Origin of the sequence: Staphylococcus americanisciuri (genome assembly GCF_024814435.1) — a bacterium.
Lineage (GTDB): Bacteria > Bacillota > Bacilli > Staphylococcales > Staphylococcaceae > Staphylococcus > Staphylococcus americanisciuri.
On the sequence record NZ_JANUXY010000012.1, the window covers coordinates 1 to 44,128 of the forward strand.

General features: G+C 36.1%; 63 protein-coding genes. 7 read left to right on the top strand and 56 right to left on the bottom strand.

Annotated elements, in window-relative coordinates; translation table 11 throughout:
- Window positions 1-240: 240 nt before the first annotated feature.
- From NXS11_RS09855 to NXS11_RS09875, 5 genes are all read right to left on the bottom strand, one after another.
- A complete protein-coding gene (locus NXS11_RS09855; protein ID WP_506005049.1) occupies window positions 241-417 on the bottom strand; it encodes an XRE family transcriptional regulator in 177 nt (58 codons plus the stop codon).
- Window positions 418-869: 452 nt separating this feature from the next.
- On the bottom strand, window positions 870-1,265 hold the full coding sequence (locus NXS11_RS09860) for a hypothetical protein (RefSeq protein WP_259200836.1): 396 nt from the start codon (window positions 1,263-1,265) through the stop codon (window positions 870-872).
- A 95-nt stretch (window positions 1,266-1,360) separates the two neighbouring features.
- Entirely contained in the window at window positions 1,361-1,684 is a 324-nt protein-coding gene (locus NXS11_RS09865) for a hypothetical protein (protein WP_259200837.1), read from the bottom strand.
- A gap of 89 nt (window positions 1,685-1,773) precedes the next feature.
- On the bottom strand, window positions 1,774-2,037 hold the full coding sequence (locus tag NXS11_RS09870; RefSeq protein WP_259200838.1) for a hypothetical protein: 264 nt from the start codon (window positions 2,035-2,037) through the stop codon (window positions 1,774-1,776).
- 19 nt (window positions 2,038-2,056) lie between these two features.
- The gene (locus NXS11_RS09875) at window positions 2,057-2,539 is read right to left on the bottom strand and encodes a hypothetical protein (RefSeq protein ID WP_259200839.1); all 483 of its coding nucleotides are present in this window, start codon (window positions 2,537-2,539) and stop codon (window positions 2,057-2,059) included.
- Between the two features lie 130 nt (window positions 2,540-2,669).
- Between NXS11_RS09875 and NXS11_RS09880 the strand changes: the two genes are divergently transcribed.
- Together NXS11_RS09880 and NXS11_RS09885 are read left to right on the top strand one after the other, a co-directional pair.
- Complete coding sequence (locus tag NXS11_RS09880; RefSeq protein ID WP_259200840.1) at window positions 2,670-2,819, top strand: ribbon-helix-helix domain-containing protein; 150 nt, start codon at window positions 2,670-2,672, stop codon at window positions 2,817-2,819.
- A 14-nt stretch (window positions 2,820-2,833) separates the two neighbouring features.
- On the top strand, window positions 2,834-3,058 hold the full coding sequence (locus NXS11_RS09885; protein WP_259200841.1) for a hypothetical protein: 225 nt from the start codon (window positions 2,834-2,836) through the stop codon (window positions 3,056-3,058).
- A gap of 33 nt (window positions 3,059-3,091) precedes the next feature.
- Here the strand turns inward: NXS11_RS09885 and NXS11_RS09890 are convergent, their stop codons facing one another.
- From NXS11_RS09890 to NXS11_RS10120, 47 genes are all read right to left on the bottom strand, one after another.
- Window positions 3,092-4,039, bottom strand: a complete 948-nt coding sequence (locus NXS11_RS09890) for a peptidoglycan recognition protein family protein (RefSeq protein ID WP_259200842.1) — start codon at window positions 4,037-4,039, stop codon at window positions 3,092-3,094.
- A 200-nt stretch (window positions 4,040-4,239) separates the two neighbouring features.
- On the bottom strand, window positions 4,240-4,344 hold the full coding sequence (locus tag NXS11_RS09895; protein ID WP_259200843.1) for a hypothetical protein: 105 nt from the start codon (window positions 4,342-4,344) through the stop codon (window positions 4,240-4,242).
- Window positions 4,345-4,431: 87 nt separating this feature from the next.
- Window positions 4,432-4,680, bottom strand: coding sequence for a phage holin (locus tag NXS11_RS09900; RefSeq protein WP_259200844.1), 249 nt, complete (start codon window positions 4,678-4,680; stop codon window positions 4,432-4,434).
- 57 nt (window positions 4,681-4,737) lie between these two features.
- Window positions 4,738-4,899 (bottom strand): XkdX family protein, encoded by a 162-nt coding sequence (locus NXS11_RS09905; protein ID WP_373319405.1) that lies wholly within the window; start codon window positions 4,897-4,899, stop codon window positions 4,738-4,740.
- On the bottom strand, window positions 4,892-5,251 hold the full coding sequence (locus NXS11_RS09910; RefSeq protein WP_259200845.1) for a hypothetical protein: 360 nt from the start codon (window positions 5,249-5,251) through the stop codon (window positions 4,892-4,894). Before NXS11_RS09910 ends, NXS11_RS09905 begins: the two co-directional genes overlap by 8 nt.
- 12 nt (window positions 5,252-5,263) lie before the next feature.
- Complete coding sequence (locus NXS11_RS09915; RefSeq protein WP_259200846.1) at window positions 5,264-6,622, bottom strand: BppU family phage baseplate upper protein; 1,359 nt, start codon at window positions 6,620-6,622, stop codon at window positions 5,264-5,266.
- A gap of 11 nt (window positions 6,623-6,633) precedes the next feature.
- Entirely contained in the window at window positions 6,634-8,544 is a 1,911-nt protein-coding gene (locus tag NXS11_RS09920) for a glucosaminidase domain-containing protein (RefSeq protein WP_259200847.1), read from the bottom strand.
- Between the two features lie 142 nt (window positions 8,545-8,686).
- Window positions 8,687-8,986: a DUF2951 family protein gene (locus tag NXS11_RS09925; RefSeq protein WP_259200849.1), complete on the bottom strand. Its 300-nt coding sequence runs from the start codon at window positions 8,984-8,986 to the stop codon at window positions 8,687-8,689.
- A gap of 81 nt (window positions 8,987-9,067) precedes the next feature.
- Complete coding sequence (locus NXS11_RS09930; protein ID WP_259200850.1) at window positions 9,068-10,513, bottom strand: BppU family phage baseplate upper protein; 1,446 nt, start codon at window positions 10,511-10,513, stop codon at window positions 9,068-9,070.
- Window positions 10,514-12,451, bottom strand: coding sequence for a right-handed parallel beta-helix repeat-containing protein (locus tag NXS11_RS09935; RefSeq protein WP_259200851.1), 1,938 nt, complete (start codon window positions 12,449-12,451; stop codon window positions 10,514-10,516).
- Between the two features lie 2 nt (window positions 12,452-12,453).
- On the bottom strand, window positions 12,454-13,956 hold the full coding sequence (locus tag NXS11_RS09940; protein ID WP_259200852.1) for a tail tube TT1 domain-containing protein: 1,503 nt from the start codon (window positions 13,954-13,956) through the stop codon (window positions 12,454-12,456).
- An 8-nt stretch (window positions 13,957-13,964) separates the two neighbouring features.
- Entirely contained in the window at window positions 13,965-14,783 is an 819-nt protein-coding gene (locus NXS11_RS09945; protein WP_373319406.1) for a phage tail family protein, read from the bottom strand.
- Window positions 14,784-14,896: 113 nt separating this feature from the next.
- Complete coding sequence (locus NXS11_RS09950) at window positions 14,897-17,890, bottom strand: phage tail protein (RefSeq protein WP_259200855.1); 2,994 nt, start codon at window positions 17,888-17,890, stop codon at window positions 14,897-14,899.
- 13 nt (window positions 17,891-17,903) lie between these two features.
- A complete protein-coding gene (locus tag NXS11_RS09955; protein WP_259200857.1) occupies window positions 17,904-18,179 on the bottom strand; it encodes a hypothetical protein in 276 nt (91 codons plus the stop codon).
- Window positions 18,180-18,247: 68 nt separating this feature from the next.
- Entirely contained in the window at window positions 18,248-18,742 is a 495-nt protein-coding gene (locus tag NXS11_RS09960; protein WP_259200858.1) for a tail assembly chaperone, read from the bottom strand.
- Window positions 18,743-18,797: 55 nt separating this feature from the next.
- Complete coding sequence (locus NXS11_RS09965; protein ID WP_259200860.1) at window positions 18,798-19,364, bottom strand: phage tail protein; 567 nt, start codon at window positions 19,362-19,364, stop codon at window positions 18,798-18,800.
- A gap of 6 nt (window positions 19,365-19,370) precedes the next feature.
- Window positions 19,371-19,796, bottom strand: a complete 426-nt coding sequence (locus NXS11_RS09970) for a DUF3168 domain-containing protein (protein WP_259200862.1) — start codon at window positions 19,794-19,796, stop codon at window positions 19,371-19,373.
- Between the two features lie 11 nt (window positions 19,797-19,807).
- On the bottom strand, window positions 19,808-20,215 hold the full coding sequence (locus NXS11_RS09975) for an HK97-gp10 family putative phage morphogenesis protein (protein WP_259200864.1): 408 nt from the start codon (window positions 20,213-20,215) through the stop codon (window positions 19,808-19,810).
- Window positions 20,202-20,537 (bottom strand): phage head closure protein, encoded by a 336-nt coding sequence (locus NXS11_RS09980; protein ID WP_259200865.1) that lies wholly within the window; start codon window positions 20,535-20,537, stop codon window positions 20,202-20,204. The genes NXS11_RS09975 and NXS11_RS09980 overlap by 14 nt, the downstream gene beginning before the upstream one ends.
- A 1-nt stretch (window position 20,538) precedes the next feature.
- Entirely contained in the window at window positions 20,539-20,835 is a 297-nt protein-coding gene (locus NXS11_RS09985) for a phage head-tail connector protein (protein WP_259200866.1), read from the bottom strand.
- Complete coding sequence (locus NXS11_RS09990; RefSeq protein WP_259200867.1) at window positions 20,835-21,116, bottom strand: Rho termination factor N-terminal domain-containing protein; 282 nt, start codon at window positions 21,114-21,116, stop codon at window positions 20,835-20,837. The genes NXS11_RS09985 and NXS11_RS09990 overlap by 1 nt, the downstream gene beginning before the upstream one ends.
- A 13-nt stretch (window positions 21,117-21,129) precedes the next feature.
- Entirely contained in the window at window positions 21,130-21,945 is an 816-nt protein-coding gene (locus NXS11_RS09995) for a N4-gp56 family major capsid protein (protein WP_259200868.1), read from the bottom strand.
- A gap of 13 nt (window positions 21,946-21,958) precedes the next feature.
- Window positions 21,959-22,558 carry a phage scaffolding protein gene (locus NXS11_RS10000; protein WP_259200869.1) on the bottom strand — a complete coding sequence of 200 codons (600 nt, stop codon included), beginning with the start codon at window positions 22,556-22,558 and terminating at the stop codon, window positions 21,959-21,961.
- 89 nt (window positions 22,559-22,647) lie between these two features.
- Entirely contained in the window at window positions 22,648-23,595 is a 948-nt protein-coding gene (locus NXS11_RS10005; RefSeq protein ID WP_259200870.1) for a phage minor head protein, read from the bottom strand.
- Complete coding sequence (locus tag NXS11_RS10010) at window positions 23,564-24,982, bottom strand: phage portal protein (RefSeq protein WP_259200871.1); 1,419 nt, start codon at window positions 24,980-24,982, stop codon at window positions 23,564-23,566. The genes NXS11_RS10005 and NXS11_RS10010 overlap by 32 nt, the downstream gene beginning before the upstream one ends.
- 4 nt (window positions 24,983-24,986) lie before the next feature.
- Window positions 24,987-26,252: a PBSX family phage terminase large subunit gene (locus tag NXS11_RS10015; protein ID WP_259200872.1), complete on the bottom strand. Its 1,266-nt coding sequence runs from the start codon at window positions 26,250-26,252 to the stop codon at window positions 24,987-24,989.
- Window positions 26,236-26,655 carry a terminase small subunit gene (locus tag NXS11_RS10020; RefSeq protein WP_259200873.1) on the bottom strand — a complete coding sequence of 140 codons (420 nt, stop codon included), beginning with the start codon at window positions 26,653-26,655 and terminating at the stop codon, window positions 26,236-26,238. Before NXS11_RS10020 ends, NXS11_RS10015 begins: the two co-directional genes overlap by 17 nt.
- Before the next feature lie 227 nt (window positions 26,656-26,882).
- On the bottom strand, window positions 26,883-27,305 hold the full coding sequence (locus tag NXS11_RS10025; protein ID WP_259200875.1) for a transcriptional regulator: 423 nt from the start codon (window positions 27,303-27,305) through the stop codon (window positions 26,883-26,885).
- Between the two features lie 67 nt (window positions 27,306-27,372).
- A complete protein-coding gene (locus NXS11_RS10030) occupies window positions 27,373-27,924 on the bottom strand; it encodes a MazG-like family protein (RefSeq protein WP_259200877.1) in 552 nt (183 codons plus the stop codon).
- On the bottom strand, window positions 27,908-28,306 hold the full coding sequence (locus NXS11_RS10035) for a hypothetical protein (protein WP_259200879.1): 399 nt from the start codon (window positions 28,304-28,306) through the stop codon (window positions 27,908-27,910). The genes NXS11_RS10030 and NXS11_RS10035 overlap by 17 nt, the downstream gene beginning before the upstream one ends.
- A complete protein-coding gene (locus tag NXS11_RS10040; protein WP_259200880.1) occupies window positions 28,299-28,706 on the bottom strand; it encodes a hypothetical protein in 408 nt (135 codons plus the stop codon). Before NXS11_RS10040 ends, NXS11_RS10035 begins: the two co-directional genes overlap by 8 nt.
- Before the next feature lies 1 nt (window position 28,707).
- A complete protein-coding gene (locus tag NXS11_RS10045; protein WP_259200881.1) occupies window positions 28,708-29,016 on the bottom strand; it encodes a hypothetical protein in 309 nt (102 codons plus the stop codon).
- Window positions 29,009-29,449: a YopX family protein gene (locus tag NXS11_RS10050; protein ID WP_259200882.1), complete on the bottom strand. Its 441-nt coding sequence runs from the start codon at window positions 29,447-29,449 to the stop codon at window positions 29,009-29,011. The genes NXS11_RS10045 and NXS11_RS10050 overlap by 8 nt, the downstream gene beginning before the upstream one ends.
- On the bottom strand, window positions 29,433-29,810 hold the full coding sequence (locus NXS11_RS10055; RefSeq protein WP_259200883.1) for a hypothetical protein: 378 nt from the start codon (window positions 29,808-29,810) through the stop codon (window positions 29,433-29,435). Before NXS11_RS10055 ends, NXS11_RS10050 begins: the two co-directional genes overlap by 17 nt.
- A 14-nt stretch (window positions 29,811-29,824) precedes the next feature.
- The gene (locus NXS11_RS10060; protein ID WP_259200884.1) at window positions 29,825-30,211 is read right to left on the bottom strand and encodes a beta-sandwich lipoprotein; all 387 of its coding nucleotides are present in this window, start codon (window positions 30,209-30,211) and stop codon (window positions 29,825-29,827) included.
- Window positions 30,208-30,423, bottom strand: a complete 216-nt coding sequence (locus NXS11_RS10065; RefSeq protein WP_259200885.1) for a hypothetical protein — start codon at window positions 30,421-30,423, stop codon at window positions 30,208-30,210. Before NXS11_RS10065 ends, NXS11_RS10060 begins: the two co-directional genes overlap by 4 nt.
- 44 nt (window positions 30,424-30,467) lie before the next feature.
- Window positions 30,468-30,872 carry a DUF3310 domain-containing protein gene (locus tag NXS11_RS10070; RefSeq protein ID WP_259200886.1) on the bottom strand — a complete coding sequence of 135 codons (405 nt, stop codon included), beginning with the start codon at window positions 30,870-30,872 and terminating at the stop codon, window positions 30,468-30,470.
- 13 nt (window positions 30,873-30,885) lie between these two features.
- Window positions 30,886-31,602: an SA1788 family PVL leukocidin-associated protein gene (locus tag NXS11_RS10075; protein ID WP_259200887.1), complete on the bottom strand. Its 717-nt coding sequence runs from the start codon at window positions 31,600-31,602 to the stop codon at window positions 30,886-30,888.
- A 1-nt stretch (window position 31,603) separates the two neighbouring features.
- Window positions 31,604-31,912: a VRR-NUC domain-containing protein gene (locus NXS11_RS10080; RefSeq protein ID WP_259200888.1), complete on the bottom strand. Its 309-nt coding sequence runs from the start codon at window positions 31,910-31,912 to the stop codon at window positions 31,604-31,606.
- A 296-nt stretch (window positions 31,913-32,208) separates the two neighbouring features.
- The gene (locus NXS11_RS10085) at window positions 32,209-34,521 is read right to left on the bottom strand and encodes a phage/plasmid primase, P4 family (protein ID WP_259200889.1); all 2,313 of its coding nucleotides are present in this window, start codon (window positions 34,519-34,521) and stop codon (window positions 32,209-32,211) included.
- 17 nt (window positions 34,522-34,538) lie between these two features.
- Complete coding sequence (locus tag NXS11_RS10090) at window positions 34,539-35,036, bottom strand: DUF669 domain-containing protein (protein WP_259200890.1); 498 nt, start codon at window positions 35,034-35,036, stop codon at window positions 34,539-34,541.
- Window positions 35,037-35,054: 18 nt separating this feature from the next.
- Window positions 35,055-36,386 (bottom strand): DEAD/DEAH box helicase, encoded by a 1,332-nt coding sequence (locus NXS11_RS10095; protein ID WP_259200891.1) that lies wholly within the window; start codon window positions 36,384-36,386, stop codon window positions 35,055-35,057.
- A complete protein-coding gene (locus NXS11_RS10100) occupies window positions 36,370-37,074 on the bottom strand; it encodes an AAA family ATPase (protein WP_259200892.1) in 705 nt (234 codons plus the stop codon). The genes NXS11_RS10095 and NXS11_RS10100 overlap by 17 nt, the downstream gene beginning before the upstream one ends.
- On the bottom strand, window positions 37,071-37,553 hold the full coding sequence (locus tag NXS11_RS10105; protein ID WP_259200893.1) for a siphovirus Gp157 family protein: 483 nt from the start codon (window positions 37,551-37,553) through the stop codon (window positions 37,071-37,073). Before NXS11_RS10105 ends, NXS11_RS10100 begins: the two co-directional genes overlap by 4 nt.
- Window positions 37,554-37,823 carry a DUF1108 family protein gene (locus tag NXS11_RS10110; RefSeq protein WP_259200894.1) on the bottom strand — a complete coding sequence of 90 codons (270 nt, stop codon included), beginning with the start codon at window positions 37,821-37,823 and terminating at the stop codon, window positions 37,554-37,556.
- An 88-nt stretch (window positions 37,824-37,911) separates the two neighbouring features.
- On the bottom strand, window positions 37,912-38,082 hold the full coding sequence (locus NXS11_RS10115) for a hypothetical protein (protein WP_259200895.1): 171 nt from the start codon (window positions 38,080-38,082) through the stop codon (window positions 37,912-37,914).
- Between the two features lie 14 nt (window positions 38,083-38,096).
- Window positions 38,097-38,321, bottom strand: coding sequence for a DUF771 domain-containing protein (locus NXS11_RS10120; RefSeq protein ID WP_259200896.1), 225 nt, complete (start codon window positions 38,319-38,321; stop codon window positions 38,097-38,099).
- Window positions 38,322-38,386: 65 nt separating this feature from the next.
- Between NXS11_RS10120 and NXS11_RS10125 the strand changes: the two genes are divergently transcribed.
- Together NXS11_RS10125 and NXS11_RS10130 are read left to right on the top strand one after the other, a co-directional pair.
- Window positions 38,387-39,004, top strand: coding sequence for a hypothetical protein (locus tag NXS11_RS10125; RefSeq protein ID WP_259200897.1), 618 nt, complete (start codon window positions 38,387-38,389; stop codon window positions 39,002-39,004).
- A gap of 123 nt (window positions 39,005-39,127) precedes the next feature.
- Window positions 39,128-39,460, top strand: a complete 333-nt coding sequence (locus tag NXS11_RS10130) for a hypothetical protein (protein WP_103358331.1) — start codon at window positions 39,128-39,130, stop codon at window positions 39,458-39,460.
- Here the strand turns inward: NXS11_RS10130 and NXS11_RS10135 are convergent.
- From NXS11_RS10135 to NXS11_RS10150, 4 genes are read right to left on the bottom strand one after another with little or no spacing between them, the layout of a single operon-like run.
- Window positions 39,449-39,667 (bottom strand): Thoeris anti-defense Tad2 family protein, encoded by a 219-nt coding sequence (locus tag NXS11_RS10135; protein ID WP_259200898.1) that lies wholly within the window; start codon window positions 39,665-39,667, stop codon window positions 39,449-39,451. The genes NXS11_RS10130 and NXS11_RS10135 overlap by 12 nt on opposite strands.
- Before the next feature lie 13 nt (window positions 39,668-39,680).
- Window positions 39,681-39,902: a hypothetical protein gene (locus tag NXS11_RS10140; protein WP_259199640.1), complete on the bottom strand. Its 222-nt coding sequence runs from the start codon at window positions 39,900-39,902 to the stop codon at window positions 39,681-39,683.
- Between the two features lie 10 nt (window positions 39,903-39,912).
- Window positions 39,913-40,722 (bottom strand): BRO-N domain-containing protein, encoded by an 810-nt coding sequence (locus NXS11_RS10145; protein ID WP_259200899.1) that lies wholly within the window; start codon window positions 40,720-40,722, stop codon window positions 39,913-39,915.
- Between the two features lie 34 nt (window positions 40,723-40,756).
- Window positions 40,757-40,984 (bottom strand): helix-turn-helix transcriptional regulator, encoded by a 228-nt coding sequence (locus NXS11_RS10150; RefSeq protein ID WP_259200900.1) that lies wholly within the window; start codon window positions 40,982-40,984, stop codon window positions 40,757-40,759.
- Window positions 40,985-41,134: 150 nt separating this feature from the next.
- Here NXS11_RS10150 and NXS11_RS10155 point away from each other — a divergent pair, with 150 nt between their 5' ends.
- From NXS11_RS10155 to NXS11_RS10165, 3 genes are all read left to right on the top strand, one after another.
- Window positions 41,135-41,764: a helix-turn-helix domain-containing protein gene (locus tag NXS11_RS10155; RefSeq protein WP_259200901.1), complete on the top strand. Its 630-nt coding sequence runs from the start codon at window positions 41,135-41,137 to the stop codon at window positions 41,762-41,764.
- Window positions 41,765-41,779: 15 nt separating this feature from the next.
- Window positions 41,780-42,733, top strand: a complete 954-nt coding sequence (locus NXS11_RS10160) for an exonuclease domain-containing protein (protein WP_263009960.1) — start codon at window positions 41,780-41,782, stop codon at window positions 42,731-42,733.
- Between the two features lie 151 nt (window positions 42,734-42,884).
- Entirely contained in the window at window positions 42,885-43,934 is a 1,050-nt protein-coding gene (locus NXS11_RS10165; RefSeq protein WP_259200903.1) for a site-specific integrase, read from the top strand.
- Window positions 43,935-44,128: the final 194 nt, after the last annotated feature.

A 44,128-nucleotide genomic window follows, 5' to 3' on the forward strand; every position in this document is an offset into this window, starting at 1 on the left:
GTTCCGCTCAAAATACGAGTTCCAGCGAAAAACAACAAAAGACAACAAAATGCCGTCATATCAACGTTTACGTTCACGAGATACAACGGCAGAACAACGAAAAACACCTAAATACCGGAAGATGAGGCTGATTTTAACCCCTTATATGAAGGGCTTCAAGCCACTTTGAGGACGTTTCGGGGACGTTCCGCTCAAAATACCATTTAATGTCTTTTGCTTGCTGGAATTATGTTTTTTAGCTCAATTTTTCTCATTTTCTTCAATTTGCTTTTGGTAATCGTACAATTTTTCGGCATTTAATAAACCTAATCTGTCTAGTTTAGACTTACCTAACCTTAATTGTTTAATTGTCGACTCATTAACTCCAGTGCTTTTGCTTATTTGATAAGCACTAATATCAGAATTGAGTAAGTTCATTATTTCAGTCCTCATTTAAAACACGACCTTTATCATACATATAATTATTAAAATAAATAATACACCTATAACAAATTCTGCTTTTTCTTTTTTACTGGTCTTTCTAACGTTGTAATGAATTTTCATGATTTGCAAATAAACGAAGAAACTTATATACTAAATGTGAGAGGGAGGTTTCCCTCCCGTTATTTAGTTTAGTTCAAAAGCTATCTCGATTACGATAACGGCTAGGTTAATTTTTATCGAGAACTTAAGGCTTTTGAGCTTTTTTTGTTTCTTCATTTATTTTCCCTCCCTCCTAATTGGTATACTTATATTATACGTTAGAATTATAACGTAGTCAACCCTTTTTACTATATTTTTCTATATTTCACTATCTTTTTCTGCCTTTTACTATATTTTTCTATAATTTTTTCAAATAAATAACCGCACCACTTACGGTACGGTTTAAATTACTCAATAAGTCCGGACGCTCGCACAGCTTCTTCAAATGATTCGTGCGCTCTTAAGACCATTTTTAAATAGTCTATGGCGTCTTTCTCTTCTTTGAAAAATATGGAATCATAATACGTGCCACCTTTTTGGTCTTCGGCTAGCCACGTATCTTCAAAAAAGTCAATATTGTATTCTGTGACTTTTTCGGTAAAATCAACACCATACGTGTCGTGACAAGCAATCTCAAAATATACGTTGCCCGCTTCGTTTTCTACCTTATACAGGGAAGCATGTGCGACATCATAACGATAACTACCATCATTTTTGATGTCTATGAAATACTCACCCAATTGTTCAATGATTTCAACTTCTTCGCTATTAACTTTTACAATTTTATTTTCTATTCTTTCCATTCTTTCCAGCTCCTTTTCATACTTCTCTAATTTTTCCCCAAGCTCAATTGACAACCCGGAGATGTTGCGTTCTAACAAGCTTTCAATGTGCTTTCTCATGACACAACGCCACTCTCTTGTAGCGCTATGTAATGTGTGTCACACATTGTCTCCTGAGCTACATAAGTGTCTGACTCACGGTCGTAGTGCATGAGCGTCAAGTTGACATTGTTGAAGATACAATAGTTCATGACTTCGACCAAACACACGCTTAGCCCTGTAACATAAAGCGTCACCGCTTCTGCGTCACACAATTTATCGTGTATCTGACGTTGCATATCGGCAAAATCAAATACATCTTTAACACCATCAAATATGTATTCATCTACATCGTCAATCTCATGACGACCTGCCACTAACCCTAAACTCAATTCTTTCATTTTTATCTACTCCTTTATATTTTTTTATTAATAATTCTATTGCGTGCATAACTTAATGTTATACACGCTAACAATCATTAATTCCGTGCTTAAAGGTCTTCATCGAAATTGATTTCCACCCCGTTGTGGAAAAGTTCTTCCAATTCCTCCCCTTGAATTCGATTATAAAAATGTTTCTTATAATCGCCATTCCCGTCACCACGCAGAGCATATGGCTCTATTGCATATATGTCTTCTCCATATACCCAGATGTGACACCATGATACCCAATTGTCTTCTGTTCGATATGAGCCATCATATCCAACAAGTTCCTCTCGTTCCTTGCTCGTCAGCTTTTTAGTTGTATAATTCATTGTCATCTACTCCTTTATATTAAGCGACTTGTGTCGCTTCTTTTATTTTTCTTCTCAGTGTGCTCGACTTCATGCGAGCATGCACACCTTTGATTCCTAATTCTTTAGCCTTTTTAACTAAGTCGAAGTGAGTGTTCATGTAAGTTTCCAACTCACATTCAACTGTAACGTCACAGTTAAAGTAATCAGTAACGTTCTTTTCTTTAAGAACGCTCTTAGGAGTCCAAAAGCTGAAACTTCCAAACTTTCCTGTCGCATGGATACACAAGGCTTTTTCTGTTTCTTTTTCAACAGAAAGAACCGATTTGGCAACTACGTGCACATTGCCAACGTTTTTGCGTACAATCCACGCAGGAACTTCAATCTCAGGCCTGTTGTAATCTTTCAAGATTGCCCAAGCCATTTTTAATGCTTCAGCGAAGTACTCTTTTGAAGTACCACCGAATTTTTCAGCTCCCTCTTTTGCTAATTTCCATGCGTGTTTGAAAAGTTGTTTTTTCATGACTTTCTTCCTCCTTTGTTTAACTTTATACTTATATTATACACTAAGTGCATGCACTGTGCAACTCTTTTGTTCTTTTTTTACTTCGAAAAGTGACTGCACTGTGTTACAATAATTTTGAGGTGATAGCATGATAAAAAAAGAAAATACTAGAATCAGTGTGACGATTTCAAAAGAAAATAGAGATAAGCTAAAATATATTGCTCAAAATGAAAATAGAAGTATGAGTAACATGGTTGAATATTTGATTACTTCTTATATTGATAAGAAGCATAATTAATTTGAGGTGACGCTATGAAATTACAATTTACTAGTAGCATTATAAATGAATTAGAAGAGAAGAATATTACAGAAGAACAATTATTAAACAGGCTGTATATAGGAGTGTATGAAGTAGGTGGATTAGAGTTTGCAGTAAATAAGAATAAAGAGAGTATTATTATAGACAGCATTGATAATTTTGACTTATTTGGAGAAGATATTGCGAAGTCAATAGAGGTTGAGGACTTCAATATATAAAAAAAAGAGGGTAGCCGTTACGCTACCCTTGTTTTATGCCCACTCGATCGAACCCCATAGTTCTTTCTCATTTTTAATTTTTTCTTGCTTATCTGTGATTTTACCTATAGGCATGTAGAAGTAATCTTTCTTGTTAGCGCCATCGGCAGCATACTTAAATCTAATCCACCAGTAACCATTTTTAACGTCTTTAATAATTTGGTCAAATGTTACATATTCTCCAGCATTGATAAATGAATCTTCATCAACTTGCTGTTTATCTAAACCAAACTCTCTGTAAACTGTGATAGGTAGCGTATTAGTTTTATGCGCAGTAAATGTACCTTCCCAAGCCCAAATGGTTTGTAATGGCTTGCCTTGAACTGGTGTTTTAACAGTCGGCGCAATCTTTTTAACTGGTGCGTCACCATTCATATATTTAACAACCAAGTTATCAATAACAGACATGTCACGTCTGCCGTAACCAGCTGCTGCTAGGATGTTACCAGGATCCTGCTTATCGTATTGGATATCTTGGTGCCCAGGCATTTGATTGCGTGGATTAATGCCCCAAGAATTACACAATGCCGCCATAATTCGACATGAATTATCTAAAGACTTCAAAGTACGTTGTCTATCAGAGAAGTAACAAGCTTCTAAACCGAAAGCAATGTCGTTGGCGTCATCGCCATACCAAGCATTATCGATTGGTGTATTGTATAACACATGCCATGCCTTTTCAGTGACTGGAATACAGATAATAGCTTCTTTATCATCCACAAAAATATGCGCTGACGCAGTTGCATCCCATCCAATATTATACGTGTTGCGATAATAATCAACATTATTTTGTGCTGTTGAATTAGGATTTCCTGTGTCGTGAAACACCGCAAATTTAGGATTACCACTATCCAATCGTTGCCCTGTACGTCGTGTGCCGAAAGGTAAAAAGTCCGTATATACTGGCACGCCATTCCACGTACCGATTCTAGTTTTTGTCATAATAAATTCCTCCAATATAAAACCGCCACCTAATTAAATAGACGACGGTTAAGGTTGATTATATAAATTTGATATGTTAAATTAAATATGAAAAGGGACATGCGCTAACATGCCCTATGAGCCCGTTAAAAAGACGGTGGCTTAGATAATTAAATGTTTATATTACCACTTAACCATCTGCTCGCCAAAGCTATAGATGGTTATTTTTTATGGTTGTTTTGACTTATCATTACTAACCCAATGATTGTTAATACAACCATCAGCATTTCATAATCAGTCATGCTATTCCTTTCCAGGAGTAACAACTATAACCATAGGCATCACCCCTTTTTCAAGAGATTAGCCACCATCTATCCAACTTGCTCATCCATTATTCTATCATATTTACTTTTCTATTTTAATCCTTTGTTTTTTAAATACTGTTCTTGCTCTCGCGCAGACTTTTTAACGATAAACGTATTCTTCCACACGCCATATGCCACTAAAACTAATGGCACACCAGTATTCAATACATTGACCCATGCGTCTACAGCTTGCGGATTCAACCAATCAGCCGTAACACCGCTCGCTTGTAAAGCCAAATATAATGCCCCTAAGAAACCACCAATCAAAGCAATAAACTGTTTTACTTTATCTTCCATATCTCTACCTCCTACAAATAAAAGCCGACTAAGCTAATAGCCGACTTTACTGTTATTTTAGTCGGCTTGAACTACTTTTTTGTAATCCAAGCCTGTCAATTCTTTAAATTCTTCCTGTGACACAAACCCTTTTGCGACGAACAACGCCAATTGTTTTTCGCTATATAAGCCCATGTTATAGTACTTAATAGCTAAATTATGCATTATCGTATTACGCATTAGTATCACCCCCTAAAAATGTTAATGTAAGATTTGCTACATCATTTTTTAAGCTGTTAATCTCATCTTGTGATTCTAAAACTTTGAGTGTAAGTTCAGCGATTACAGCATCTTTTTCATCTACTTCGATACTACTTACTTCATCATCTTTATCGAAAACAGCAGTCAACCATTGCTCTCGAGAAACTCCTATCCACTCATTTATAAGTGGATCAAAGTGAAAAGGACTGTAAATGCCTTCCGGAGGCGCAATATCAGTCCAATCATCATCAGGATATTGAAAATCACCACTTTGATTTTGGGAAACCAAATACGGCGTGCCGTCGTAAAAATACACTTGCTTAAATCCCATTTTCATCATCTCCTATAAAGTAAAATGTGCATCGATTGGATACCAGTCACCAGCGATTCCGTTCGATTCATCAAACGAAACACGCTCCATTTTGATATTCCCCGACGTTTCAAGACTCCAGCGAATCGTCGTTGCTCTACCACCTTTAAACGAACCGTTTTGTAGAAAAGGCAATGTTTGCGTAATGTACTTACTGATATTGTTAGGTATTACAGCAATGATTGTATTAGCTCTAGTAATGTTTTTAACAGCTCCTCTTAACGCCAATGTCAAAACACCATTATTTTTGATAAATCTGTATTGAGGCGTTGTTGTACTACCATAAGACTGTACACCATTAATAAGTTTCAATGGTAACCATCCAGTATCCATAAAATCCGCGTCTACCTGTTCCCAGCCATTCCAATCGATGTGAAATCTTTTAACAAAAATTTGTTTGGAGTTGAATGGTCTAAATTCAATAAGCTGGACGGCGCCTCTGCTCAACTTAGTCACCCAGCCGTGCTTTGAAGTAGCATTTACAGGTGTATTCGTGCAGTTAGCGATGTACCGTGACCCAATCGGTAAATTCTTCAACTGTTCATCATCGTTAAAGTCTAATGTATGACCAACTTCATAAAATGTCTTACCATCGTCTGTACTTAGCTTAAATTTTTGCCAGTTTTGGGTGTCAGGTATAATGCCAGGTGTACCTTGTAATCCTCTATCGCCTTTGTCACCTTTATCCCCTTTTTCTCCTTTTGTACCTTGTAATCCCCTGTCCCCCTTTACACCTTGCACACCACGTTCACCTTGAATGCCTTGCAAACCTCTGTCGCCTTTATCTCCCTTGTCACCCTTAAAACGAGATGCATTCGCATTGATATAGGCTTTAGCATCATCACTAATTTTTTGTTCGAATTTTTTGCCTAATAAACTAACTTTATTATCTTTTAAAATACGTATAACAGTATCTTCGACTAAGTTAACGCTAATTTCTTTCGATACTAAATCGTCGCCACCACTGTCATTAATATTAAAATCGAATGATACGACATGTATAGATTCATCCTCATTCACTAAATAAAGTTTCGCTTTCACATTTCCAACATGACGACTAACACTTTTCGTCACGTTATATTGTATAAGCCCTTTTTCAGACAAAATAATTTTCAAAGGTTCATCGATAAAAATCGAGCCATCTTCGCAAAATAAATCTAACTTTGGTGTAAATACATTGTTACTTAAATCAAACGCATCATTTTGCCATTTCACATAAATACGTATCGATGCCGTCTCAATATCTTTATTATAAAAATTAGCATTGATATTACCGATATTGACGCCAACTTCATTAATATTAGCTGTAATATCCTTATTTTTATAAATCACTTAACCACCTCTTACTTGTACTGATCTTGCGTATAATAAACACCTTGCAAACCAATCTGTTTATAAAGATTCGCAATTGTTGTTGCTTGGTGCTGACACCACTCAATCGCCGTCGCATATTGATGTGTCGCCGGATTTTTAGGGTTCCAGCGCATACGATACAACGTGTTTTGTCCTTTGTTAATATAGCCTTCACGCACAAACTTTGCACCACCGATAATACCTTTAGAAGCTGTAGTCCAGCCTTGCGATCGTGCAAAAGTAATCGCATTGTTAGGGTTACTATCAAAAGCGCCTATACCAAAAAAGTTATAAATACCATAGCGCCCACTTGCAAAATTCGACTTACCATAACCACTTTCTAAAAATGCATGCGCAATTAAATAAATCTCATTCAAATCATACTTTTTACAAGCATCTGCGAATGCCTGACCTTGATTATGAAGTGTGCCTTTACCACTCAAAATTTGATTCAATTTAGCAACTGGAACACCTTGATACTTTCCTAAATTAAGCATTTGGTAGCGCTGTGTAGCATCTCCCCAAATCTTGCTTGTATTCATCGCATCACTTGTCTGTTGTCTTGTCGCATGTATCCAACCACCGCTTACAGACTTCATCGGCATGCCTCTCAACATTTGTAAATTCAACGCTTGAGCAAATGTATAATTACTTTTTTCAATGATAATTTTAGGATTATTATTGGTAGGTGTTGCTGGTTTAGGAGGTGTCGGTGTTGACGTTGGTGCGTTTGGCTTCACAACCGTCTCAGCATTTTTTACAACTGTTTTGATTTTTGATTTAGTGATTTTTTCAGAGCCTACATTCGCAAGCAAAGCTTTTTTATTCGCGTAAAGTCCTGCCAGAACTTTGGCTAATTCTTCCAATTTTTCTTGACTTGGAAATCCGTTTTTCACAAAATCCCAGTTAACATGTTCTTTCAAACTGCGCCAAATCGCATCATCAACTTTTAAGCTTTTGTAATCAAACTTTAGATTGTACTTCTCAAAGATTTCCCAACCCAGCATGATCGCCCAAAATTCACTTAAGAAAAAAGCATCTCTATCATCAACATAATCGCCACAGATTTCGATGACTATGTTATCGGAGTCGTCTGGTACTTCATAAGCTTCATCTCTTGGCGACCATGTGCCTGTATAATCCACATAATAATGAGGATAATCAGATGTATTAATATACTGATTTCTGTCATTATACAAATCATGTACAGAACGCATCGTATGTGCATTTTTAACTGTTATCCCTTTCACTTTACCTTGTCGTTTTCTTCCCCAAGCAACACGATGCTCAAATTTATCACGTTGCCCAAAATCATCACGTTTTAAAGTGTAAATAACTTTTGTTACATCTTTAAAAATAGGCTGCTCTGGTGCTTTCTCAACAGGTTTAGGTGTGCTTGGTTGTGTTGCTGGTTTGGGACTTGTTGGTGTTGGCGTTGGTGCAGGTTTTGGTTCGGCTTTGTAAGGTGGTCTTACAAAGTGTGTCACGCCATCATAAGTATGATTTATTAACTGTGCAGGATATCCTCTGAAACTATTTGGACTATTCCAGTTTTGGTCAACCGCCCAAAAACGCGTTGTGGAGCTCGGACCGACAACAATATTGACGTGTCCTGGATTGCTCCCTGCCCAGACTGCCCAATCTCCTGGTTGCGGTATAAATGAGGGTGTATTGCGATAAATTTTGAAGTCATGACCCCTATAGTTGCTTTGGTTTGCCATTGCATTAGCGTTACCCCAAGTCACAAATCCCCAGTATTTCTTTAAAATATAATTTGGTAAATCCCAACACTGGTACCCATAATATCCATCCACATCGACACCAGCACGTCTATTAGCTAAGTCTCTAGCCCAAGTGACGACTTGAGCTGCGGTTGGCTTTCCTGTTGCTGGTAATGCCATAACATCAACTCACTTCCACAATAAAAAGCCAGCACTGTTTAAGCACTGACTTTTAAAGGATAATTATTTACATTTTCCAAACCAAAAACACGTCCATAACGATGCACCGAATAGTAATTTCAGCATGATTAACACCACCTTTTTAGATACCTAATAATATCCGTAAAAATGCGATGACTAATGAGCCAATGACTGTGCCAACTAAGCCTAGCACCCACATTTTCATTTCACGGATATTTCGGTTGTTTTCTTTTTTTCTTTCATGGTCATTTTCTCTTTCTCGATTAATTGCATCTAAAGTGAAATCCATCTTTTGATTGATTAGATTTTGACCATGCTGCGCATCCTTGATTTGTTCTAAAGAATCAAAAATTTTCTCATCATTTTCTTCCAATCGCCTAATACGTCGTTCGTGTTCGGCGCTTCGAAGCTCATTCGTCATTTATTGTCACCTCTGCAAAAAGCTTTAATTTCGTTCATTCTAGATACTTCACAACAGACATCTCTGCTACTGCTATTTCCATTAATACACACCTACAATTTCACGAATTTCAATAGCATTAGAATTCAGCATTCCCTTATTCGATTCTGCTGAATACGTATTGTTGTTACGTATTTTGAATTGCGTTGTACCAACCGCTTCCAAAGTCGCCTCAAAAAACCTTGCTGTCCCAGCGTCTGTATCAGAAAGGTTAAAGTCATGTATCACTATACTTTTTAGATTTTTGACTAGCTTAAAAGTATTTTTAACGCCACCTACAGTGTTGTAAACAAAAATAAGCATTTTATAAGCTTCATATGATTCCGACAAGTCAATAACAGTATCTTTTTCTTTTGCAGCGCCTTCCCAAAGCGTTTTGAAATTTGTAGCTGTCTTCTCATTGAAGTAGTTAATAGCATTCTCATATGCCGCGTCTGCTTTCGATTGAGAGCCTGTCTCTGTTTCCATATCGCGTGTTAAATCACGTAAGCTTCCCCAAACACCGTTCACTTTCTGGACGCTGTAAATCTTTTTTGAATCTGTTGGCGTATATAGTAAGTGACCATTATCAACGCTTCTAAAGTTCGCCAAAACATAACCATTTGAGCTTTCATTGGATGGTGCATTTTCAACGTTTTGTACATAATATAAACCAGACTTCATTATCGAGTTCCCTAAATTCATAAAGTCAAGAAGTTCTATTGACATGCTGTAGCCGTTTTTATCTGTAAGTGATGAACCTGAATTCATTATTGATCCGTTCTCATCAATTCCATTGTGAAAACCATCAATCTTATTATTAATAGAGTCACGAATTTTAGTTAATTCACCGATATAACGCGTCGCATTTACAGTTAGCTCTTTTGTCTTCGCAGCAGATAAATTCTTTATAGCATCTAAAGTTTCAGCTTTTAAAACTTGTATATCCGATAAACCATCTTCTTTCGCTTTATTGATAAGCGCGACATAATCTTCTCCATTACGCATCGCCAATTCAATTGCATGTGCACGTTGTTTTAACTGTGATTCTAATTCATCAAACTCAATGATGTAATTCAGTTTTGTTTCAGCGTCAAACTCCCAAGCTAAAGATTTTTCAATTGTAAAACTAAATATGCGTTCAGCAACGACTGCTTGTGTCTCTGTTTTAGATCTTCTTGCAATATAAACTTGTGCCGTAACATTGCCTGGTGTTTTCAGAAGATCGTTTGGTAAAAGTACAGAGAGTTTACCATTCATAGCGTCCATAATTTCCAATGGCATTTTGACTTTCAAACCATTCGAATGCACAAAAATAATACTCGCTATTGCGTTGTCATTACCGATAAATAATGGCTTATTACCTTGCGTTACTATAAATTCAAAAATGCCAGTGTCTCTATCAGCTGTAGAAAAAGTAATATTTAAGTCACTTCTACTTTGTTTAAATACCGTCGTATCTAAATTGATTGTGGCTTTTTTGTTAGGTCTAGCGTCATAGTTCACCATCTAACCATCTCCTTTCGTATCTCGTTTCACAATATTGTTTTTGGAGTTGACGTTATAATAGCCTATCGATGTAGCATCACCAAACAATTGAACAACACCACTTCCCCCATTGTTAAAAGCGATAAAGTTTGTCAGCGATGCGCCTAAAATAGCAAAAGCGCCTGTTTCCCAAAAATCGTTCGACTCAATGCGTCCATTTCTACAATCATTTAAGTACAAGCCACCTCGTGTCACTTTATCGCCAGTAAACAGGCTAGTATTCAATATTCTATTTTGTGCAATGTACACATAACGTGAATTTTGAACATAACAACCATTTTTACCTGTACTGTTAATGGTGTTATTTGTTATGTTTAAGTGCTTCGTCTCTTGTGCATAACCTTCGTATCCAGAACGATTAATATATATGGCTTCCGTTTTCATATGTTCAATATAGTTATTGTCAATAAAGATATTGTGAGAGCCATCAATGTTCATGCCACGATAGCCATAACTCATATGATTTCCTTTAATTTGGATATGTCTGCACAAGCTCAAAAGAATGTTCTCACTATTTCCGTTATTCTCACACATAAAAGTATTATCATTGATTCGAATGTGACCAACGTAACCGAAGCTATCGTTACACACTTCACCTACTGCACATACACCAAACAATGTATAATCTCTAAAAATATTCTCTTTGATGTGATAAATATTACCCGCCTGCGCTTTATTAGACTGCACACCTTTCACATTTTTAGAATTGTTTGCAGCCGCAATACGTACACATATTGTATTACGATCAAATATATTTCCAGAAATTTCTACATTTACCCATTTGAACGGTCGAATGCCAATATAACAATCTTCAAATATATTATTTGTAATCTTGAAGTTTTCTTGAAAGACATCATGAATACTTGCATGATTACCGATAGCAACTTGAAAACTTGGTGCAATGTCTGAGGCTCTAAATGTACAGCCTGTAATGGCAACATTTTTACACGGCGTGCCGTCCCAAGCTCCTGAGCCTCCTACACCACCTTGCATCATTTCGCTTATTTGAATAGCTTCTTTTAATTCAGCGCCATTTAAATTTTTATAGCCTTCAAAAATACAGTTTTTAATACTCAAGTTGTTGACACCATTCGCATCAATCGCATGATAAGACAGCGTATTTCTAAATTTGACATTATAAAAAGACACGTTGTTAGCGTGTCTTATATTGACCATATTTGCAGCATCTGTCGGATATTTATTGATTTGTTCTAAATTACAATCGAGTGTACCTCCTATAATATGAATGTTTTTAACGCCATCATAGCCATAAAACACATCATTAATGTCACCAAAATCCAAAATAGCTCTCGCATTACCTCTCAATAAAACAGCATTCTCTTCCATTTTGATAGTTGTGTTTGAGTATACAGTCAGTCGCTTGTTGATTAAATAAGTACCATTTTTAATCACAAGTGTTCCGGCACCAGCGTCACGTATTTGATCTAGCGCTTCTTGTAACTCTAAGTTGGCTGGTGTCTCACCTGTCTTATCAGGATTAAACGTATCAAAATTGATTTCTACAGATTTCTTATCAACTTTTTCTATCTTTTCGTTCGTTTTATTCAAATCATAAAATAATCGTTCAGATAGTAACCCATGCTTTTTACCATCAATCGATACACGGCTGTCTGTTACTTCTTTGATACCATCACCATCAACACCCAATACTAAATTACGAATACGTTCCATTTGATAAATAAGCATTTTGTATACTGTTGTGTTTTCATGTGAGATTTGTTTGCTATTATGTGCATTTAAATCAGTTGTTTTGTGATTCGTCAAATCACTATCATTTTCATTAATTGCTTCTTCAATTTTTTTATAGTTGCTTTCATTCTGTTCGATAAATTTATCATTAAAAAATACGTCTAGTTTTTTTAATAAATCTAATTTCAATATTAGACCTCCCTTGCAATAAGCTGACCATTTGCGTCAACAGACAAATTATATTTCTTGCCGTTATCCCCCGTCAGCACAAGCCCTTTAGCATTTGCATTCAATCTTGCTAATTTTGTACGTTCTTCGGTTGTCATAAAGTTTTCATCGCTCAATCGGTCTAGCTTAGTTTTATCTTGTGCAGACATTAAGCCTTTTTGTAATGGGGTTGCTGTTGGCATAGCATCCATATTAAAGCCATTACCATTGATCAACGTTGTGTACTTTTGAGCGCCGTCATTGCTTGACTTGATACCATCTTGCATAAACGAAACGGCAAGTTTGCCACTTTTCCCATGAATCCCTAAGCCATCAAATTCTAAAGATGCAGACGTATTAGATACATCTACAACTGCTTGTGACGCAGCGACAACACGTTGTTGAACTGTTCTAATTGCACGTACACCTTCCGAACCACCACCAAGTCCACTTGCAAGTGTTGCAGCATTATTCACACGCTTGATATATCTATCACGACGTCGAACATCGCCCAAAACAACATCTTGCTTAATAATCTCGTTATGCGCATCACGTACAGTCTTAATTTCGATAATTCTAACACTATCTCTAATGTCTAAAATGTCATCCCTGACAGGCACTAAGTCACCAATTTTTGGAACGGCTTTTGGAAAATGCTTTCTTAACGCTATAAAATCAAGTGACAATGATGTTTTAAGAGATTGATTAATAATCGTTTCTAATCTCTGCTTCATCGTCTCAACATGCGTAATTTTTCCATCTGTTTCAGGCGGTGCTTCTCTCTTTCCTATAATTTTTGAAAGGGGATGCGTAAACTCGATTTGTACACTGCCATTTGTAAACGGCTCTCCTTCATCATAACCACCATATCCACGAATGAACGTATAGCACTCACTCGCGTCTTCCTCTAATTTCAAATTATTAGCATTAACTTTATTTGAGAGGTAATAAGAAGCTGTTTTCTCTACAAACGGCTCCAATATAAACGTTTTTGTACTAGGATCATACGTATATTCGAAACCGTAGCGATTCAATCCATTCATAAACATCTCATAACGGCTGTCACCATCTCCTGCGTTCTCCCAGCGAGAAGAAGATGCTTTTCCCTGCAATTTGAACTGGTAACCACTACCGTCAAATACAATTTTGAAATAGTTTTCAACTGTAAAACTACCAGTTACATTACTGATGATTCGAGATACCATCAAATCATCAAGTTCTTTTTGACGTGCTGTGACAGACACATACTGCTTTTCTCCACGAGTCTGTCTATCAATGATAGTAATCACATATACACGCTTATCATCAGCACCTTCCACGTTATGAACAGTCCACATTTTACCAATAGCTGAGATAAGGTCATACGTATTTTCGTTTTCTAAAATATCAAAGGTTAAACTACCATCATCACTCAACTTATGTGTAAGTACGGTAGACGTGTAAACTGGATAACCTTTGCCAATCCTGTTTTTAATTAAAATCGGCATGATAACACCTACTTGTAATAAAATTTCATATCAAACACAATGCTGCTTACTTTCTGATTCAATGTAAAAAAGTTATAGCCATATTCAAAAAATGGTTGACTCATTCTTGTATATTCATCAATCGATACACCATTTCTGTACGTTTGTAAGCCATCGAACTTTATGACATCTCCAGCATTTAAATTCAATCCCTCGATGGTCATCACTTCCGAATGTTGTAGATTCCAACTAAACTTTTTAGTGTCGGAACCGAGCGTTATTGTAATCACTCTATCAAACGTGAATTGGTCGATGCCTTGCGTACCATGATAGAAAACATTGCCAGAATTGACGTTTTCAAACGTGTATTTCCGTTGCTTACTGTCTAATGGCATCTCAATCCCCATATCAGACGACCATAAAAAATAGGACGCGTCCAACTTCTCTAATTGAAGACTACGTCCTATGCTTTCATAAAATGGTATTTCATTTGTTTCAAAAGTAATTTCAATCTCACCAGAAGTACGATTTGTGTCGTACTCCCCAACACTAATTAAATGTAACTCTAGTTGCATACCACTTGCATAGTTTAAAGGGAACTCAAAATCACGCTCTCCAAATTTTTGAAAAGGTACTTCAACATTTGTTGCTACAAGTTCCCTAATAAAAAATGAGTCCCTAAACAAATTTACTAATTGATTTCTTAAATGAATCGCATGTGCAATCTTTTGAACATCGTATTCAACAACTAAAGTCGCTGAACGCCTTGATTCAGCAACTCCCGTATTGAAACGACCACTCAACCTATCAATAGTTTCATATTTATACTCACGCTCTAAATCGCTCACATTAAAGCTTTTCACTTTCAAACGTTTAAAAGTGATAGGATTGTCACTTAACCTATAAATGTTTGAATCTCTAACAATTTCTATGTCACGATAAATCAAGTGACATCACCTCACTATGTGTAATACTCTTTTGCATCTTTATCACGAATAATCGAATGAATATAGTCTAAATCTCCCTCATTACGCACTTCGATATTCACGATTGGTCGTTGACTTTCTAAAATCGAATGGCGCACATCTTCTGTGATATACCCATTGACATCGCGGATGTCAGCATTAGATAGTCCACTAATATCAAACGATGGTGCTAATTTTGCATCAAATGCATCCATAACTCCAATCGCAGCTTTTTTACTTGCATATGCTGCTTTACCAGCAAATTGATCAATACCTATGCCTAATCCAGTCATGCTATCTCTACCTAACTGCATAAATTTTCTGGAAGGAGAATGACTATTTAATGCTTTCTTAGCTGCAGATAATGCACCTGCTGCTGCGTCCCATGCCGCTTTAGCTAAATCTCCAGCTTTTTGAATTACGCCATTGATCATTCCGGCGATCATGTCAATACCCACTTGTTTAAAGTTACTAATAAATCCTTTAACTTTATCAAGTGCTTTTTGCATACCATCGCGACACGCATTGACGACGTCAAAAAACTTTTGAACAACCGCATTTAAGAAGTTAGACATTGCTTGACGTATAGATGATACCCATTGCGCACCGGTAGATACAATTCTTGATGCTGCCGATAACATTTTGGCAGCAACCGTTACTACCACACGTGTAAACCAACTTGAAACCGAGTTCCAAATATTTGATAAAAATTGTTTCGTGTTGTCCAAAACTTCCGACCAGCTCGACACTGTTTTACCAGTGACTTTTTCGTAACAATCGAATAAAAATTGCGTAATCGTATTCCAGATTGACTGTATTCCATTCCAAATCGTCTCTCCGACGTTAGCAATAGTATTCTTAACTGTCTCCCAAGCACCTGCGAAATCACCAGTGAAAAATTGAATAAACGCTGTAAAAATGCCGACAATTATTTGAATTGCGACAGAAATAATAGTACCTATTGCAGTAAAAACAACTTTTACTATCGACCATAAGCCTTGTAGTTGTACTAACAGCAATTGAATGGCTCCGCCGAATAATACACCCAGTGCTTGGTTAGCAAAATCTCCTAATTTCTGTAAAATCGGTAGAATTGGTTGTATCGTTTCATTCACTTTATTGAACAAATCAGATAACCATTGTTTAATGCCCTCAATCGCACTACCTATGGCATCTTTAATTGAATTCCAGGCGTCTGTTACGGTGTCTCTGAAATTCTCATTTGTCTTCCACAACCAAACAATAATGCCTACTAAAGCCGTTATCACGCCAATAACTATCCATACAGGCGCCGAAATACCTGCTAATGCGCCACCTAATGCTGGAAAAGCTCTTGTAAGCAATTCGAGCGGTTTGGGTATCTTGCCTAAAGCACCTTTCAATAAATCAAAAGCACCTCTTAACAAACTAGAATTTTTAATAAACTTCAACACATATTTGGCTGCACCTAGCAAACTAGTACCAAATACATTCGTTAAAACAGAACTGATAAAAGTGATAGGCGCTAGTAGTGCCCAGAAAGCACCACCCAGAATCGTTAAAATACCGAAAAACCTTGCGACATTCGGATGGTTTTCAAATAATGCTGCAGTAAATTCAGCAATCTTACCGATTAATTTAAGAAGCCAACTCGCAATCGGTGCCATTGCTGTTCCGAATGCAACTAATATCCGCACAATATCGCCTATCAACTGCATAATGACGGGAGCATTTTGCTGAACGTAATCAACAAACTTTTTAAAGCCTTCGGATTTTCCGACAGTTTCCGACCAATCTCGAAATTTCGCTGTCATATCTTCAAGCCCTTTGAAAACATTAGTAGAATTTCCCGAAAATGCTTTTAACAAATTATTGATACCAGCAAAAGTATTTTTAAAGATATTACCGATAATCGGTAAATTTTCTTTGGTATAGTCCATGAATTGCTTAATCGCATTTTGACCTTTGGCGCTATTTACCCATTTATTAAAATCTTCTCCAAGTCGCTGGAGCCATTGAGAAGACCATTTAAATAACGGCATAAGCTGTGTGAACATGCTAACCATACCAGCGCCAAATTGACCAGCTGAACGTAACAAGTCGCCAAAAATAGAAACACCTGTCGTCCCCATTTCCTGAAAAAACTTTTTAGCTACATTGCTTGTTTTAGCCCATTTAAGTACGCTAGCACTCGCTTTTTCCATTTGTGATGAAACACCATTGAAAAAAGATTTTAAGCCTTGTAATGCCACTTTGACCATATTCAAACCATTTGCCATAGTAGTGAAAATCTGGTTTTGGTTTTGCTTAATGATGTCAGTCCATGTATCTTTTACATCATCCAAAGCTTTTTCATATTTTTTAGTTGCTGCAGTCGCTTTAAGCGTACCGTCGTTTAGCATTTTGATAGCACTGATACCCATAGCACCAAATGCAACAACACCCCCAGCACCAATAGCTAAAGCTCCAGCTAATGCAAGCGCACCACCTGTCACAACTTTCAATGCATTACCTACTGCCATAATCACTGGAACGAGTCCGGCAATAACTGGTATTAACGCTTGGAAGTTGGCAATTAACACACCTTTAATATGCTGACCAAAAACAGTACCGAAAGTACGAATACGTGTCGCTAAGTGATCCATTCTATTGCCGAAGTCGTCCAATGAATTGCCTAAAGCTTTGGTTAAAACTTGTGTGCGTGTGAGTCCATCGGTTTTGAACTTCACTTTAACTGTTTTATCAAATAAAGTAGCTAACTTTAGCTTAGCTACTCGAACAGCCCGATTAACACCTTTCACATCACCATCAATTTTAACAGTATGCTCACGCCACTTTTGAGCCATAGCTTTAGCTCGCGTCAATGCACGTTGAAACTTTGTCGTATTAGCTTTAATCTCTGTCTCAATTTCATTTGGCACAGCAGTCTTAGCCAACCTTTGCGCCTTACGCACATTACGTTCAAAGTTCTTAATAATCGCATTGATACGCGCATAAAAATTTCTCTCCATCAGTTCACCTCACTTACTTATTAAAGTCGAATAATTCCTCTGCTTCTTTAACTTGCAATGCCCTCAAGCGTTTACGTTGATCTATTTCTTTTTGACGATCATTTCTAATCTGAACATTATCTTTAAATAGATTTTCACGTGCTTGCTGCAACTTTTTATACATAGGCTTAACACCTTTTTTACTTTGAGCCATTGCGTTCGCAGTCGCTTGGTAGATATTGTGTTCAAGCATGTCTAGTTCGCGCTCTCGAGCGCCCCTAATCCAGTCCTGCCATTCATTGGGCGTCATATTATACAATTCATCAGCGTTGATGTATCCTAGAAATTGCGCTGTTTTAGCACGTATTTCACTATAATTTAGAACGGTTCTTTGCCCGTTAAAGTTTTGTAAGTTTGCTTCATATACGCCATTGCTTTCTCTGCTTCCTCTTTCTCTTCCTCTTTGACCATCTTGGATCCTTGAGAAATCTGGAACCAATACATTTTGAACTGTTCCTTGAAAAAACCAGATTCACCTAGCACTTGAACAGCACCTTGTAATAACCCTAACGTTGTGCCTTCTTTATCAATTACATCTTGAACGGCGTCTTGAATTTCTTTTTTTGTCGGACGATTTTTAACATGAGCAAGTGCACAATCCCAAAAATGCACAATAGATAATGTTTGACGATTCAAAATACCTTGTAAAATTTCGTGGTAGCCACTCGTCGTGTTACCGTTTTTGTCTGTCTCAGCATACTTTTCTGCTTCGATATCAAATAAGAACGTCCCTTTTGCCTTCAACTTTCCATCTTTAAATTCTAATTCAGTGATTGGCTCAAATTTTTCCGCTTCAAATACATTTTTAGTCATCTTATTACCTCACTTAATTTAAATAAAATAAGGGCGCATACACGCCCTATAAAAACTACATAGATTCTTTATCTGTCGTTGATACATCGCTATTAGCACTAAACGTCTTACCAGTTGCTGTACGTTCTTCAAGGTCACCCTTGTACTCTCCAGGTTTTTCGAATTCAACTGTAGTTCCAGCAACAGAAGCATCTAGCCATGATTTCGGCAATTCTTCTAATACACCGTCAGCCGTGTTAAATTTAACTTTCAAAGTTACTTCGATTTTATCTTCTTCATCATCAAAAGAATTACCGAATTCTTCAACAACCGCATAGCCAAATGCAGAATGATAGCCGTCTTTTCGTTTTTTCTTTTCAATCAACCATACCTTAATTTGCTTACGATCTTTAATCGCTTTTTCAAATTGTTTTTGACCTTCATCACCTGGAATTTTACCAAATGTTAAACTGATTTCTTCTGATACTGATTGATAAGAGTAATCTGTTTTACCCGCAACGATTTTCTCTGTCAATTCGGATGAAATCTTCTTTTCGCCTTCTGTCAAGTCTGAAACCAATAAACCCATCGCACCAAGCGTGTTATTAGTGGGCTCGCAGACTGCAATATAACTTGAGCTCATATTTATCTACTCTCCTTTTTCCTGTAATGTTTTATGGCGCACTTTGTATAGAAGTCTAAGTACACCGTGTTTTGTAAATTGATCTATATCCACCAAGACTTGTGATGTGTCCTTTTTAATCCAGTCGATATCGTAATGTTCAAATTGCAAACCTTGTCTACATGCATAATTGAGGTACTTCAACAACTCACGTGCTTCTGCAGCATTTTCATACTGACTATAAACATGGAAAGTAATTGCAATAGTCTCTCTCATGCCTGGTGAACGTTCACTTTCTGTAACATTCGACTCGCCCACAATGATATATGGATACTTCACGTCTTTTTGAACACAATCAAAAACCCTACCACCAACTAATTTGTCAGTGACAGGGTTCTCAATTAAGTTATTCATAATTTTTTGAAGCAATAATGGTTCAGCAGTTACCCACATTTGACCATCTCCTAACTAAAGTATCTCTCAAAGACTTTACGACCTTCATCGATAGCAGGGTTCCAAAAAGGCTGTGGTGGTTGTCCATAAGTTGTGTGCCATTCCCCATCCAAATCTTTGTATGACCAGGGTATTTTCTTTGCACGTGAACCTTTTGTACTATATATTCCTGTCCCATACTCCACAAAAACCGAGTAATCTGCCCCAACACTTATAACACTAGAAAATCCACCATCAGTTATCTTATAGTCGATACTTTCTTTTAAAAAACCCATATCAACGGGCGCTAACGCAATTGCCGTGTTATAGATGGCTAATGTCGTTTTCAAGATACCTTTTTTAACCCAATCTTCCATTTCATCTCTAAAATCATCTAATTCAGCAACCAAGTCCCAGTTTCCGTATTTAACCTTTGCCATTTGGAATCACCTGCAATCTTGTTAAATTAACTTCATGCATACTGCCTTGATCAATCGGATAACCTACAACTTGATATCTGTTACCTTCATATAGCAAAACATCCGACACGTCTATACCAACGTCATACGGCGTATATAAATTACGGTCAAAGTCTTTAGCCATTTGATGATACTTAAGCATTTCAGACGTTGTAGGCGTGTCCATAAAACCTTGTATTGTTCTATCTGACACAAACTGCTCTCGTTTATTTGGATACTTACCGACAACTCTTATACGACCAACTTGGATATCGTGTGGATACTCGTTAAATGGATCGAACATATTACCACCTCAACTTTCTTAACGGTCTTAAATGACGATAAGTTGCTTTAGGTAGTTCTGTAACAAATGTGTATGACACTGTACCCATCGAACGACTCGCAATATTACCAGTAGATCCGTATTTTATACATTCTGCAATAAACTTCCTTACGCCGAAAGGATAAGGTTCCTTAAAAGTTTTATTGCAGTATTCTTCCGCTATTCCTTTATAAAAAACAATCAAATCAGCTAGCACTTCATCATTTGAAGTGTCGTCGATAGGCATTTGATTAAGTCGTTTTACTTCTACAGGTTCCATTAGCTAGCACCTTCAATAGCCTCAAGAAGTTCTGCTTTTTTCATAGAATCATAGTTTTCGACTTCGAGATGTTCTGCTACTTCTTTCAATTCAGCAACTTTCAAACCGTTTAAGTCGATTGGCTCGATACCTACAACACCACGTCGATTGTTAGTTGTTGACAGTTCTGCAATACGGCTATCGGATGGCTTGTACCCTTTTCTTGGATATAAACCATCTTTTTCATACAAATATTTGTCATCGTATGCATCCTTAAAACGTGCAACTACTCTAAACAACATAATCATCACTCCATTACATTTCTAAATTAGAAGTTGAATTTTTAAACGTCACTTTGACTACACCTTTATCATCTTTCAAGTTAACGCCATAATGATAGTTAGTTGATAAGACATGCGTACGTTTCAAAATATCAAAGTCAGTATAAGCTTCTGGTCGTTTTTTGTTTACAATTTCTATTGCTTCATAACGTTGTAAGAATGCTTCATTTTCGTTAATACGCTTAGATTTAACGATGTCTGAAACACCTACAAGTTCAGCTACATCACCTTTAGCAATCGCACGATCTTGCACGTTACCACCAGCGCTAAATAAAGATTTAACTAATTTGTTGTAGTCTTTAGGGTTAACGTGTAATACGTAGTCTTCTTCATTTTCTGAATCAAATACTTCAATTGCGTCTAAAATACCAGACGCATTCGGAGTAACAGTTGCACTTAATTTAGCTGTTCGTAATTCTTTGATGTAATCAATTTCAACCTTATCAGCCAAAGCCATAGCTAATTGTCGAGCCGCTTCTTGTAAAGTACCGTTAATGTTAGTAATAACTGCAGTTTGTGTAACTTCTACCGCTTTACCAGTTTCCTTAACAGTAACTTGAGTAGTAGTCATGCTCATTTGCTCCGTACCCATTGCTACGCCTTCTTCTAAGTCTTCTGCAGCCCCAATATAAGCATACTTAGGTCGCGTAATTGTATCGCCTGGTTGTCCTACTAGCGTGTTATCAATGGTTGCGTATGGCGTAAAACGAATAGCATTTTCCATTTCCCCACCAACGACAGCTGCTAAAACTTCTGGATTAATTAAATTTTCCTTTTTAGTTTGTCCCATTTAAAATTCTCCTTTATTTTGTTAATTCACGGTATTTTTCTGGATTGCTATTTAATAACGCTACATGCTCCGTGTAAGACATGTTTTTAAAATCTTCTTTTGTAATATTTGCTTTTCCTTTCAAACTTTCTCCATCATTAGGAGTGCGCCCATTAGGCTGATTATTAGCAAATAAATAAGGCTTAGTTTCTTGCAGTGCTTTAACTGCATCTTCTAAACCTTTAACAGTGCCATCTTCCTGAAGTTCTAACGTGCTTTTATCAAGCATTAAAAGAACATCGTTAGCGTCATTTGCATCTTTTGCGACAGCTAACTTGATGGCATTATTCAATTTTAATTCCTTCATATCAGCTTGGTATTGGGAATTTTCTTGTTTATATTGCTCTAACTTATCTTTAAGTTCTTGATTATCCCCATCTTTAGCTTTTTGAAGGTCTGTGATTTGTTTGTCTCGATTTTCCAGTTCTTGGTTTGCTTTATCAAGCTGTTCTTGCAATAAGTCAGCTTTCTGAGCTTTATCTTTAAACTGACGTAATGTGTCGTGATGTTCATCTACAATCTTTTGAACTGTGTCTTCTTCTAAACCTAAACCACGTAAAAATTCTCTTTTCATTTAACATTCTCCTCACATTTTTGTTAACACTGGTCTCATCCAGCACGAGTTTGCATCTTTTAACGCCATAAGCATTTTTGGGCAATAAACTATTTTTTATTTTTAGACTTATACCATTCACGATATGTCATTGTTGGAACTACTTCTGTTGTGCCGTCATCTTTTTTCACTCTCATTACACCTGGTAAATCGTCTTCATCGATGTAATGGAGCAATTTGCATCGACAATTGATGTTTTCTTTAGCGCTATTAATACCCACAAATAGCTTTGGTGCTAAACCCACACAACCACTAGATTTGAAATTCTTGTTCAACGGAATACTTTTCCCATCCAAATGCCTATGCGTGTCTCGCGTTCGATTATCTTTTGTGGCAAACCATCGTTTCATCATTTTAAATCCATTGTCTTGTGCTACCTGCGCGCTATCCAAACTTGCTTGTGATAATGCTCGTCCAGTTTCTGTACGTGCAACACGTAACGCTTGTGCTTTACTGACGCCAATATCATCACTTATTGCTTTAGCGACTTTCGCATAACCTTCACCACTCAATATGCCTTGCGTAATGTGCATGCGTAATCTTTTCAGAATGTCGTTTCTATGGCGTTCTAACGTTGGAATCAACTTGATTAACTCAATCGGTTGCTCAATTGCCTTAGTGATTATAGCAGCGCTAGGCACTTCAAATCGCATAGATGTTTGTGTAGCCATTTCATATAAATAGAGACTCATCATATATTGTTCGATATATGCGTTTTGTCTCGTCTGTTTAATTATTTTAGCTACTTTTCTATAATCATCTGTCATCATTTCAGCAATACGTGCTAGTTGCTTATTAAAGCGATCATACTTATTAAACTCCGTCCAAGTTACATGTGGATCATCCCTTTCATATCTTTCAAACATGGCTGAGAGTTCTCTTTTAATTACCTTCAGAAGTTCAGCAAATAAACGCTCAAGTTCACTCTCAGATTTAGCCCTCAGTTGTTCAATGATTTTGTCTATATCATCTTGACTTGTTATTTTGCGTTCTGTCATCGTCATCACCTTCTATAGATGGGAGTTGATTGTTAAAGTCAATGTTATCCTGCTCAATTCGTTCTAGTTCAGCAACCGGATCATCGACCCAAGGGTGATTTGTAACGATAGTTTCTTTAGATAAAAATTGAGATTGCACTGCGATTTGTGATTGTTCAAGTTCATTCACCATCACATTGAAATTAAACGTAATCTCAACATCTTGTACTTTGATATTTAATTTGTAAAAGTCAATGATGTACTGCAACAACTCTTGTAACGCTGTCAGTGTTTTATTTTTTAACTTGTTCGCTTTCAAATCTAAGTTGCTATACATAAATTTGAGTGCGATGCCCGATGGACTATTACCGAACTTATCTTGTTGAAAGTCAACACCTTGACCAAATTCAATAATATAATCACGTAACATGTCTAAATACTCTTTTGAAGATTGCACAGGAACTTCAATTTGAATCGTATCTACACCACTACCATCACCATCAACATTGATAGCTTTGTAGTATTTTAAATTACGCATAAATTCATCCAAGTTCTGTCCTTCGTATCCTTTTAAAACGTAAATCAATTCAGTTGATTCATCAAAAGTGTTTTGTGTGTCAGACAAGCGCTTATCCATTGCGTCAATAATTGTCTTATACATAAACAAGTCACTAACTTCTTGTGGGTTGTTTTTAAACGGAATAAAAGGAACACGCCCCCAACTTACATGATTATCACCAATATAATAATGCGCTTGTATATGTTCGTCACCATGATAATAGTCAGGTATTAATTGACCTTCGTGATATTCATAATACGTAACGTCTGTATCCGTCCAATATTCAACACGTTCAGCCTCATCCAACACATAATACCTAATGAATCCTTTCAACTTGTCACGCTCTTTATTTGTCCAAATTGGAATAGCTTGTTCTGCTGGCACTCTGAATGTCTTAAAATCTCCATCTTCGTCGATATATGGTTGTATCCACTCGATACCTTTGTTACTAGCTGCAGTTAAAATATCTACTAGCTTGTCATCCCATTTATGATTTAAAACATGTTGTATTGTTTTAAGAGCTTTATCGTCATCTGTTCCAAAAGTCACCGGATTAGCAACAGCGTACGCAACTTTTTGATCTACTAAGTTTTGATGATAATTAGTGTACATTCGCCAATCTGGCTTTAAAGGATCAATATTGCCAGCATTATCTAATTTAGGCGCTAAGTGTAGTACGTCAGGGTCATGGTTGTAATATCTTTCTCCTGTTATTATTTTTTCAATTTTAGGCTTATGGTCATTAATCAAACGTATAATCATTTCTTCCTGTGTCTCGTATTTAGGTGCAAGCTTTTCGACAATACGTTCATGATATGGTTTTTCATTCGGCCAGTATATAACAATCACTCCTTCACTTTAAAATAGACATTTTACGTTGCTTCATATCACGCTCAAATGCATAACGTGTCGCATCGATTGTATGGTTGTCCTTATCTTCCAATCTAGGTTTAACATTGCCATCCTTATCCGTCTCATAATCTATATTTTCAAATTCTCGTGCAATATTTGGTGTGCGCTTTGGATCAATCACAATAGCTTCTAAATCATCAAGCCATTGTTCGCCGTATTCAACACTGTCAGCACCCTTTTTAACACCTTTAATCCGTTTAATGCCATGCTCTTTCTTAAGTTCATCAATCGATTTAGGTTCGGCTGAATCAGCATATATATCATCGGATTGATAGCCCTTTTCCCATAGCCATTTTGCAAACTGTCTATTGCTAATCTGAACACCATAATACTCATCCACTGCATAAATAATGCGTTTCTTTTTATCATAATGCCATCGTACAAAAGCCAACGGATCAGTTGCATACCCAAAGTCGACGGCATTACGTATGTTGTCGAATGACTTATACAATTCATCTGATATATTTTCAATTTGTAAATTATTAAATGGCACAACACCACTCCCTATCGCTTCGCCCATATATTCCCACCTATACCGCAATTTATTTCGTTGTTTAGCTGCTTCTGCCTCTTGTATAAATTGCTTTGAAATGAACGGATTATCTAAATACGTTGAATGATGCACAAACGTGTTATCTGGTTGGAATGACGATTCATATTTTTTGTTAACCCAAGATTGCTTACGCTTGGGTGGGTTATAGCTGTAAAAAAACTTATAAAAAAGACCATCACCCAATTCGCCACGTAATAGTGAGTTAGTGATGGTTGTCACTTCATCTTCTGTTTTGAATTCCGCCAGTTCTTCTATCCACATTATAGAAAAAGGGAAACGGCTATCTTTAAGCGATTTTAAACGCTCTGGGTTTTGTGCACCTCTGAAGATAATACGATTTCCACGCGGTACGTATGTTAATTCCATTGGCGACACTTTAACCTTGAACAAATGCGACACACCTTGCTGTTCGATTGCCCATTTAATTTGCTCAAATACAGATGTCGCAAGTGTATTGTCAGTCTTACGAACAACAACAGCATTAACCGGGTAACGCATAATTAGCTGAACAATTATGTGCGATATGTCAGATGACTTACCGCTACCCCGTCCACCTTTGGCAACTATGTTCAATACACTACTGTCTTTCGTTTTCCGCCAAATGTCGTGAAATGGCTTAGGTATTAATTCAGACAAATTAATCGATGTCGTCATTAAATACCACCGCTCCTGTATGTTCTACTTGTTGCTTATCTGTCCACATCATGTAGCGTTTACCAAGTAATTCAGCTGCCTTAATTCTATCCTTTGCACTTACGTCTATACTTTCAATCTCTTGAGCACCATCGCCTACACCTATCAAAGTCTGTTCTTTAGTTTCTCCTCTAAACACAGAAGTTAGATATTGCAATATCTCATCTTGATCTGCAATGCTATCTTTCTTTATTTCTTCCAATCTTGCATCAATATAAGATTTTATCCCAACTTTTCCCAACATTTTACTACCATTCTTGTTCGCATAGTTATGACTATAACCTGCATTAATAGCAGACTGATAGATGTTACCTGTTCTAATATATTCGTCAGCAAACTTTTGTTGTTTCAAACTTAACTTCATTTCATTTACCACCAACTCTCACGTTAATCACATTTTAAGTATTAAAAAAGACGCCCCGAAAAAGGACGTCTGACCGCATATTTAGAAAGGAGAAAACAGCACGAATACCTCAAATTATAGGAAGTACAACAAATCATTAAACAAGACGAAAAACTTCGTTGTACATTTCTGTACATTACCATAATATCTCATTTTAGGTGTCAAAAACTGTCATTTTACTGTCAACTTTAGTGTTCTCCTAGTTCTTCTGCCAGTTTTAAAACTACTTTCTTTTTAATTCTGTTACCCGTACTTTCCGAGATATGAATATCTCCACATACGGCAACTAATGTCTTCTTGTTGAAATAGTACTCTTGAATAAATTCTCTCTCTTTCCTACTAGACGTATTGATAATGCGTTCTATCGCTCTTTTGAACTCGAGTATCTTGCCACGTCTTATGTTACAAAGATAGTTAACTACCACCATTTCTGTTTTAGATGAGGTAGTTGGCACACGCTCTCCACCTATGTTTGTGTCTGTTGGAAGCCAGGGGTTTATAACGCTTTCCCTTAAATCCTCCAACTGTTTGTCGTAATTGGGATAATCACATAGTTCATCTTCCAGTTTTCTAACAGTAGACAATTTAAGTCCGTACTTTTTCTTAGTCATTACATGCCTCCATATGATTCATCATCTTTTCAGCACCTCTTTTATTTTCTCTAATATGTCTTTTGTTTTACAGGTCTTCTTGTTTGACGAACCTGCCATCACGCATTTCACCTTTCCTGTCTTTTATTTCGTCGTAAGCCAGCTGTACGCATGTTTTTAAATCTGTGCCGTGGGCTTTTGCTGTTTTATCTAGCAAGTTCACAAGAGCCCCAAGTATTTTTTCTGTTTCTGTAAGATTTTTGCGTATTTGGTAATCATCAGTGTTGGATGCCCAACTTTTCGCACCTATTGCCTTTAGCCTTATATTACCTTCCTTTAGATTTACACCTACATATGCTAACAACATGGTAAAACGTAAAGTGTCCGCATCCTCAAATACATCAATATCTTTGTGTTCCATAACTTCTTGCATATCACCGTTAATCTGTTGTGCCATAATAGTAATAACCACAAACATGTCGCCTATGCTGTCTTTGATAAGTTTCTCATCTTGTTTGTTCAAACCTTTCACAAGTTCTCCATGTTCTTCAACAAGCTTGTCATACTGTTTCATTGGATTCGCGTTGTGTAAGTCGCGGTCAATGCTCCATCGTTCAATCTTTTTAATTAGTTCGTTCATATCCGTTCTCCTTTTCACTCTCTAAAATTTTGTTTAGCTTATGACGCATATCGATGTACTTAGGACTGTGCGCTACTGACGATTTGTAGTTGATGTGACTGACAAATAACTCAACGACTTCATCAAGTTTTCTCTTTAATTCGTCACGCTCGTCCATAACAAGCGCTGTCATTTTGACTAACTTAATGTTTTCATCAGCATAATATTTACGCTGTTCACGTACACATGCAATATCGTCAATCAATTCATCACGTTCTCGTTTAAACCGATCTCGCTCGTCAGATAGCTTTGCGACCGTTTTGAGCAATCTACTATTCTCACTATCTAACTTGACACGTTCTGCGCACAAATCTGCAATTCGGCGTTTGTAATCTTTACTCAACAAGCTCACCTTCTTTCCAAATGAGATGCATAGTGCCGTCGTATCGTTCAAGGTAGAAAGCTAAAGATGTTGCGCCTAAAGATTTTGAGAATTTTATGCAGCTATTAACGGATTGTGGTGATTCCCAATTTACATACTTCACATCTCCCACACAATTTTTTATTTTTTCAACTAAACCTTTCAGCTCAGTATCCTCATCAATTTCTTGCTCAATTTCAATCTCAAAAGTATCTTCGGGAAAAAAGTCAATAATTTCAAAATCAGCTAAATCCTCATCGCTAGGATATACTCTCGTTCCTTCGAAGCCTTCATATGGTTTCCATTCAGTTTCTTCGTATTTAATTTTACTAAGCAACTCGTCAAGCCCAACTCGCTTCTTCTTTACTTTGATTTTCGCCATGTTACTCATCCCTCTTTAATATTTTCTCAAATGTATCTTCGTCTACTTCGACTACTACTAAATCAGCATATTTTAACCACGAGTAGGGTTGGAAACTGCACACAAAATCCTCCCCATAGCGTTCTTTCAAAAACTTTTTGTGGGCTTTCTCTATGCGTTTCGCCTCTTGCTCAATTTCTTCAAATGATGGTTCTGAACCATCTCGAGAATAAATTAAGTATGCTTCCGATACTTCTGTTGTAACGCCTGGTTCTGACGCAATATAAACACCTTTTTGGTCTTTCATTTCATAAACGACAACCTTACGCATTCATGTCTTCCTCCTTTAACAAATGTGGATGTTCACATATGTTACAAAGCACTTCTAAACAATGATCTTTCATAATTTGATGTAATTCGTATTTCTCATGTGTATAAAGTAATTCAATGCCAAAACATGCTTTATCTGACATCCATATTATGACACCATCATCATCAATTCTTTTGTCGTAACGATATCTAAATCGCACTATGTCACCCTCATAAACTTCTACATCATTTTCATCAAAAACCCCTGTCGCCGCCATAATGTCAACTTCATCAAACGTAAGTCGATACAATTTCAATCCGAAACTCGACTTATCCATATTGATAAACGGTTCTGATACTAACAGTTCTCTTCTGTTAGGGTAGACCTCCAAAATGTCCTTATAATTAAACATTTTCTTTTGCTTTTCATTCCATACTCTAAATTTCGGAATCATCTTCGTTCAGCTCCTTCGCCTTGTTTCGTATAAATCGAACTCTCTGTTCGACTCTGTTAATATCTTCTGGCTTTTTCCATTCACGAATTATTTCACTCTCAACATCTTTACCGTTTTCATAATCTAAAATAGCTAACACCTCATCGACTGTTAGGTATCCTATTGGCTCACACACATAGTTATTCGGCAATACTATAGCTAATTCAAATAAGCCTTGCTCACCACCATAAGAGTATCTATTGCGAATAACACTTAGTACATACGGCGATTCTGTTCTGAACCTATATCTCTCCCCATCCAGCCATTCGCGCTCAAAAATTAAGTACGGGGATTCTAAAAAACGTGTTTCAAATTTTGGCATATTAGTTCAACTCCCTATTCTTTGTAATCCGGTTTCGCTGGTATCCACATTTTTGGATTGTAGTTAATTTCGTATTGATACTTACTAACGTTCTTCGTAGTAACATCTTCGACTACATATGACACATTGTCTGACAGCCCAATAATGTGCTTTTGAAATTCGCCGTTTTGTTTCTCAACGACAACTTCAAGCTGGTTTTCTTTTGGATCAGCTTTAATTGACATGCGTCCAGACATTTGAAAAATAATATCTTGCTTAATTGCATTAATCACTGTGATTTTTCTGACAGTGTTGAAGTTGTCTGATTCCTCCGACAAGTTGTAACTCACTCTGTCTGCTTCATTCCCACATGCGCTTAGTAAAAATATTGTTGCTAATAAAACTGCAATTAACTTTTTCATCTCATCATCTCCCTATTCTTTTTAACGTCAGCACGATTAACCAGCATGCTGACTTTGTTGTGATGTACTTTTACTACAAAGCCATTAACACCACGCTGTTCAAGTTCTCTCTGCAATTCTGTCGGCGACTTACCAACAGTGTTAATGCGATAACGCTGTTTTACAGTATCGCTAAGTTCACGTGTGCACTTCTCATTTGCAGTGTTAATCATAGACGTTCCTGCACTTTAGTAATTTTGATGTTAGAAGTCCGTATTTACTCATCTTTGGCACACCAACATTCTATTGCTAAACCTAAAGATTCTTGAGCCTTTTTCAAATCTTCTAAACCATTTTTAAAAGGTGCTCTAATGATGTATTTGGCACAATTCCCTACATGATAAGCAACTGAGCCTTGCTTATATCGTTCTGCAATTTTATTGATAAATGTTTTTGCTTCTGTGCCATCAGAAAACATATAATGCTTTGGTTTTACGACTGTGCTTTCAACCTTTTCACTAGATGGTATTTTCTCCCATTCAGATTCGAAAGGGACATATGCTGTAATGCCTTTGTCTGTACGTACATAAAAATTGTCAGTGTACAAATTCAACACCTTGCCTAACAAAAAACCATTTTCAACAGTGATCTTCACTATATTTCCAATTTTTAACTTCTCCATTCTAATCACTCCCCTAAATAAACTGAACATTGCCGTACAAGTCTGTTTTCACTCTTGCTATGCCTGATCTGCTCATCAAATACCTTCCATAATCACTAAGCTCGTGATTTTGCGGCACTGTACGGAGATGAGGCTTTGACTTGCGTAATCTTTCTTCTCTATATCTACGTACACCTGCTTCAGTTAATCGTTCGTTAATCTCGTCTATCTCTTCATAATTAACGATTAGTGTTTCTTGTTCATGAGGATTTATATCTTTAACTACAGGTTTAGTCATTGCCTGCTCAAGCGTCATGCCTTTCGAAACACGTAAACCTATCACACTTGCTGTTATTCCAACTTTTTCAAGCTCGAGCAGTTGTTTATATGGTATTTCAATGTCAATGCCTCTAATCTTAGACTTGAATACGATATTGTCTACTGATCCTACGTACTGACTGCTCAACTCCAATGCTAAGTCGATACTCCAGCCGTTTGCTAAACGCTCCTCAATAGTTGAAAGCGTCAGGGCTTTACGATCTTTTTTCTTTATCTGCTCTTTGGTGAGCTTCAGTCTCTTGTGATAGGTGTCGTTTATAATTTCTTTAATATCGACGCCTTGTTTCAATTTTTTACGAACAGTATTTTTCGAAAAACCGCTTGCTTCAGCAATTTGTGCGATAGATACCGTTTGTCCTTTATAATCAATCTTTTTAGTCCTGTCATTGTGTATTTCAGGTAACTCAAGCATGCTATCCCTCCTCTATGATTTTCAGTGCATCATCAACACTGTAGGCGACACCTGCAAGTGCTCCTTTACTCTTGACCACATCAATAAAATGTTGCTGTTCTTTTCTAACTTTGCCACCTGGCTTCTTTACTTCGATGAAAAATATTTGTCCATCTGGTCGAAAACCAAATAAGTCGCAAAAACCTTTGGGCAATCCTGTATCAAAAATACGTCCATCTAATGTTTTAACTTTGCCCACATTTGCCCTAAATATGATATTTTCTTTAGAAACAGCAATTCTAATTAAATTCTGTATATCTTGTTCGGTCATTAACTTTCATCACTCCATTAATTTAGGGGACAGTTTTAGGGGATAGTTTAAAATCTCTACAAACCTTGTCATACCAGCACTTCAAAGCTCATTTTCATAAAGGGGGACACTTTCGGGAAAACTTCTTTCTATATATATTTATTTTTCTATTTATTCTACTAGTAGTTTTCTATTAACTATCCCCTAAATAAGAATAAAAAGTAGTATAAGTATTGATATGACAGCTTTTGTTTGAGGGGAGGGTATACCTAAAAACTATCCCCTAACCGTCCCCAACTATCCCCAAGTGTCCCCCCCTAAAGATTTAAACTGAATCTATTCATATCTTGCTTTGTTTCAGGGGTCAAATTTATACCGTAATAAAATTTTTTGCCTCGATATTTTTTACGATTAAATTTCTTAACGATTTCTTTACCAAACTTTGTACTGTTCATCAGATATTGATGATTTTCTTTCGCCCAATGAGCATAGGCATTGTATAACTCTGTTGCATTAACTTTTTCCAATGGGTTTTTATCGCAACATTCGTCTATAAACATTTCTATCGGATCCATTTCAATACGGTATTCTTCTCTCTGCTCTGTAACCATTTGAGGTTCGGCTAATCCGATTCTTTGCCATTCCAAGTAACCATCTACACACCATTTAATAATTGCAGGTAATTCAGTTTTTAATTTCTTTGTCAGTTGCTTATCAACTTGGTGAAGCGGTATTTGCTTTTCAAAAGGAATAATTACAAAACGTCGCCAGATACCATCATCTGTACCACGCACATATGGCTTGTGATTGGTTGCCATCCAAAGTTTTAATTGTGGTATAAACTCGAATTCATTTTCATATAATCTTCGAGCTGAGACTTTATCTCCGCCTGTTAATTGTTTAAGCAATCCCTCGTCGAAGCGATCTCCTTCGTTAGGCTCGGTGGTAGTAACGAACCGTGCACCGTCTAATTTTGCAATTTCAGGTGAGGCATCTGATTTGTTTTTATTTGCCATAATAGCTTGTGGACGAATATTGGTCGCATAATCACCGAAGACTTCATTCATTATGTCTAGAAAAACTGATTTCCCATTTCGACCGTTGCCATACAAAACAAACAACACTTGCTCTGACGTATAACCAGACATTGAATAACCAACAGCCCTTTGCATATAATCAATTAAGTCTTGCTTGCCCAGAAAAATGTCATCTAAAAACTTTAGCCAGATAGGACAATCTGCCTTATCGGTATACTCTGTATTACTCATTTTTGTGAAAAACTTATCTTTTCGATGTTCATATAAAGCGCCAGTGGTTAAATCAATATAGCCATTTTGTGTATTGAATAAAGTAAAATCCGTATCAAAATTATGATGATGGATAGGCAACAAATGTTGGCATTCTTTCATCATATTTTCTTTTTTACTGTGATTTCTCGAGTCCTTCCAATGTCTATATCGATACTTCTTCATATCTTCTTCATCAATATCATCGCTGTGATATAATTTTTCATCTTTTAGTTTCGCAACAACCTTATCTACAAGATGCTTCATTTTACCTGCGTCATCTTTTTTCCAACGCTTACCATCATAGTAATACCATGCGTTAGCAGTATAGTTGTAACGAATGTATTCACCATAATAATCACGTAAGCGTTCAGCGTTACCTGTGTCATCGTATGAATATCGCTTATCTTTTTTAGCAGGTTTAACATCTTGATCCATGACATAGATTTGAAAATCGTTGTCTGTTGAAACTTCTGGAATAAATTCATTCATGCAACTATCTATTGCTGTTGAAATAGTTATATTTCCATAAGTATCGTCACCACGTTGTTCATCCCATTTGTCTCTGTACAATACAGACTTACGAAAAATCTCATCCATTTTATTTGGATCACGTGCAGTCCAAAATGCTAAATCATTACAAAAAGCTAAATCTGCTTCTGATTGTGATGTATAGAATTGTGACCAATCTCCTTCAAATAAGGTGGTAAATCGAAGTCCATTTTTAGACTTTTTAGCCACTTCTATTATTTTTTCTGTTGATAAGTTATTACCAAAACCTTTGTTGGTATTAATAGCTTTCTTTTCCGCATCTGGTTTCAAAATATATTTACCATGCAAATAAGATAACTTATTAAATTCATCGTTATTTACAGCGTTGTATCCACCGATCTGTTTACCAGTCATAGTAAAAAATCTACCACGATTATAAATTTCAACATTGCCACGTCTGCGCCCTTTTTCTGGCAATTCTCCTTTGATAATTAGGTGTATGCCATTACCTGATGGACTTACTTCTGCATAAGTTTGTAACACATCTACAAACTCTGATACTATATTCTCAACGTTTTCATTTTCCGAATATTCGGCTATTTCGTTTGAAATATCATCTAAATCGACGCCTATATAAGGTTCTTTGAAGAAAAAACCTATGCCGTCGTAATTAATCGATAGACTTGCAGCGTCTTCAAAACTTACCCATGTAGATTCGTCATTAGATTTTGCCATTTGATTGGTGAGAGGGTTGTAAGGGCGCTTTGTTTTACGCCCATTTATACCCTGTTCAATTTTGAAACAGCACCACCGGTTTAATTCCTTTAGTTCGTAAGGAATACTTTCATACATACTAGCCCTCCTTAAATTTAAAACGGAAACTCATCATTGGTTTCGATGTTTCCACCAGCGAATGGATTTTCTCCATCTTCTGTCTTAAATTTATGCGTCATTTCAGGTAACGCTGTTTTATCCCAACGTTTGACGTTTAAGTTTTCATAAGTTTTACCATTGTATTCAGATGTTTCATTTTTCACAGTAACTTTCACCGGCTTACCTAGATAATCAGCGAATAATTCTTCAAGAGAACCATAAGCTTTTCCTTGTTGCAATTGGGCAGCAGCACCAATTGTATTGAAGAACCTCATATCGTATTTACCAGTTTGTTTTGACTTCCAAATTCTATGGAAAATGATGTTGTTTTTATACTTTTGATTTACGTCATTACGAATTGTAAGACGCATATCAACATGTTCCGCACCACCCGGTGTTGCATTCTCTTCACATTTCGTGATAACCGCTTCGTACGTTCCATCTTGAATATTTCCATCAAAAGTGTCTTCCATATTTAATACAAAGTTTGTCATAATAAAACTCCTCCAATTTTAAATTAAGCCTAAAGCTTTGCCTTGATAGTATGCCCATCCCTTTTTGTAATTAAGAGATTCGGCTAACTCGTATAATTCTTTCATTGACTTACACTCACTTGGTTTTTTAAAGTTGAGTTTGATAACATTTTCTTCTGTGATTTCTTCTAATTCTACTTTTTCATATGCATACTCGGCAGAACCGTAATCAGATTCAAATTCATGCTCACATAAGGGACACTCCCTATGACCTGAAGGGATAACAGCGAGACAATTCGGACACTGTTTTACAGAAACATCTGATTTTTCACGAGGAGGTTTTCCTTTAAAATACTTCTGCCAATCTCTATCGGTATCAGGTAGTTTGTGTGTGCTCCAATTGTTCACTAAGTCTATGATGATCGCTTGCTTGTTGGGTTGGTAACGCATTGCACGCATAGTTTGTTGAATGAACAAACTTAATGATTCAGTAGGTCTAAGCAGTATGACGCAATGGCAATCAGGTATATCAAATCCCTCACCAAATAATTCAGCGTTGGTTAAAATATCAATTTCACCTTTTCTAAACTTTTCAACGACTTCTAACCTTTCTTGAGTTTTAGCTTTGCCGTCTAAGTGATAGGCTTTGTAACCATGTTGTTGAAACCTTTCTACTACCTTCTTACTTGATTCGACATTGTAAGCGTAAATAATAGTTTTTAATCCTCTAGCGTATTTTTCATAACTTTCAAGTGCATCACCATAGATTGTCTTTGTGAACGCTTCTGATATAGATTTTTGTGTGTACTCTCCACGCTGTCGCTTTAATTTCTCGTGATTTATAAGGTCGATTGATAAATATTTAAATGGTGCTAATCTTTTATTCTCAATCAACCATTTAACTGTTTTACCTAGCACAATATCATCAAATAAATCAGTAAAGCCTTGACCATTTAATCTATATGGCGTTGCGGTAAAGCCAATAACATATGCTTTAGGAAATGCTTGTATAATGTCCCTATATGTTTTAGATAAAGCATGATGCGCTTCATCTATCACGATAATTTCAGGTGCTGATACCTTATTCTTTTTTACTCGGTTGGATATCGTTTGAACCATACCGACTTCTGATAATAACCAATCAACACCATTTGCATTGAATGTCTGTCTAATTTGACTGACCAACTCATTCCTGTGGACAACAGTAAGCACACGATTTCTTTTTAAGTTGGCTCGTCTTACTAGTTCACTCATTGTCACTGTCTTACCACTGCCCGCAGGACTCTGAACCATTATCCGTTTATTATTTCTTGACATACTCTGATAGATACCTTCTAGTAATTCATTCTGATAATCACGTAGAGTTATCATCAGTATCACCTACATTAAATAATTCTTCTTGTAGACAATGTTCACGATCGTCTAATTGATTTTTAGCAAATATTTGATTTGTGGGCATTAGTATAAAACCACGCTTACCTGAATCTTTATTCACAACTAATCGTGCAACGACTTGACACAAGCCTGCTACATTATCACGAATCGTTTTACGAATATCAGGAACAGATTGCGTAATCTGCTGACCTGCAGGTGTATAAAAATCATAATTTGTTTCCCATGCCATAAAAATTAATCGCTTATTTAATGACTGCAAAAATCTTAAACTATCAATAGTGAAAAAATCTACACGTTGATAGTGGGACATTTCGGGAACGCGATTGTTTTTTCCTGAACGTCCGAGATTTGCAAGCATAGATCTAAACAGTTCTGACAGGTTATCAATCGCAATAGTGTCGTAATTATTTAATGTCTGTTTATTATCAGCAAACCATTTCATCAGGTCGCCCCATTCTTTCCAAGCTTCGTGTGAATTGAAATTTAAGATGTCAATGTTCTGGTTTCCTTTTAATGGTCGTTCTGATTTATCCACATTCACGTATAACGTACGACCATGTAAAAAATTAAGAGTATGTGTTTTACCGCTTCCAGGTTTCCCATAAATAAGATAAGTAGCATTCTCAGTGCTAAGATTTTTAGCACTCGAAATTGTAAACGTCATTTAATCACCAGACTTTCACTCGCTCGTAGTTCTGCACCTTCCACATCTGCTCCAGCCTTGATGTCTTCTTCAATTTGCTTTTTATTTAACTTGGGTGGCTGTGGAATGTAGTACGCCTTATCAATTAAAGTTTCATTAGTAACCACAACGCTCGGCTTATTCTTACGCTTGTAAATATGGTTCTTAGGTGTCTTATATTTTCTTAAGCCACGTTGTTCAAGCATTACCTCTAGATAACCTTTCAACCTGTCTGAAAGATTAACTTTCTGCTTTTTCATTTTTTGTAGACGTTTGATTTCGTTGTCGATAACATCCACATCACCATCAACCGAACGTTTTAGTCCAATGATATTATCGACTTTTTCATGCATCTCCGTTTCAATTGAATCTAACGTGTCCCGAATCACTTGTGGGTCAACGTCATCCCACATATCCAAGACTTGCAAGTATCTTTCATTGATTTCGAATATATTACTCATCTAAAATCTTCCTCCTTTCGCAAAGTAAGCCATGATTTTGTCAAGTTCGTCTGTTTGGTTTTCGATATAGTTGTATATAGACAGTCCTAGTAAATCATCAACCTGGTCGACAAAGTCAATATCTGAAATGTCGATATCATCAATAAGCTCATTGTTTAAAGTCTTAATTACGATATTGATTAAGAATTCTTTTCTTGTCACTTCTTTCTTGAATTTAAAACCATCAACTTCAATATACGACGTGTATTTTTTCCCTTTTATAAAATGCATTTGCTTGTTCCTCCTAATTTGATATAATTAGGGTTGATATTTTGCTAGAATATTCAACCCTTGACTGGTTTGCAATTGCCGTTGCTTATCAGTCTCTTTTTAATTCGTTTAGTACAAAGTGTGTTCCAAAATACGTTACTAACTCCGCAACCAACACCCACCACATTAACGTTGTAAAATAAACACCGTTAAATGCAAGTGCGGTTGTTAATATCAGCGCTACGGCAAATGTCATCATGCACGCTATTAGCTCTTTCACATGACCACCTCCTTTCACATGTACTTGAAGCGCTCAATCTCTTTGAAATTGTCTTCAAGCCATTTTTTCATCTTGCTACCGACAAACATGTACTCGTCGTTGTTGTTAATAGGAAAATGACTGAATGCCTCAATTTCTTTTTTAAATCTTGGAATGGAAAAAATGTGTTTTTTAATCCAACTTCTACCTTTACCAATCTCATTTTCAAGATCACTCATATCCCAATATGTTTTTGTCATTTTGATGTCACTCCTTTCTGATATAATTTTGTTAACGCTACTGCGTTAGATAGGAGGTGTTAATCATGTATCAAGATCCATTCAAATATGCTCGTAAAGCAATAAATCAAACAACTTTGATTCCGTTTCAACTTAACAATTATGCTCAAAAGCCATTAATTGAAGTTCAGAAAATTATGAATCTTGCATCACGTCAGATGAAACCTAATATCCAACCTATAAAATTTGATAATTCAGCTTTGCTTAGGTTGAATGTTCAAACAATCTTAAATGCTCAACAGATTCGTAATAATCTATTTTCTGAAAATATTCTTAAAGACATCATAAAGTCGACGAGCATTTCCAAATACGAAGTTTTGAAAATGTCTAATGCCTTCAGAAATTTTTCTGTCGATGTTGTCTCTACTTCGACTTTTGCTGAACCCATCAATTCTTCCCATCCAGTAGATAAGCCAAAGGAGAGCCAAAATACTAAAAGATTCGACAAGATGTTGAATGTGAATCATGTCACTTCCTCCTCTAAAAATTACATTAATGAGGTTTCAATAGGGATAGGCGTTAATGCATCTTGGGATTTTTTATCTAGATTGGCATACGACCATCCAATTAATGCACCTCTTTATATTTGGGTTCTGTTCTTTTCATTTCTCTTTCACCTTTTGACTAATGAACCCGAAGAGTAACAGCCCAGCATTCCTAATCTCCTCCGCCAAGATGATGATTAGGAGTGCTATTTTTGCGTAACTAGGCTTGTTCATTTGATTCACTTCCTTTCTGATATAATCACCTTTAAGGAGGTGATTATTATGCTTACCAATGAAACCAAACTCGTTTTACTTCAATTTTATAAAGTGTATCTTGATAGAATTGAAGATGGTGAATCACAATATTCTGCGACATATTTTGGGACGGATGAAGAATCATTTGATAATTATTTTTTAGGTATGGATTTTGATAGTTATGTGTCATCTGTTCTCCAATTAGGCAGTCATGGTTATGCAACCGTTGCCACTGGAGATGGTGGTTTTGCTGAAATGGCTCTTTCCAACGAAGGAATCGCTTATTGCGAGAATGAAACTAGCAAAAATTATTCCTTGTTGCTAAAAGCTATTTCTGACCTTAAAAAATTAATTATCTAAAACCCAATCATCAGCTATTAAATCGTCTGCGCTAGGCTGCCACCTTGCGCTGACGGTTTGACCTTTAACTTTATATCTTTTTGAAATAATTAGGCATTGGTAAAACATTAAGTTAGTTGGTAGTATTGCATAATCGAACTCTTTCTTGTCCCTTTTAATCGCAACACCTTTTTCCAAAGCCAACTTTGTGGCTTCTTGAATGTTCATTCTTTACACCTCCTTAAAAGTGTCCGAAATTTATATTTTCAAGACGCTTACTAATGCTAATCAAAGTGTCTTCTAGGTAACTTTCTCTTGTTAGTTCTATCGTGTAATCTTTACCGTTATATTCGATCTCCTTTTCAAATTTGGAAGATTCATCTGTTTCTAGAGCCGTGCTTATTTCATAAGACACTTCACCTAAGATTTGTTGAATAATTGCTAATTTCTCGCTAGAGTTCATTTTGCTCCTCCTAAATTTCAATAGTCGACAATCGAATGTCTTTAACAAATTGAATGGCTAAATCTACATCTTTACGTTTAATGTGATTGTTTGGTGCGTTGCCTTTCATTCCTAAGTGTTTTTTAGTTAGTACAAGCAATCTACTTTTAGCTTTGCCAATATGGTAATTCTTTTGCTGTTCTTGGCGCTTGTTTTCCCTAGCTAATTCGTAAATGTCACCATCAAAAACATTGTCTAAAGTAAGTTGAATACCTAATCCTTCTACAAATTTTTCCGCCTTATCAGTAACGGCGTATTTAATAGCTAAAATATCTTGCGGTGTTACATACTCACCGGTTATCGCTTGTTTAAGATAAGCTAAATCTTCACTTTGATTTGTAGTAGAATCATTTAATCTTGCGATTTGTTCAACCAACATTTTAATTAGTTCAGGATTACTAGCTAATTCTTGGATTGTTGGATTGACTGAATATGTTCCTGTACGTCTGATTGATGGCAATACTTCAGATGTAACGAAACGTTTGAATTTTTTAGCTGTTTCTTTAATAACTGGATTAGCACTTTGTTGTGCTGCTGCAAAAATCAAACTGTATAACCCTGATTCGTTGATTACTGTTGTTCGAGACTTATAGTTAGAACCATCTTGCTGAATTAGCAATGTGGTTTTATCTTCCAAATCTACATTTTTTGAAACTGTACTCGAAACATCTTTGTACCCTAAAATTTCGGCTACATCTTTGCCGACAAAGTAAGGTTCGTCATCTACTGTTAATGTCCTTACTGGTAATTCTTCAAAATTGAAAATTTGTAATGCTTGCATTGCTATCACTCCTTTGCATTCGCTCTTTTACGGTTTAACCGTTATTGTTAGTTAAAAAAATAATGTCGTTATAAGTGACATCAAATTCTTTTTCTATCTTCTGCAACTGTGGGACATTAGGAAAAGTTTTTGCTTTTTCCCAGTTATGCCACACATCTGCAGAAACGCCAACTTTTGCACCCGCTTGTGCCTGTGTTAATTCATATTTAGCCCTTAACATTCTTAAAGTAAAAGGCTCCTTTTTCACTTTTTGTTCTTCCATTTTCAAGCCTCCTTCAAAAGAACTGACTTTAGTATATTACGGTTAAAACGTAATGTCAACATTAAAACCGTATTTTTTTTGTTTTTGTTGTAATCAGTACGGAAAAGCCGTATAATGTAATTAAGCTATTAGATGAAGGGAGCGAAAACAATGCTCGGCAATAAAGAAATTATGTCTAAAAACATTTCTCGTCTTATGAAACAAAACAATGTAGATAGAAAACAATTATCTATAGATTTGAATGTAAAATATACAACCCTATCTGATTGGATTAACGCAAAGACCTATCCACGAATAGACAAAATAGAACTATTAGCTAATTATTTTGGCGTTAGTAAATCCGACTTAGTTGAAGATAACGAAGAAAAAGTACTCGACACATTACCAGTTAAAAAGATACCGGTCGTTTCAAAAATCCCTGCCGGCTTACCTATTTATAGCGAAGAGAATTTAATAGATTACATATACTTTGCTACTAAAAACTTAAACTCTAATAAAGAAGAGTTTGGTCTTCAAGTTTCTGGAGATAGCATGGATAAACTATTTCAAGAAGGAGATATTGTTGTTGTAGAAAAAGACTCCGTTGTAGAAAATGGTCAGTTAGGCGTGGTTATGGTGAATGGATACAATGCTACTGTTAAGCGAATACGTTACACGGAAGACCAAATCATCTTAATACCTGAGTCAAACAACCCTCAACATTATCCTCAAGTGTACGGTAGTGACGATGAAGTGAAAATTGTAGGTAAAGTGATAGCAAGTCAAAAATTGTTTAGATAACGAGGAGTGATAATTTTGAAGAAGTATGACATTGCCGTTTTAGATTTTGAAACTATGAACGAGTATACCAATAGTCCATGTGAAGTCGGTATTTCACTTATCAAAGACTTATCAATTGAACATGTATATAGTTCGTATATTAACCCACCTAATAATAAGTATAGTGACAAAAATGCTAAAATTCACAATATACCTAAAGATATCATTTTAAATGCCCCTAGTTTCAAAAGTGTATTTCAAGAAATCGAAACCTTATTAGGAAGCGCTTTTTTAATAGTTGCTCATAATGCCAGCTTTGATATATCAGTCTTAAAACATACAGCACAAACATGTAATTTATCTCCCAAAAGTTATATGTATATTGATAGCGTCAATATTTTCAGGAATTTTCATAGCGGCATCTCTGTGAGCATGAATAATTTGTGTGATATATATAACATTGATAAATCAAACTTGCATTCCGCTAAGTATGACATTGTAGCACTTTCAAAAATGCTTATTTCTTTGGCTGAAAATAATGGTTTTTCTAACTGTCTAGAGCTTATCCAAAACATGGACAACCAGTATATTAGATTTAGTCATCTTATGAATGCTTTGCGATCTATTTCAAAACAAAAATCATCATTTGATAAACCTTCTATGAAAATCACAGATATCAATAAATTGCCTGTCGAACACGAAAATTTAATTTTACAAAATAAAAATATAGTCTTTACCGGGAATTTTGATATTCCAAAAGAAAAATTAATGGTTTTATCAAGAAAAAATGGAGCCTATATAAAAAACAATGTTTCAACTAAAACAAACATTTTAGTCGAAGGAGAACAAGACGACAAGTATAAAGATGAAAACGGTCTAGTTTCAAAACAGCGAAAGGCAAGAGCTTTTATTCATCAAGGGATAGATATTCAAATCATTGATGAAATAACTTTATTATCTTATTTGAAAGGAAGCTTAAAAGATGATTAAAAAAATCACTACCAACAAACATGTCTTTTTGGTCGAAGAAATGCAAACAGAACTATCTAAATTTTAGCAACTAAGATATACTGGGTAGCCCGCCTACCCTATATATTTTTTATAAATAAATAGAACGTACGTTCTAAAAGGAGTGAACACAATGAGTGTAAACAAATACAATGGCAACAAATGGTATTATGACTTTGGGTATGAAGGGAAAAGGTATAAAAAGAAAGGGTTTAAAACCAAAAGAGAAGCCACCGAAGCTGAAACGATAGCTAAAAACCAGCTAATGCGTGGAATAGTTATCAATAATAAAAGTTCCTTTATTGACTACTATGAGCAATGGATTGAAGTTAATAAAAAGAATGTCATTACTGACAGAGCATATTTAACATATGTTAATGCTATTAAACAGTTTAAAAAGTTTTTAGCTACTGAAAACTTAACCGACATTACTCTAAGTAACTTTTCAACTACTTTCTATCGTAAATTTATCAAATGGTATGGTGCCGACCATGCTACTGAATCAGTTAAGAAATTGCACAACTGTATTAAAGCATCGTTAATGGACGCAATACAAGAAGGTCTCATTTATAAAGACCCTACGTATAAGGCAGTAATTAAAGGTAAAAAGCCTAGTCAACCTGAAGAAGATAAATTTATGAACTTAGAAGACTATAAAAAGTTGAAATCCTATGTAGCTAACGTCCCTATTCAATCGTACTTACTAATTTATATATTAGTTATTACAGGAGGACGATTTGGAGAAGTTCAAAAATTAACTACTGATGATATTAACTACTTAAAAAATACAATTCATCTAAGAGGTACAAAAACAGAAACATCTGATCGTGTTGTAGATATACCGTCTGAAGATATGAAAGTCTTACGAAATACATTATCTGAAATGCCAATCAACATGAATAAGCAGATATTCAACACTGGATATTCCCTAATAACAAATAACGCTGTAACAAAAGTCCTTCAAAAATTTTGCTTAGAAAATAAGCTAGGCAAGTTCACATTACATGCAATTAGACACACACATTGTTCTTACCTATTGCACGGCGGTGTTTCGATTTACTATATCTCGAAACGTCTTGGTCACGCTAGTATTAAAACAACATTGGACGTGTATTCACACTTGCTTGATGAAACGAATAAAATTGAGACTGAAAAAGCTCTGAAGCTAATAAAATCAATGTAAGGGACGTACTTTTATTTTTCGGGGACGTTTTCCCATTTTTTTATCCTCTCGGGGACGTTTCGGGGACGTTCCGCTCAAAATACGAGTTCCAGCGAAAAACAACAAAAGACAACAAAATGCCGTCATATCAACGTTTACGTTCACGAGATACAACGGCAGAACAACGAAAAACACCTAAATACCGGAAGATGAGG

Bases quoted from the DNA above. Each gene is read 5' to 3' on its own strand.
- NXS11_RS09855 (WP_506005049.1), bottom strand. From the start codon at position 417: ATGAACTTACTCAATTCTGATATTAGTGCTTATCAAATAAGCAAAAGC.
- NXS11_RS09860 (WP_259200836.1), bottom strand. From the start codon at position 1,265: ATGGAAAGAATAGAAAATAAAATTGTAAAAGTTAATAGCGAAGAAGTT.
- NXS11_RS09865 (WP_259200837.1), bottom strand. From the start codon at position 1,684: ATGAAAGAATTGAGTTTAGGGTTAGTGGCAGGTCGTCATGAGATTGAC.
- NXS11_RS09870 (WP_259200838.1), bottom strand. From the start codon at position 2,037: ATGAATTATACAACTAAAAAGCTGACGAGCAAGGAACGAGAGGAACTT.
- NXS11_RS09875 (WP_259200839.1), bottom strand. From the start codon at position 2,539: ATGAAAAAACAACTTTTCAAACACGCATGGAAATTAGCAAAAGAGGGA.
- NXS11_RS09880 (WP_259200840.1), top strand. From the start codon at position 2,670: ATGATAAAAAAAGAAAATACTAGAATCAGTGTGACGATTTCAAAAGAA.
- NXS11_RS09885 (WP_259200841.1), top strand. From the start codon at position 2,834: ATGAAATTACAATTTACTAGTAGCATTATAAATGAATTAGAAGAGAAG.
- NXS11_RS09890 (WP_259200842.1), bottom strand. From the start codon at position 4,039: ATGACAAAAACTAGAATCGGTACGTGGAATGGCGTGCCAGTATATACG.
- NXS11_RS09900 (WP_259200844.1), bottom strand. From the start codon at position 4,680: ATGGAAGATAAAGTAAAACAGTTTATTGCTTTGATTGGTGGTTTCTTA.
- NXS11_RS09905 (WP_373319405.1), bottom strand. From the start codon at position 4,899: ATGCGTAATACGATAATGCATAATTTAGCTATTAAGTACTATAACATG.
- NXS11_RS09910 (WP_259200845.1), bottom strand. From the start codon at position 5,251: ATGGGATTTAAGCAAGTGTATTTTTACGACGGCACGCCGTATTTGGTT.
- NXS11_RS09920 (WP_259200847.1), bottom strand. From the start codon at position 8,544: ATGGCATTACCAGCAACAGGAAAGCCAACCGCAGCTCAAGTCGTCACT.
- NXS11_RS09925 (WP_259200849.1), bottom strand. From the start codon at position 8,986: ATGACGAATGAGCTTCGAAGCGCCGAACACGAACGACGTATTAGGCGA.
- NXS11_RS09930 (WP_259200850.1), bottom strand. From the start codon at position 10,513: ATGGTGAACTATGACGCTAGACCTAACAAAAAAGCCACAATCAATTTA.
- NXS11_RS09940 (WP_259200852.1), bottom strand. From the start codon at position 13,956: ATGCCGATTTTAATTAAAAACAGGATTGGCAAAGGTTATCCAGTTTAC.
- NXS11_RS09950 (WP_259200855.1), bottom strand. From the start codon at position 17,890: ATGGAGAGAAATTTTTATGCGCGTATCAATGCGATTATTAAGAACTTT.
- NXS11_RS09955 (WP_259200857.1), bottom strand. From the start codon at position 18,179: ATGACGCCCAATGAATGGCAGGACTGGATTAGGGGCGCTCGAGAGCGC.
- NXS11_RS09960 (WP_259200858.1), bottom strand. From the start codon at position 18,742: ATGACTAAAAATGTATTTGAAGCGGAAAAATTTGAGCCAATCACTGAA.
- NXS11_RS09965 (WP_259200860.1), bottom strand. From the start codon at position 19,364: ATGAGCTCAAGTTATATTGCAGTCTGCGAGCCCACTAATAACACGCTT.
- NXS11_RS09970 (WP_259200862.1), bottom strand. From the start codon at position 19,796: ATGTGGGTAACTGCTGAACCATTATTGCTTCAAAAAATTATGAATAAC.
- NXS11_RS09975 (WP_259200864.1), bottom strand. From the start codon at position 20,215: ATGGCAAAGGTTAAATACGGAAACTGGGACTTGGTTGCTGAATTAGAT.
- NXS11_RS09980 (WP_259200865.1), bottom strand. From the start codon at position 20,537: ATGTTCGATCCATTTAACGAGTATCCACACGATATCCAAGTTGGTCGT.
- NXS11_RS09985 (WP_259200866.1), bottom strand. From the start codon at position 20,835: ATGGAACCTGTAGAAGTAAAACGACTTAATCAAATGCCTATCGACGAC.
- NXS11_RS09990 (WP_259200867.1), bottom strand. From the start codon at position 21,116: ATGTTGTTTAGAGTAGTTGCACGTTTTAAGGATGCATACGATGACAAA.
- NXS11_RS09995 (WP_259200868.1), bottom strand. From the start codon at position 21,945: ATGGGACAAACTAAAAAGGAAAATTTAATTAATCCAGAAGTTTTAGCA.
- NXS11_RS10000 (WP_259200869.1), bottom strand. From the start codon at position 22,558: ATGAAAAGAGAATTTTTACGTGGTTTAGGTTTAGAAGAAGACACAGTT.
- NXS11_RS10005 (WP_259200870.1), bottom strand. From the start codon at position 23,595: ATGACAGAACGCAAAATAACAAGTCAAGATGATATAGACAAAATCATT.
- NXS11_RS10015 (WP_259200872.1), bottom strand. From the start codon at position 26,252: ATGACGACATCGATTAATTTGTCTGAATTAATACCTAAGCCATTTCAC.
- NXS11_RS10020 (WP_259200873.1), bottom strand. From the start codon at position 26,655: ATGAAGTTAAGTTTGAAACAACAAAAGTTTGCTGACGAATATATTAGA.
- NXS11_RS10025 (WP_259200875.1), bottom strand. From the start codon at position 27,305: ATGACTAAGAAAAAGTACGGACTTAAATTGTCTACTGTTAGAAAACTG.
- NXS11_RS10030 (WP_259200877.1), bottom strand. From the start codon at position 27,924: ATGAACGAACTAATTAAAAAGATTGAACGATGGAGCATTGACCGCGAC.
- NXS11_RS10040 (WP_259200880.1), bottom strand. From the start codon at position 28,706: ATGGCGAAAATCAAAGTAAAGAAGAAGCGAGTTGGGCTTGACGAGTTG.
- NXS11_RS10045 (WP_259200881.1), bottom strand. From the start codon at position 29,016: ATGCGTAAGGTTGTCGTTTATGAAATGAAAGACCAAAAAGGTGTTTAT.
- NXS11_RS10050 (WP_259200882.1), bottom strand. From the start codon at position 29,449: ATGATTCCGAAATTTAGAGTATGGAATGAAAAGCAAAAGAAAATGTTT.
- NXS11_RS10055 (WP_259200883.1), bottom strand. From the start codon at position 29,810: ATGCCAAAATTTGAAACACGTTTTTTAGAATCCCCGTACTTAATTTTT.
- NXS11_RS10060 (WP_259200884.1), bottom strand. From the start codon at position 30,211: ATGAAAAAGTTAATTGCAGTTTTATTAGCAACAATATTTTTACTAAGC.
- NXS11_RS10065 (WP_259200885.1), bottom strand. From the start codon at position 30,423: ATGATTAACACTGCAAATGAGAAGTGCACACGTGAACTTAGCGATACT.
- NXS11_RS10070 (WP_259200886.1), bottom strand. From the start codon at position 30,872: ATGGAGAAGTTAAAAATTGGAAATATAGTGAAGATCACTGTTGAAAAT.
- NXS11_RS10075 (WP_259200887.1), bottom strand. From the start codon at position 31,602: ATGCTTGAGTTACCTGAAATACACAATGACAGGACTAAAAAGATTGAT.
- NXS11_RS10080 (WP_259200888.1), bottom strand. From the start codon at position 31,912: ATGACCGAACAAGATATACAGAATTTAATTAGAATTGCTGTTTCTAAA.
- NXS11_RS10085 (WP_259200889.1), bottom strand. From the start codon at position 34,521: ATGTATGAAAGTATTCCTTACGAACTAAAGGAATTAAACCGGTGGTGC.
- NXS11_RS10090 (WP_259200890.1), bottom strand. From the start codon at position 35,036: ATGACAAACTTTGTATTAAATATGGAAGACACTTTTGATGGAAATATT.
- NXS11_RS10095 (WP_259200891.1), bottom strand. From the start codon at position 36,386: ATGATAACTCTACGTGATTATCAGAATGAATTACTAGAAGGTATCTAT.
- NXS11_RS10100 (WP_259200892.1), bottom strand. From the start codon at position 37,074: ATGACGTTTACAATTTCGAGTGCTAAAAATCTTAGCACTGAGAATGCT.
- NXS11_RS10105 (WP_259200893.1), bottom strand. From the start codon at position 37,553: ATGAGTAATATATTCGAAATCAATGAAAGATACTTGCAAGTCTTGGAT.
- NXS11_RS10110 (WP_259200894.1), bottom strand. From the start codon at position 37,823: ATGCATTTTATAAAAGGGAAAAAATACACGTCGTATATTGAAGTTGAT.
- NXS11_RS10120 (WP_259200896.1), bottom strand. From the start codon at position 38,321: ATGACAAAAACATATTGGGATATGAGTGATCTTGAAAATGAGATTGGT.
- NXS11_RS10125 (WP_259200897.1), top strand. From the start codon at position 38,387: ATGTATCAAGATCCATTCAAATATGCTCGTAAAGCAATAAATCAAACA.
- NXS11_RS10130 (WP_103358331.1), top strand. From the start codon at position 39,128: ATGCTTACCAATGAAACCAAACTCGTTTTACTTCAATTTTATAAAGTG.
- NXS11_RS10135 (WP_259200898.1), bottom strand. From the start codon at position 39,667: ATGAACATTCAAGAAGCCACAAAGTTGGCTTTGGAAAAAGGTGTTGCG.
- NXS11_RS10140 (WP_259199640.1), bottom strand. From the start codon at position 39,902: ATGAACTCTAGCGAGAAATTAGCAATTATTCAACAAATCTTAGGTGAA.
- NXS11_RS10145 (WP_259200899.1), bottom strand. From the start codon at position 40,722: ATGCAAGCATTACAAATTTTCAATTTTGAAGAATTACCAGTAAGGACA.
- NXS11_RS10150 (WP_259200900.1), bottom strand. From the start codon at position 40,984: ATGGAAGAACAAAAAGTGAAAAAGGAGCCTTTTACTTTAAGAATGTTA.
- NXS11_RS10155 (WP_259200901.1), top strand. From the start codon at position 41,135: ATGCTCGGCAATAAAGAAATTATGTCTAAAAACATTTCTCGTCTTATG.
- NXS11_RS10165 (WP_259200903.1), top strand. From the start codon at position 42,885: ATGAGTGTAAACAAATACAATGGCAACAAATGGTATTATGACTTTGGG.